54 protein-coding genes and 1 pseudogene (1 of these 55 cut by a window edge) are annotated in these 56,494 nt (G+C 59.8%); 23 read left to right on the forward strand and 32 right to left on the reverse strand.

Features of this window, described 5'->3' with window-relative positions:
- Positions 1-87: 87 nt before the first annotated feature.
- The 3 genes from HU765_RS18785 to HU765_RS18795 form a co-directional block, all read right to left on the reverse strand.
- The gene (locus tag HU765_RS18785) at positions 88-843 is read right to left on the reverse strand and encodes a DeoR/GlpR family transcriptional regulator (RefSeq protein WP_007953179.1); all 756 of its coding nucleotides are present in this window, start codon (positions 841-843) and stop codon (positions 88-90) included.
- 258 nt (positions 844-1,101) lie between these two features.
- Positions 1,102-2,604 carry a glycerol kinase GlpK gene (gene glpK, locus HU765_RS18790; protein WP_186622233.1) on the reverse strand — a complete coding sequence of 501 codons (1,503 nt, stop codon included), beginning with the start codon at positions 2,602-2,604 and terminating at the stop codon, positions 1,102-1,104.
- Between the two features lie 77 nt (positions 2,605-2,681).
- The gene (locus HU765_RS18795; RefSeq protein WP_186622234.1) at positions 2,682-3,533 is read right to left on the reverse strand and encodes an MIP/aquaporin family protein; all 852 of its coding nucleotides are present in this window, start codon (positions 3,531-3,533) and stop codon (positions 2,682-2,684) included.
- Positions 3,534-3,883: 350 nt separating this feature from the next.
- Between HU765_RS18795 and ybaK the strand changes: the two genes are divergently transcribed.
- Together ybaK and HU765_RS18805 are read left to right on the forward strand one after the other, a co-directional pair.
- A complete protein-coding gene (ybaK, locus tag HU765_RS18800) occupies positions 3,884-4,354 on the forward strand; it encodes a Cys-tRNA(Pro) deacylase (RefSeq protein WP_186622235.1) in 471 nt (156 codons plus the stop codon).
- A gap of 94 nt (positions 4,355-4,448) precedes the next feature.
- The gene (locus tag HU765_RS18805) at positions 4,449-5,231 is read left to right on the forward strand and encodes a PhzF family phenazine biosynthesis protein (RefSeq protein WP_186622236.1); all 783 of its coding nucleotides are present in this window, start codon (positions 4,449-4,451) and stop codon (positions 5,229-5,231) included.
- A 118-nt stretch (positions 5,232-5,349) separates the two neighbouring features.
- On the opposite strand, the gene HU765_RS18810 is transcribed toward HU765_RS18805, so the two are convergent.
- Complete coding sequence (locus HU765_RS18810) at positions 5,350-6,459, reverse strand: ABC transporter ATP-binding protein (protein WP_186550018.1); 1,110 nt, start codon at positions 6,457-6,459, stop codon at positions 5,350-5,352.
- Positions 6,456-7,376 carry an ornithine carbamoyltransferase gene (gene argF, locus HU765_RS18815; RefSeq protein WP_186622238.1) on the reverse strand — a complete coding sequence of 307 codons (921 nt, stop codon included), beginning with the start codon at positions 7,374-7,376 and terminating at the stop codon, positions 6,456-6,458. Before argF ends, HU765_RS18810 begins: the two co-directional genes overlap by 4 nt.
- A gap of 403 nt (positions 7,377-7,779) precedes the next feature.
- Here argF and HU765_RS18820 point away from each other — a divergent pair, with 403 nt between their 5' ends.
- The 3 genes from HU765_RS18820 (at position 7,780) to grxD (ending at position 10,749) form a co-directional block, all read left to right on the forward strand.
- The gene (locus HU765_RS18820; RefSeq protein ID WP_186550022.1) at positions 7,780-8,070 is read left to right on the forward strand and encodes a hypothetical protein; all 291 of its coding nucleotides are present in this window, start codon (positions 7,780-7,782) and stop codon (positions 8,068-8,070) included.
- A gap of 134 nt (positions 8,071-8,204) precedes the next feature.
- Entirely contained in the window at positions 8,205-10,310 is a 2,106-nt protein-coding gene (locus tag HU765_RS18825) for a molybdopterin oxidoreductase family protein (protein ID WP_186622240.1), read from the forward strand.
- Between the two features lie 97 nt (positions 10,311-10,407).
- Positions 10,408-10,749, forward strand: coding sequence for a Grx4 family monothiol glutaredoxin (gene grxD / locus HU765_RS18830; RefSeq protein ID WP_186550026.1), 342 nt, complete (start codon positions 10,408-10,410; stop codon positions 10,747-10,749).
- A 198-nt stretch (positions 10,750-10,947) separates the two neighbouring features.
- Here grxD and bfr read toward each other — a convergent pair whose 3' ends face one another.
- The gene (gene bfr / locus HU765_RS18835) at positions 10,948-11,421 is read right to left on the reverse strand and encodes a bacterioferritin (RefSeq protein ID WP_186550028.1); all 474 of its coding nucleotides are present in this window, start codon (positions 11,419-11,421) and stop codon (positions 10,948-10,950) included.
- Between the two features lie 200 nt (positions 11,422-11,621).
- On the reverse strand, positions 11,622-11,840 hold the full coding sequence (locus tag HU765_RS18840) for a bacterioferritin-associated ferredoxin (RefSeq protein ID WP_003227725.1): 219 nt from the start codon (positions 11,838-11,840) through the stop codon (positions 11,622-11,624).
- Between the two features lie 312 nt (positions 11,841-12,152).
- Between HU765_RS18840 and HU765_RS18845 the strand changes: the two genes are divergently transcribed.
- Positions 12,153-12,755 carry a peroxiredoxin gene (locus HU765_RS18845; RefSeq protein WP_186550030.1) on the forward strand — a complete coding sequence of 201 codons (603 nt, stop codon included), beginning with the start codon at positions 12,153-12,155 and terminating at the stop codon, positions 12,753-12,755.
- A 74-nt stretch (positions 12,756-12,829) separates the two neighbouring features.
- On the opposite strand, the gene rnt is transcribed toward HU765_RS18845, so the two are convergent.
- Positions 12,830-13,504 (reverse strand): ribonuclease T, encoded by a 675-nt coding sequence (gene rnt, locus HU765_RS18850; protein WP_186550032.1) that lies wholly within the window; start codon positions 13,502-13,504, stop codon positions 12,830-12,832.
- A complete protein-coding gene (pyrC, locus tag HU765_RS18855) occupies positions 13,501-14,547 on the reverse strand; it encodes a dihydroorotase (RefSeq protein WP_186622242.1) in 1,047 nt (348 codons plus the stop codon). Before pyrC ends, rnt begins: the two co-directional genes overlap by 4 nt.
- 160 nt (positions 14,548-14,707) lie before the next feature.
- Between pyrC and HU765_RS18860 the strand changes: the two genes are divergently transcribed.
- Positions 14,708-15,622 carry an OmpA family protein gene (locus HU765_RS18860; RefSeq protein WP_186622244.1) on the forward strand — a complete coding sequence of 305 codons (915 nt, stop codon included), beginning with the start codon at positions 14,708-14,710 and terminating at the stop codon, positions 15,620-15,622.
- Between the two features lie 129 nt (positions 15,623-15,751).
- Positions 15,752-16,969, forward strand: a complete 1,218-nt coding sequence (locus HU765_RS18865) for an argininosuccinate synthase (RefSeq protein WP_186622245.1) — start codon at positions 15,752-15,754, stop codon at positions 16,967-16,969.
- 126 nt (positions 16,970-17,095) lie between these two features.
- On the opposite strand, the gene HU765_RS18870 is transcribed toward HU765_RS18865, so the two are convergent.
- Complete coding sequence (locus HU765_RS18870; RefSeq protein WP_186622246.1) at positions 17,096-17,812, reverse strand: hypothetical protein; 717 nt, start codon at positions 17,810-17,812, stop codon at positions 17,096-17,098.
- Positions 17,813-18,285: 473 nt separating this feature from the next.
- Between HU765_RS18870 and HU765_RS18875 the strand changes: the two genes are divergently transcribed.
- Positions 18,286-18,912 carry a response regulator transcription factor gene (locus HU765_RS18875; RefSeq protein ID WP_186550040.1) on the forward strand — a complete coding sequence of 209 codons (627 nt, stop codon included), beginning with the start codon at positions 18,286-18,288 and terminating at the stop codon, positions 18,910-18,912.
- Positions 18,913-19,001: 89 nt separating this feature from the next.
- On the opposite strand, the gene HU765_RS18880 is transcribed toward HU765_RS18875, so the two are convergent.
- From HU765_RS18880 to metG, 8 genes are all read right to left on the reverse strand, one after another.
- Entirely contained in the window at positions 19,002-19,184 is a 183-nt protein-coding gene (locus HU765_RS18880) for a hypothetical protein (protein WP_186622247.1), read from the reverse strand.
- A 105-nt stretch (positions 19,185-19,289) separates the two neighbouring features.
- Complete coding sequence (nth, locus tag HU765_RS18885) at positions 19,290-19,928, reverse strand: endonuclease III (protein WP_186622248.1); 639 nt, start codon at positions 19,926-19,928, stop codon at positions 19,290-19,292.
- Complete coding sequence (locus HU765_RS18890; protein ID WP_186622249.1) at positions 19,925-20,506, reverse strand: Rnf-Nqr domain containing protein; 582 nt, start codon at positions 20,504-20,506, stop codon at positions 19,925-19,927. The genes nth and HU765_RS18890 overlap by 4 nt, the downstream gene beginning before the upstream one ends.
- Complete coding sequence (locus HU765_RS18895; RefSeq protein WP_186622250.1) at positions 20,503-21,108, reverse strand: RnfABCDGE type electron transport complex subunit G; 606 nt, start codon at positions 21,106-21,108, stop codon at positions 20,503-20,505. Before HU765_RS18895 ends, HU765_RS18890 begins: the two co-directional genes overlap by 4 nt.
- Complete coding sequence (locus tag HU765_RS18900; RefSeq protein WP_186622251.1) at positions 21,105-22,088, reverse strand: RnfABCDGE type electron transport complex subunit D; 984 nt, start codon at positions 22,086-22,088, stop codon at positions 21,105-21,107. The genes HU765_RS18895 and HU765_RS18900 overlap by 4 nt, the downstream gene beginning before the upstream one ends.
- Positions 22,075-23,082 (reverse strand): electron transport complex subunit RsxB, encoded by a 1,008-nt coding sequence (gene rsxB / locus HU765_RS18905; protein WP_186622252.1) that lies wholly within the window; start codon positions 23,080-23,082, stop codon positions 22,075-22,077. The genes HU765_RS18900 and rsxB overlap by 14 nt, the downstream gene beginning before the upstream one ends.
- The gene (locus tag HU765_RS18910; RefSeq protein WP_186622254.1) at positions 23,079-23,648 is read right to left on the reverse strand and encodes an Rnf-Nqr domain containing protein; all 570 of its coding nucleotides are present in this window, start codon (positions 23,646-23,648) and stop codon (positions 23,079-23,081) included. The genes rsxB and HU765_RS18910 overlap by 4 nt, the downstream gene beginning before the upstream one ends.
- Positions 23,649-23,778: 130 nt before the next feature.
- The gene (gene metG / locus HU765_RS18915; protein WP_186622263.1) at positions 23,779-25,830 is read right to left on the reverse strand and encodes a methionine--tRNA ligase; all 2,052 of its coding nucleotides are present in this window, start codon (positions 25,828-25,830) and stop codon (positions 23,779-23,781) included.
- A 307-nt stretch (positions 25,831-26,137) separates the two neighbouring features.
- On the opposite strand from metG, the gene apbC reads away from it, so the two are divergent.
- Positions 26,138-27,232 carry an iron-sulfur cluster carrier protein ApbC gene (gene apbC, locus HU765_RS18920; RefSeq protein WP_186550059.1) on the forward strand — a complete coding sequence of 365 codons (1,095 nt, stop codon included), beginning with the start codon at positions 26,138-26,140 and terminating at the stop codon, positions 27,230-27,232.
- A gap of 126 nt (positions 27,233-27,358) precedes the next feature.
- On the opposite strand, the gene HU765_RS18925 is transcribed toward apbC, so the two are convergent.
- The gene (locus tag HU765_RS18925) at positions 27,359-28,117 is read right to left on the reverse strand and encodes an SDR family oxidoreductase (RefSeq protein ID WP_186622266.1); all 759 of its coding nucleotides are present in this window, start codon (positions 28,115-28,117) and stop codon (positions 27,359-27,361) included.
- 163 nt (positions 28,118-28,280) lie between these two features.
- Between HU765_RS18925 and HU765_RS18930 the strand changes: the two genes are divergently transcribed.
- The 4 genes from HU765_RS18930 (at position 28,281) to groL (ending at position 31,802) form a co-directional block, all read left to right on the forward strand.
- Complete coding sequence (locus HU765_RS18930) at positions 28,281-29,006, forward strand: HugZ family protein (RefSeq protein WP_186622268.1); 726 nt, start codon at positions 28,281-28,283, stop codon at positions 29,004-29,006.
- Between the two features lie 71 nt (positions 29,007-29,077).
- Entirely contained in the window at positions 29,078-29,554 is a 477-nt protein-coding gene (locus HU765_RS18935) for an FxsA family protein (RefSeq protein WP_186622270.1), read from the forward strand.
- Between the two features lie 258 nt (positions 29,555-29,812).
- Positions 29,813-30,106 carry a co-chaperone GroES gene (locus HU765_RS18940; RefSeq protein ID WP_057723898.1) on the forward strand — a complete coding sequence of 98 codons (294 nt, stop codon included), beginning with the start codon at positions 29,813-29,815 and terminating at the stop codon, positions 30,104-30,106.
- A gap of 49 nt (positions 30,107-30,155) precedes the next feature.
- The gene (groL, locus tag HU765_RS18945; RefSeq protein ID WP_186530161.1) at positions 30,156-31,802 is read left to right on the forward strand and encodes a chaperonin GroEL; all 1,647 of its coding nucleotides are present in this window, start codon (positions 30,156-30,158) and stop codon (positions 31,800-31,802) included.
- A 190-nt stretch (positions 31,803-31,992) separates the two neighbouring features.
- Here the strand turns inward: groL and HU765_RS18950 are convergent, their stop codons facing one another.
- On the reverse strand, positions 31,993-32,736 hold the full coding sequence (locus HU765_RS18950; protein ID WP_186622272.1) for a phosphatase PAP2 family protein: 744 nt from the start codon (positions 32,734-32,736) through the stop codon (positions 31,993-31,995).
- A 221-nt stretch (positions 32,737-32,957) separates the two neighbouring features.
- Here HU765_RS18950 and colR point away from each other — a divergent pair, with 221 nt between their 5' ends.
- The 5 genes from colR (at position 32,958) to HU765_RS18975 (ending at position 36,683) form a co-directional block, all read left to right on the forward strand.
- Positions 32,958-33,629 (forward strand): two-component system response regulator ColR, encoded by a 672-nt coding sequence (gene colR, locus HU765_RS18955; protein ID WP_186622274.1) that lies wholly within the window; start codon positions 32,958-32,960, stop codon positions 33,627-33,629.
- Positions 33,629-34,912 (forward strand): HAMP domain-containing sensor histidine kinase, encoded by a 1,284-nt coding sequence (locus HU765_RS18960; RefSeq protein WP_186622276.1) that lies wholly within the window; start codon positions 33,629-33,631, stop codon positions 34,910-34,912. Before colR ends, HU765_RS18960 begins: the two co-directional genes overlap by 1 nt.
- 152 nt (positions 34,913-35,064) lie before the next feature.
- Positions 35,065-35,733, forward strand: coding sequence for a class I SAM-dependent methyltransferase (locus HU765_RS18965; protein ID WP_186550071.1), 669 nt, complete (start codon positions 35,065-35,067; stop codon positions 35,731-35,733).
- Positions 35,734-35,736: 3 nt separating this feature from the next.
- Positions 35,737-36,453 (forward strand): lipopolysaccharide kinase InaA family protein, encoded by a 717-nt coding sequence (locus HU765_RS18970; RefSeq protein WP_186622279.1) that lies wholly within the window; start codon positions 35,737-35,739, stop codon positions 36,451-36,453.
- A gap of 2 nt (positions 36,454-36,455) precedes the next feature.
- Positions 36,456-36,683 (forward strand): hypothetical protein, encoded by a 228-nt coding sequence (locus HU765_RS18975; RefSeq protein ID WP_186550075.1) that lies wholly within the window; start codon positions 36,456-36,458, stop codon positions 36,681-36,683.
- A gap of 174 nt (positions 36,684-36,857) precedes the next feature.
- Here the strand turns inward: HU765_RS18975 and HU765_RS18980 are convergent, their stop codons facing one another.
- The 10 genes from HU765_RS18980 to HU765_RS19025 form a co-directional block, all read right to left on the reverse strand.
- Complete coding sequence (locus HU765_RS18980; protein ID WP_186622280.1) at positions 36,858-39,884, reverse strand: multidrug efflux RND transporter permease subunit; 3,027 nt, start codon at positions 39,882-39,884, stop codon at positions 36,858-36,860.
- 13 nt (positions 39,885-39,897) lie between these two features.
- The gene (locus HU765_RS18985; RefSeq protein ID WP_186622281.1) at positions 39,898-41,046 is read right to left on the reverse strand and encodes an efflux RND transporter periplasmic adaptor subunit; all 1,149 of its coding nucleotides are present in this window, start codon (positions 41,044-41,046) and stop codon (positions 39,898-39,900) included.
- Between the two features lie 266 nt (positions 41,047-41,312).
- Positions 41,313-42,413, reverse strand: coding sequence for a DUF1513 domain-containing protein (locus tag HU765_RS18990; RefSeq protein WP_186622282.1), 1,101 nt, complete (start codon positions 42,411-42,413; stop codon positions 41,313-41,315).
- A gap of 14 nt (positions 42,414-42,427) precedes the next feature.
- The gene (locus HU765_RS18995) at positions 42,428-43,492 is read right to left on the reverse strand and encodes an imelysin family protein (RefSeq protein ID WP_186622283.1); all 1,065 of its coding nucleotides are present in this window, start codon (positions 43,490-43,492) and stop codon (positions 42,428-42,430) included.
- Positions 43,493-43,519: 27 nt separating this feature from the next.
- Positions 43,520-44,947, reverse strand: coding sequence for a di-heme oxidoredictase family protein (locus HU765_RS19000; RefSeq protein ID WP_186550086.1), 1,428 nt, complete (start codon positions 44,945-44,947; stop codon positions 43,520-43,522).
- Positions 44,948-45,265: 318 nt separating this feature from the next.
- Positions 45,266-46,618, reverse strand: coding sequence for an imelysin family protein (locus HU765_RS19005; RefSeq protein ID WP_186550088.1), 1,353 nt, complete (start codon positions 46,616-46,618; stop codon positions 45,266-45,268).
- Positions 46,619-46,813: 195 nt separating this feature from the next.
- A complete protein-coding gene (locus HU765_RS19010) occupies positions 46,814-48,865 on the reverse strand; it encodes a bifunctional diguanylate cyclase/phosphodiesterase (RefSeq protein WP_186622284.1) in 2,052 nt (683 codons plus the stop codon).
- A 321-nt stretch (positions 48,866-49,186) separates the two neighbouring features.
- Positions 49,187-49,783: a Fe-Mn family superoxide dismutase gene (locus HU765_RS19015; RefSeq protein WP_016773431.1), complete on the reverse strand. Its 597-nt coding sequence runs from the start codon at positions 49,781-49,783 to the stop codon at positions 49,187-49,189.
- Positions 49,784-49,959: 176 nt separating this feature from the next.
- Positions 49,960-50,562 carry a LysE/ArgO family amino acid transporter gene (locus tag HU765_RS19020; protein ID WP_186622285.1) on the reverse strand — a complete coding sequence of 201 codons (603 nt, stop codon included), beginning with the start codon at positions 50,560-50,562 and terminating at the stop codon, positions 49,960-49,962.
- 5 nt (positions 50,563-50,567) lie between these two features.
- The gene (locus HU765_RS19025; RefSeq protein WP_186550094.1) at positions 50,568-50,969 is read right to left on the reverse strand and encodes an ACT domain-containing protein; all 402 of its coding nucleotides are present in this window, start codon (positions 50,967-50,969) and stop codon (positions 50,568-50,570) included.
- A gap of 94 nt (positions 50,970-51,063) precedes the next feature.
- On the opposite strand from HU765_RS19025, the gene HU765_RS19030 reads away from it, so the two are divergent.
- From HU765_RS19030 to HU765_RS19045, 4 genes are all read left to right on the forward strand, one after another.
- A complete protein-coding gene (locus HU765_RS19030; RefSeq protein ID WP_186622287.1) occupies positions 51,064-51,951 on the forward strand; it encodes a LysR family transcriptional regulator ArgP in 888 nt (295 codons plus the stop codon).
- Between the two features lie 107 nt (positions 51,952-52,058).
- Entirely contained in the window at positions 52,059-53,051 is a 993-nt protein-coding gene (locus HU765_RS19035; protein ID WP_186622289.1) for an NAD(P)-dependent oxidoreductase, read from the forward strand.
- Between the two features lie 126 nt (positions 53,052-53,177).
- On the forward strand, positions 53,178-54,035 hold the full coding sequence (locus HU765_RS19040) for an ATPase (protein WP_186622291.1): 858 nt from the start codon (positions 53,178-53,180) through the stop codon (positions 54,033-54,035).
- Positions 54,036-54,283: 248 nt separating this feature from the next.
- Entirely contained in the window at positions 54,284-55,132 is an 849-nt protein-coding gene (locus HU765_RS19045) for a cache domain-containing protein (protein ID WP_186622293.1), read from the forward strand.
- Between the two features lie 15 nt (positions 55,133-55,147).
- Here HU765_RS19045 and HU765_RS26880 read toward each other — a convergent pair.
- Positions 55,148-55,258, reverse strand: a pseudogene (locus HU765_RS26880) (metal ABC transporter ATP-binding protein); the annotation flags it as partial.
- Positions 55,259-56,494 carry the 3' portion of a DHA2 family efflux MFS transporter permease subunit gene (locus HU765_RS19050; protein ID WP_186622295.1) on the reverse strand. The gene runs 282 nt beyond the window's last position, so 1,236 of the gene's 1,518 nt are visible here — the last part of the coding sequence; its start codon lies beyond the right edge, outside the window — the gene reads right to left on this strand; the stop codon is at positions 55,259-55,261.

Here is a 56,494-nt window from a genome sequence, read left to right on the forward strand (position 1 = left end):
GGCTCGCTCCCACATTTTGAAATGCATTCCAAGTGTGGGAGCGAGCCTGCTCGCGAAGGCGTCGGTTCGCTCAGCGAGGCAGAGGGATCAGACGACTTCCAGTCGAATCTTGTGCTGGCTCAACAACTGCGCCAACGCCGGAACAGGTTGCTGATCGGTGACCAGGCAATCGATCAGGCTGATCGGCCCCAGTCGGATCATCGCGTTACGGCCGAACTTGCTCGAATCCGCCGCCAGAATCACTTGGCGCGCATTGGCGATGATCGCTTGGCTCACCCGCACTTCCTGATAATCGAAGTCGAGCAGGCTGCCGTCCTCATCGATCCCGCTGATGCCGACCAGGGCGAAATCAACTTTGAACTGATTGATGAAATCGACACTGGCCTGGCCGACAACACCGCCGTCACGGCGCACGTTGCCACCGGTCAGCAGCACGTCGAAGTCATCCTTGGCGCTGAGCATCGAGGCGACATGCAGGTTGTTGGTGATGATTTTCAGGTGGCTGTGATTGAGCAGGGCGCGGGCGATCGATTCGGTGGTGGTGCCGATGTTGATGAACAGCGAGGCGTGATCGGGGATCTGCGCGGCGATGGCTTCGCCGATGCGTTGCTTTTCATCGCGCATCTGGTCGGCGCGCATCGCATAGGCGGTGTTTTCGACGCTGGAATCATAGGCGGCGCCACCGTGGTAACGGCGCAGCAGATTGGCTTCGGCGAGCTGATTGATGTCGCGGCGAATGGTTTGCGGGGTGACTACGAACAGCGTGGCCATTTCCTCGATGCTCACATAGCCGCGTTCGCGGACCAGCTCGAGGATTTGTTGCTGACGGGGAGGCAGATTCATGGGGCTTCCTTTGGGCTGCCGTGCAAAATTTGCCCATGATGACGCAGGAATCCACTCCCGACCAGTTTCCAAACAACGTGAAAGCTACTTCGTGCTGGGCGCCTTCGGCGTTACGCAACCAATCCTGCGTTAAAAACAGGCTCGGACTGCTCATTTACAAACCCGTAAACTCCACGTCCTCGCCTGTTTTTGCCTTGTCTTGCCTTCGCTCGCTACGCTTTCACGCTGTTTGGGCAGTCTCTGTAACTCAAGCCTGGCTTATTCAGCGTCCTCACGCGCCCAGTCACGGGTGCGGCTGACGGCTTTTTTCCAGCCTTTGTAGAGTTTCTCTTTCTCGACTTCGTCCAGGCTCGGTTCGAACTCGCGCTCGATCACCGCTTTGCCGCGCAGTTCTTCCAGGCTGCCCCAGAAACCGCAGGCCAGACCAGCCAGGTACGCGGCGCCGAGTGCGGTGGTTTCGCGCATTTGCGGGCGTTCGACCTGGGTGCCGAGGATGTCAGCCTGGAACTGCATGAGGAAGTTGTTGGCGACCGCGCCGCCGTCCACGCGCAGGGCCTTGAGGCGTTCGCCGGAGTCCTGTTGCATAGCGTCGAGCACATCACGGGTCTGGTAGGCGATCGATTCCAGCGCAGCGCGGATGATGTGGTCGACGCGCACGCCGCGGGTCAGGCCGAACAGCGCGCCACGAGCATACGGGTCCCAGTACGGTGCGCCCAGACCCGTGAACGCCGGCACCAGGTACACACCGTTGCTGTCCTTGACCTTGTTGGCGAAGTACTCGGTGTCGTGGGCGTCATTGATGATCTTCAGTTCATCGCGCAGCCACTGCACGGTCGAACCACCGTTGAACACCGCACCTTCCAATGCATACGCCACTTCGCCACGCGGACCGCAGGCGATGGTGGTGAGCATGCCGTGCTGCGATTTCACTGCCTTGTCGCCGGTGTTCATCAGCAGGAAGCAGCCAGTGCCATAGGTGTTTTTCGCCTGACCCGGCTCGACGCACATCTGGCCGAACAGCGCCGCTTGCTGGTCGCCGGCGATACCGCCGATGGCGATGCCGCTCTTGGTGCGCCCGTATATTTCCGAGGAGGCTTTGACCTCCGGGAGCATTTCGCGAGGAATGTCGAGGATCTCCAGCATCTTCGAATCCCATTCCAGCGAATGGATGTTGAAGAGCATGGTGCGCGAGGCGTTGGTGTAGTCGGTGACGTGTACCTTGCCGCCGGTAAATTTCCAGATCAGCCAGCTGTCGACGGTGCCGAACAACAGTTCGCCGTTGCGCGCGCGTTCGCGGCTGCCTTCGACGTTGTCGAGGATCCACTTCAGCTTGGTGCCGGAGAAGTACGGGTCGGTGACCAGACCGGTAGTGTCGCGGATGTAGTCCTCGTGGCCATCGCGCTTGAGCTGCTGGCAGATCTCGGTGCTGCGGCGGCACTGCCAGACGATGGCGTTGTACACCGGGCGACCGGTGGTTTTGTCCCACACTACGGTGGTTTCGCGCTGGTTGGTGATACCGATGGCAGCGACCTGATCATGATGCAGGCCGGCCTGAGCCAGTGCTTCGACCATCACTGCGCTCTGGGTGGCGAAGATTTCCATCGGGTCGTGTTCGACCCAGCCAGCCTGCGGGTAATGCTGGACGAACTCGCGCTGCGCGGTGCAGACCACATTCGCATCGCGGTCGAAAATGATCGCGCGGGAGCTGGTCGTACCCTGGTCGAGGGCAATGATGTAGTTCTTGTTCTGAATGTCGGTCATGTCGATTGCCTTGGACGAAATAAGGGAGAGTGGGCCGGGGCGCAGGCTCTGTCGGGCAGGAGCCGGCGCCGACTGTTTCAAGAAGTTCTTGGTTTGCCGTCAATGGCCGGTTCTGCATCCTTTGTAGCAGGTGTGGCGCCGGTCAGGTGGCGGGCGATCAGCCCGCGATACCCGGCAGCGCCGAGGCAGGCACCGACAATCGGTGCAAAAATCGGAATCAGGAAGTACGGAATATCGCGGCCGCCAGTGAAGGAAATTTCACCCCAACCGGTAAAGAAAGTCATCAGTTTCGGACCGAAGTCACGGGCCGGGTTCATCGCGAAACCGGTCAGCGGGCCCATCGAACTGCCGATCACGGCAATCAGCAAACCGATCAGCAGCGGCGCCATCGGGCCTCGCGGCAGACCGTTGTTGTCATCGGTCAGGGCCATGATCACGCCCATCAGGATCGCGGTGATGATCATCTCGACCAGGAATGCCTGAGCCGTCGAGAGCACCGGATTGGGGTAGGTCGAAAACACCGAGGCCAGTTCCAGGCTGGCGGCCGAGCCTCGAACCATTTGGTGAGTCTGTTCGAAATCGAAGAACAGATTGCTGTACAGCGTGTACACCAACAGCGCGCCGCAGAAGGCGCCGGCGATTTGCGAAAGAATGTAGAACGGCAGTTTGCGCTTTTCAAAGTCAGCGAAGATTGCCAGGGCGATGCTCACGGCAGGGTTCAGATGCGCGCCGGAAACCCCGGCGGTGAGGTAGATCGCCATGCTCACGCCGACGCCCCAGATGATGCTGATTTCCCACAGCCCGAAGCTCGCGCCCGCGACTTTGAGCGCGGCGACACAACCAGTGCCGAAGAAGATCAGTAATGCAGTCCCCAGAAACTCGGCCATGCATTGGCCCGAAAGCGATGGTTGCGGTAAAGCAGTTGTCATTGAAAACCTCGGTTTTTGTTGTTGTCTGGCGTCTTGCCGTCAGGGCAGGGCGCGATTTTCACCGGGTTGGAATCCCCATTCGTTTCCCGGTTTACTGCTGGGTGCTGCGATGTCGCTGATTCTTGCATTATTCAGATTCGAAAAAATATAGACAAGAAACAAACCTGTCAAAGGTCGAAAGTGAACTACCGGTCACAATAAAACTATTCGCTGGGTGAATGATCAGCGCAGAGGCGCGCCCGAATATGTCTACAGGCCACGGCAATCGCGGCCGGAGATAGAGCCTTTTGCCAAGTGATGCCCTAGAATCGACCGCAGGTTTTTCTCTGATTGCCGGACCCGGAGCTGACATGACCCCAGCGTTGGACTTGTTGAAAAAAGTTCGTGCCGAACATCGCGTGCACAGTTACGAACATGATCCGAAGGCCGCGTCCTACGGGCTCGAAGCCGCGGAGAAACTGGCACTTGCGCCGGCCCAGGTGTTCAAGACCCTGCTGGCTTCCAGTGAAAAAGGTGAATTGCTGGTGGCGGTGGTGCCGGTCGTCGGAACGCTCGACCTCAAAGGGCTGGCGAATGCCGCCGGAGTGAAAAAAGCCGAAATGGCCGATCCGGCTGCGGCGCAGCGTTCCACCGGTTATCTGTTGGGCGGTATCAGTCCGCTGGGGCAGAAGAAACGCCTGCGCACCTTCATCGATACCTCGGCCCAGGCGTTTGCGACTATTTATGTCAGCGCCGGTCGACGTGGACTGGAAGTCGAACTGGCGCCTGCGATACTTGCGCAACACACCCAGGCGACATTTGCCGACATCGGCCGCGCATAGCCTCGCGCTGTATGCAGAAAATTTGCCGGTTCTGTCACTGGCGCTGAGGTCGCAGTCGCTGCAAGCTTGCGCCAACTCACTCAGGGAGAAAGTCATGCAGCTTGCGTTTCATCAGGTCGACGCGTTCAGCGATCGGCCGTTCAGCGGCAATCCGGCGATGGTTTATCGGCTCGAGGCATGGCTGGCGGATGAGTTGATGCAGAAGATCGCCGCCGAACACAACCTCGCGGAAACGGCGTTTCTGGTGCGTGAGGGCCAAGCCTGGCATATCCGCTGGTTCACCCCGACCACTGAAGTACCGTTGTGTGGGCACGCCACGTTGGCCAGCGCATTTGTGCTGTTCGAAATCTATAAGGAAAGCGCCGAGCGCATCGACTTCACCTGCAAGTCTGGCCCGTTGAGTGTCAGCCGCGAAGGCGATCGGCTGTGGCTGGATTTTCCGACGATCGTGCCTTCGGAAATCGGCGTGACGCTGGACGTCGAGCGGGCGCTCGGCGTGGAGGCGGTTGACGTACTCGGTTCCAACGAATTGTTCGTGGTGCTGGACTCGGAGCAGGCCGTGCTCGACTGCAAGCCGGACATGGCGGCGCTGGCGAAACTGCCGTGGCTGGGCGCGATCGTCACCGCCCGCGGGAATCAGCACGACTTCGTCTCGCGCTACTTCGCCCCGGCCATCGGCATCGATGAAGACCCGGTGACCGGGTCGACCCACTGCAGTCTCATTCCGTATTGGGCCAAACGGCTGGGCAAGTCGAACCTGACCGCATGCCAGCGCTCGGCGCGGGGCGGGGAGTTATTCTGTCGGCTGGAGGGTGAGCGGGTGAAGATTGGCGGGAATGCGACGCTGGTGGCCAGCGGCACCCTTCACCTGAGCTAACCGCCATCTCTTTGTAGGAGTGAGCCTGCTCGCGATAGCGGTTTATCGGTCAACATCTTCGGCAACTGATAGACCGCTATCGCGAGCAGGCTCACTCCTACAGGGGTATGGTGTTTGATCAGAGGCTGGTGCTGAACCGGCGCACGCCGTTCTCAACCACCGGAATCTGCGCCGCGGTGCTGCCGGAGGCCTGGAACAGCACCAGATGATCAGCCGCTACACGAATCCCCACCTCAGCCCCGACCAGATGATCGGCATGGCTCGGGAAGATCGACTCCAGCTGTGCCCCGGTCGGCAATTGCAAGCGATACAGCGTTGCCGCACCAAGGAACGTCTTGCCGACAATCTGCGCTTTCAAGGCACTGTCCGGTGCATAAACGATGTCATCCGGACGCAACAGCACATCCACCGCACCACCAATCGGCCAGGTGTAAGCGCGATTGCCGCGCAGTTCACCCAGTTCGGTCTGCACCGATTCCGGGCTGGCGAGCTGGCCGCGAATGAAATAACCCTGGCCGATGAAACTGGCGACATAAGGCGTAGCCGGTTCGTGGTAGAGGTTGTACGGCGTGTCCCATTGCTCCAGCCGACCTTCCTTGAACACGCCAACGTGATCACTGACGGCGAAGGCTTCTTCCTGATCGTGGGTGACGAGGATCGCACTGGTGCCGCGGGACTTGAGAATGTCGCGCACTTCATGGCTGAGCTTGCGCCGCAGTTCGCCATCGAGGTTGGAGAACGGCTCGTCGAGCAGCAGCAGTTGCGGTTCTGGCGCCAGAGCACGGGCGAGGGCGACGCGTTGTTGCTGGCCGCCGGACAATTCGTGCGGGAAACGTTTGCCAAGGTTTTTCAGGTTGACCAGTTCGAGCAGCTCTTCGGTGACGCGGGTCTTGTCGGGATGCTTGCGAATACCGAAGGCTATGTTGTCCGCGACACTCAGGTGCGGGAACAGCGCGTAGTCCTGAAACACCATGCCGATGCGGCGCTTCTCCGGTGCCAGGGTGAACCCGGCGCTGGACAGCGTCTCGCCGCCGAGGGTGATCTCACCTTCGTGCACCGGTTCGAAACCGGCGATGGCGCGCAGGGTGGTGGTTTTGCCGCAGCCGGACGAACCGAGCAGGCAACCGATGTCCCCGGCGTTGAGGTGCAGATTGAGGTTCTGCACCACACGTTGATCTTGATAGCCGCAAGCGAGGTTGCGCAGGTTCAGCAGTAATTCATGGCTCATGCGTGGTGATATGCCGGTTCGACGAGGAACTCAAGCAGGGCCTTCTGTGCGTGGAGACGGTTTTCTGCCTGATCCCAGGCGACGGAGCGTGGGTCATCGAGCAGGTCGAGGCTGATTTCTTCGCCGCGGTGCGCCGGCAGGCAATGCATGAACAGCACGTCCTCGGCAGCGAGGTCGAGCAGCGCACGATTGACCTGGAACGGGGCAAACAGCTTGAGGCGTTTGGCAGTTTCCTCTTCCTGGCCCATCGAAGTCCAGACATCGGTGCTAACCAGATGCGCGCCGCGCACCGCGTCTTGCGGGTCACGGACGATGCTCACGCGATCGCCGGCCCTGGCGATGAACTCGGGGTTGGGCTCGTAGCCTTCAGGACAGGCTACGCGTAATTGGAAGTCGAACTGGATCGCCGCTTCTATATAGCTGTTGCACATGTTGTTGCCGTCACCGATCCAGGCCACGGTCTTGCCCTGAATCGAGCCACGGTGCTCAAGGAAGGTCTGCATGTCGGCCAGCAACTGGCACGGGTGCAGGTCGTCGGACAGGCCGTTGATCACCGGCACGCGCGAGTTGGCCGCGAATTCGGTCAGGGTGCTGTGGGCGAAGGTGCGGATCATCACCGCATCGAGCATGCTCGACATGACGATGGCACAGTCGCTGATCGGCTCGCCACGGCCCAGTTGGGTGTCGCGCGGGGACAGGAAGATCGCCTGGCCGCCGAGCTGGATCATGCCGGCCTCGAAGGAGATCCGGGTACGGGTCGAGGATTTCTCGAAGATCATCCCCAGCACGCGGTTTTTCAGAGGCTCGAACAGTACGCCGCGGTTACGCAGGTCCTTGAGCTCAACGCCTCGACGGATCACGCTGACCAGCTCTTCGGGCGTGCAATCCATCAGGGAGAGAAAGTGCCTTGCGCTCATCATTGACTACCTTTTTGCTACAAACCGCAGATGCTCAAAGCCTTGTTTAACGGAACAACGGGCGAGACCTGCGGCGTAAGCCGCACGGGGCGACGAAATAGGGGGAGGCGCGATATTGACACTAAATGTCGCGTTACGCCAATAGGCTACGGTGTTTGCAGGATTCGCAGGGCGCAGTGCCGTGGCACTTGCGCAAATGAAGCCGGACTCAGTAAAGCAGCGAGCCTCTTTGTACACTGGCCCCGCCGGGCTTGGCAATGCGCCGCGGCGGCGACGGTGTGGCCTTGGTCGGTTTACGGCCACGGCGCCGTGTATTCGCTTGGTCGGATGTTCAGATTGAAACATTTGCTAAAGCAAAGTGCTGGGTTATAAATGACTTTCGAGCGACGCAGGAAGCCTCCGCATGGAATCGAAAGAACAACTGTTAATGGAACTGCTGGGCCACACGGCTCGCTCTCTGACCCATCTCACCGCGTCGGTCACCTCGATGTCGTTCGAGTTGCTGCGCAGTGAAGATGAAGTGGTCAAGTCGGCCGGGCGACACATGATCGACCGCATGGCGACGATCAGCGCCGGGCTTGATGAGCATTGGCGGTTGATCGGCGAACTCACCGGCGTACACGTCGCCCACGAGCAGATTGAAACCATTCAGGAAATCCAGCTGGCCGCGCCACCCCAGTTGCCGCCCAACTGATCGCGCCGGTTTATCGGTGCACCTGATAGCCGTCGATTCACAAGACGAACGTCGCTGGCGCGGGATCCGCGCACGGGCCATAGTTTTGTTCCCGCGGGTGCGATTGCCCGCCCAGAACAAGACAGAGACTGGCCATGACCAAGACTCTTCATCACCGTGCGTGCCACCTGTGCGAAGCCATTTGCGGGCTGACCATCGAAACCACAGAAACCGATGGCAACGTCGCGATCACCTCGATCAAGGGCGATGCCCTCGACACCTTCAGCCGTGGCCACATCTGCCCAAAGGCCGTGGCCCTGCAAGACATCCAGAATGATCCGGACCGCCTGCGCCAGCCCATGCGCCGGGTCGGCAGCGAGTGGTTGCCAATCGAATGGGACGAAGCGTTTGCGCTGGTGGCAGAAAAACTGGCGGCGATTCAAGAGCGGCATGGACAAAACGCGGTGGCGGTCTATCAGGGCAACCCGAGCGTGCACAACTATGGGCTGATGACCCACAGCAACTATTTCCTTGGCCTGTTGAAGACGCGCAATCGTTACTCGGCGACTTCGGTCGATCAATTGCCGCACCACTTAAGCAGCTATTTGATGTACGGCCATGGCCTGTTGCTGCCGATTCCGGACATCGACCACACCGATTTCATGCTGATCCTCGGCGGCAATCCTCTGGCTTCCAACGGCAGCATCATGACCGTGCCGGATGTCGAAAAGCGCCTCAAGGCGATTCAGGCGCGCGGCGGCAAAGTGGTAGTGGTCGATCCGCGACGTAGTGAAACTGCAGCGATGGCTGATCAGCATGTGTTTGTTCGCCCCGGTGGCGATGCAGCGCTACTGTTCGGGATGCTCAACACGCTGTTCAGCGAAGGGCTGGCCCGCGACAGTCACTTGCCGGTCGATGGGCTGGACGATGTGCGCAGCGCCGTGGCGTCATTCACCGCTGAGGCCATGAGTCCGCTGTGCGCGGTGCCTGCCGAGCAGATCCGCCAACTGGCCCGGGATTTCGCTGCCGCGCCGACGGCCGTCTGCTACGGACGCATGGGCGTCTCGACCCAAGCCTTCGGCACCCTGTGTCATTGGCTTGTGCAGTTGATCAACCTGGTCACCGGCAACCTCGATCGTGTTGGCGGCGCCCTGTGCACAGAGCCAGCGGTGGATCTGGTGGCCTCGACCTCGGGCGGGCATTTCAACAAGTGGCAAAGCCGTGTATCGGGGCGGCCAGAGTACGGCGGCGAGTTGCCGGTGTCGGCGCTGGCCGAAGAAATGCTCACCGCCGGCGACGGGCAGATTCGTGCGCTGGTCACTGTAGCCGGCAATCCGGTGCTGTCGACGCCCAACGGTCGGCAACTGGAGCAGGCGCTGGATGGCCTCGACTTCATGGTCAGCATCGATCTGTACATCAACGAAACCACGCGTCATGCCGATCTGATCCTGCCGTCGACCTCGGCGCTGGAAAACGATCACTACGACACCACGTTCAATCTGTTCGCGGTGCGCAATGTCACGCGTTTCAATCGTGCGATCCTTGCCAAACCCGAAGGCGCGCTGCACGACTGGGAAATCTTCGTCGGGCTGGCCAAGGCGTTTGCCGAGCGGACCGGCAAGGAACTGAAGCCAACAATGCCGCCGGCGAAGATGATCGACATGGGTCTGCGCATGGGCCGCTACGGCGATGCGTCCGAACAGAAACTGTCGTTGGCGACGCTGTTCGATCATCCGCACGGCATCGACCTTGGCGCGCTGAAACCGAATCTGGCCACACGCCTGAAAACGCCGAATCAGCGTGTTCAGGCTGCACCGCCGGAAATCCTCGCCGACCTCGCACGCTTTGCAGCATTGCAGGCGCCGGCAGCCGATGAGCTGTTGATGATCGGTCGCCGCCATGTGCGCAGCAACAATTCCTGGATGCACAACTTTCACCGGTTGGTGAAGGGCAAGCCGCGTCATCAGTTGCTGATGCACCCGGATGATCTGGCCAGCCGGGGGCTTGCCGATGGGCAGCGCGTTCGGGTGAGCTCGCGGGTCGGGCAGATTGAAGTGGAGGTGCTCGCCAGTCTCGACATGATGAAAGGCGTGGTCAGCTTGCCGCACGGTTGGGGCCATGCACGGCCAGGCGTGCAGATGGCGATCGCCAGCAGTCAGCCGGGGTCGAGTGCCAATGACCTGACCGATGAATGCCAGCTCGACGAACTGTCGGGCAACGCTGCATTGAACGGCGTGCCGGTGACGGTGGCGGCGGCTTGAGGATGTCTGTCGGGGAGACCGAGCAGGGCGCTCGGGATTCCGTTACAATGCGCCACCGTGCCGACCCATGAGTCGGAAAGTTCAGCCGAGGTGCTCCATGGATATCATCGAAACGATTAAAGAGCAGATTGCCAACAACACCATTCTGCTTTACATGAAAGGCTCGCCGAATGCCCCGCAATGCGGCTTCTCCGCGAAAGCTGCACAGGCTGTGATGGCCTGTGGCGAAAAGTTCGCTTACGTGGACATCCTGCAGAACCCGGAAATCCGCGCCAACCTGCCAAAGTACGCCAACTGGCCGACTTTCCCGCAACTGTGGGTCGGCGGTGAACTGATCGGCGGCAGCGACATCATGACCGAGATGGCTGCTGACGGTTCGCTGCAAAGCACCATCAAGGCAGCTGTCGAAGCGGCTGCGACGAACAAGTCCGAAGCCTGATTCGCCTCCCTGTAGGAGTGAGCCTGCTCGCGATAGCGTTCTGTCAGTTAGTAAAGTATTGACTGACACACCGCTATCGCGAGCAGGCTCACTCCTACAGGGGGTGTGGTGTTGCTTGAACTGCACCAGCCAATAAAAAGCCCCGCTCCTCGAAAGAGGGCGGGGCTTTTTAGTGTCTCGGATCTGGCGAATGTCAGATCATTCTTCGCCCATCTGCGACTGCAGGTAGTTTTCCAGGCCAATCTTGTCGATCAGGCCCAGTTGGGTTTCCAGCCAGTCGATGTGTTCTTCCTCGGACTCGAGAATGTCCTCAAGCAGTTCACGGCTACCAAAGTCGCCGACGGATTCGCAATGTGCGATCGCCACTTTCAGATCAGCGTGGCCGGTCTTCTCGATACGCAGGTCGCACTCGAGCATTTCGCGGGTGTGCTCGCCGATATGCAGCTTGCCCAGATCCTGCACGTTCGGCAGGCCTTCGAGGAAAAGGATGCGCTTGATCAGCTTGTCCGCGTGCTTCATCTCGTCGATGGATTCTTTGTACTCATGCTTGCCGAGCTTGTTCAGGCCCCAATCTTCATACATGCGTGCATGCAGAAAGTATTGATTGATCGCGACCAGCTCATTGGCAAGGATCTTGTTGAGATGCTGGATGACTGTAATGTCGCCTTTCATGATCGGAGTCCTGCCCTGTAATAACCGTATATAGAGCAGAGTTTGAGCTTCGTGTTTATAAGTGTCAAACCTAAGTTATTGAATAATAAATGAAAATTAATCGGAATAAGAATGTTTGTGTTCCGCGTCTAGCGTCTAAGCAATTGATTTTCAGGCATAAAAAAACCGGACATAAGTCCGGTTCTTGGAAAATGGGGGATTTACGCGGCAGTAAATTCTACCGGGTAGGGGATCGCGGCCTGGGCGGTTTGCAGCTTGGTGAGGGTTTCGCGCACCACTTCCTTGGCAAGGCAGGCGCATTTGCCACACTGGCTGGCGACGCCGGTGGCCTGGCGAACTTCTTTGTAGCTGCAGCAACCTTCATAGATCGCTTCGCGAATCTGTCCGTCGGTGACGCCAGTGCAGAGGCAAACATACATAAGTAAGAACCGTCGCTGGTTGTGACTCAATTGCGATGGATCTTAATGTTAACGAGAATGATTGTCAAAGTGCTTTCTGAAAGCTTCCCGGCTTGATGGGCCTGTGGCTGACGAACGGTATCGATCGCCATTCGCCCGGTCGCTTGAAAGCCGGTTGATCGGTCCGACAGGGAAAATCCGTTAAGGACAGGCCAAAAACGCAGTGTATGATGGTCGTCCCTTGCGAAGAGGGTTCGTGTCACAGGGCTGTCGCCTGAGGGTGACAGGCTGGCCCGGACCCTGAACTTCAAGTCTTTACACCAGGAGATATCAATGAGCGTACTCGTAGGCAAACAAGCCCCTGACTTCACCGTCCCGGCCGTACTCGGCAATGGCGAGATCGTTGACAGCTTCACCCTGTCGTCGGCCATCAAAGGCAAATACGGCCTGGTGTTCTTCTACCCGCTGGACTTCACCTTCGTCTGCCCGTCCGAGCTGATCGCTCTGGACAACCGCATGGAAGACTTCAAGGCACGCAACGTTGAAGTGATCGCCGTGTCGATCGACTCGCACTTCACCCACAACGCCTGGCGCAACACCCCAGTGAACAATGGTGGCATCGGCCAGGTGAAATACACCATGGCTGCCGACATGAAGCACGACATCGCCAAGGCGTACGACGTTGAATCCGAAGGCGGCGTAGCGTTCCGTGGCGCATTCCTGATCGACGACAAAGGCGTGGTTCGCTCGCAGATCATCAACGACCTGCCACTGGGCCGTAACATGGAAGAGCTGATCCGTCTGGTCGATGCGCTGCAATTCCACGAAGAGCACGGCGAAGTCTGCCCTGCCAACTGGAAAAAAGGCGACAAAGGCATGGACGCTTCGCCAGAAGGCGTTGCCAAGTACCTGACCGAGAACGCTGCCGGCCTGTAAGGCGCAACGTCGAGGCACAAAAAAACCGGCCCATGTAGCCGGTTTTTTTATGCGCGCAATTTGCTCGCCGAGGATCAATCGTCGAAATCTTCCCAGCCGCCCATCTGCTTCCAGCGGTTGACGATGCCGCAGAACAGCTCAGCGGTTTTCTCGGTGTCGTAACGCGCCGAGTGCGCCTCACGACCGTCAAAATCGATGCCGGCGGCCTGACAGGCTTTCGCCAGCACGGTTTGCCCATAGGCCAGACCGGCGAGCGTCGCGGTATCGAAACTGGAAAACGGGTGGAACGGGTTGCGTTTCATGTCCAGCCGCGCAACCGCCGCGTTAAGGAAGCCCAGGTCGAAGCTGCTGTTGTGCCCGACCAGAATCGCACGCTTGCAGCCGTTGGCCTTCAACGCCTTGCGAATGCCGCGGAAAATATCGGTCAGCGCGGTTTCTTCACTGACGGCCATGCGCAGCGGGTGATCAAGCTTGATGCCGGTAAACTCCAGAGCCGCCGCTTCAACGTTGGCGCCTTCGAATGGCTCGACACGGAAGAAATAGGTGTGGTCTGGATAAACGAAACCCTTTTCATCCATGGCGACGGTGGTTGCGGCAATTTCCAGCAAGGCATCGGTGGCCGCGTTGAAACCACCGGTTTCTACGTCGACAACCACCGGCAGGTAGCCACGAAAACGTGCTGCCATGGGATGACGCGGGCCGCCGCCACTCTGACCGTCCAGTTCGTCGTCGAAATGGTCTTCACTCACGCGTGTTCCTCCAGCAGGCGCCAGCGCAGTTTTTCACCGGCGCGCAGCGGGATAACGGTCAACTCGCCAAACGGCAGGCTGGTCGGGGCGGTCCATTCGTCACGAACCAGGGTGATGCGATCGGTGTTCGTCGGCAGGCCGTAAAAGCGCGGGCCGTTGAGACTGGCGAAGGCTTCGAGCTTGTCCAGCGCATTGCGCTGTTCGAACGCTTCGGCATACAACTCGATGGCAGCATAGGCGGTGTAGCAGCCGGCGCAGCCGCAAGCGGCTTCCTTGGCGTGCTGCGCGTGCGGTGCCGAGTCGGTGCCGAGGAAAAACTTTGCGCTGCCGCTGGTGGCGGCGTCGAGCAGGGCTTCCTGGTGCGTATTGCGCTTGAGAATCGGCAGGCAGTAGAAGTGCGGCCGAATTCCGCCTACCAGCATGTGGTTGCGGTTGTAGAGCAGATGATGTGCGGTGATGGTCGCGCCGACATTGGCCGATGCCTCGTTGACGAACTGCACGGCGTCGCCAGTGGTGATGTGTTCGAATACCACTTTCAGCGTCGGGAAGCGCTCGACGACACGGCGCATGTGCTCATCGATAAAGATTTTTTCGCGGTCGAAGACGTCGACATCGCCGCGCGTGACTTCGCCGTGGATCAACAGCGGCATGCCGACTTCGGCCATGGCCTCGAGCACCGGAAAGATCTTGTCAATGCTGGTTACACCGGAGTCGGAGTTGGTGGTCGCTCCGGCCGGGTACAGCTTGGCGGCGTGCACGAAGCCGCTGGCCTTGGCCTCGCGGATTTCTTCGGGCTGGGTGCGGTCGGTGAGGTACAGCACCATCAACGGCTCGAACTGACTGCCGGCCGGGCGGGCAGCGAGGATCCGCTGACGGTAGCCGTCGGCTTCAGCGGCGTTGCGCACCGGCGGTACCAGGTTGGGCATGATGATGGCGCGACCGAAGGTGCGCGCAACATCGGCAACGGTATTGGTCAACACGGCACCATCGCGAAGATGAATGTGCCAGTCGTCGGGACGCAGCAGGGTCAGGCGGTCGGACATGAGGGGATTCCAGGCGGGTCAAACTGAGGCGAATGCTACCGGAAAAGACTCTTGCAGGCACTCGCTATCAAGTTTTGCCGACAGTGTCCGATATCCCGAAGGTATGCCGTAAACATTGTGTGAATCGGTGTTTGTGTTTCACAAGCCAATGGAGCCTCCCGTGCGCCAGCGTTATTTAGCCTTGCTCAGTGTGTTTGCCAGCCTTCCCGCGATGGCGCTGACGTACCAGACCCGTCTGGAGAGCATTGAGTGGACGGTCGCCGGCGACAAGTTCGAATGCCGTCTGACCCAGCCGATCACCGATTTCGGCTCGGGCGAATTCGTGCGCAAGGCCGGCGAGCAGGCGATTTTTCGTCTCAACGCTTATAACGCCATGCTCGGCGGCGGATCGGCAACGCTGCTGGCTGCCGCTGCGCCGTGGCAGCCAGGGCGCGGCGACATCAATCTGGGCAGCGTCAGGCTGGGCAGTGGCAACGTACTGTTCAACAGCTCGCAATCGCAGGCCGGTGGCTTGATCAGTGGATTGCTGGATGGTCGCAGTCCGGTAGTGCGCCGCGCGTCTGGCGATGGCCGTGTTTCGGAAGTACGTCTGCTTCCGGTCAAATTCAGCAAAGCGTTCAACGATTACCAGACCTGTGTGGCGAATTTGCTGCCGCAGAATTTTGATCAGATCAAGCAATCGCAGATAGGCTTTCCCGGCGAAGGCGTTGACCTGGACCCGGCCGCCAAGGCCAAGCTGCAAGTCATGCTCGACTACATGAAGGCCGACCCGACGGTCAATCACATCGAACTCGACGGCCATTCCGACAACAGCGGCAATCGGTTGACCAATCGTGAGTTGTCGCGCCGCCGGGCGCTGGCGGTGGTTGATTTCTTCAAGGCCAACGGCATCCAGGAATCACAGATCACCGTGCGCTTCCATGGCGAGCAATACCCCATTGTGCCGAACACCAATAAGGCCAATCGCGCGAAGAACCGTCGGGTCAATGTCAAACTGGCGCGCGTGGCACCGACAACGGCCCCGGTTCCAGCACCGCAAGCGAGCACGCCGGCCAGCACCGCAGCGACTTCCTGACTCGCCGGTCATCGTCGCGCTCTCGAAACATTCTGTCGCTTTGTCGTCTTAAGCTGTCGCGCCTCTGTAAATTATCGCGTTTGAGCGGTAGACTCCCCGGCTTTCCGTAGAACCCCGTGGAGTGATGGCATGGCGGACGTAAACAAGGTCGTTCTGGCGTATTCCGGCGGCCTGGACACTTCGGTGATCCTCAAGTGGCTGCAGGATACTTATAACTGTGAAGTGGTGACCTTCACCGCTGATCTCGGTCAAGGCGAAGAGGTCGAGCCGGCCCGCGCCAAGGCCCAGGCCATGGGCGTCAAAGAAATCTACATCGACGACCTGCGCGAAGAATTCGTGCGTGATTTCGTGTTCCCGATGTTCCGCGCCAACACCGTTTACGAAGGTGAGTACCTGCTGGGTACGTCCATCGCACGTCCGCTGATCGCCAAGCGCCTGATCGAAATCGCCAACGAAACCGGCGCCGACGCCATTTCCCATGGCGCCACCGGCAAGGGCAACGACCAGGTGCGTTTCGAACTGGGTGCCTACGCACTCAAGCCAGGCGTGAAAGTCATTGCGCCGTGGCGCGAGTGGGACCTGCTGTCGCGCGAGAAGCTGATGGACTACGCCGAGAAGCACGCGATACCGATCGAACGCCACGGCAAGAAAAAATCCCCGTACTCGATGGACGCCAACCTGCTGCACATCTCCTATGAAGGCGGCGTGCTGGAAGACACCTGGACCGAGCACGAAGAAGACATGTGGCGCTGGACCGTCTCCCCGGAGAACGCTCCCGACACCCCGCAATACCTGGAACTGACCTACCGCAACGGCGACATCGTGGCGCTGGACGGCGTCGAAATGACCCCAGCCACCGTACTGGCGACGCTGAACAAGATCGGTGGCGAGCATGGCATCGGCCGTCTGGACATCGTCGAAAACCGTTACGTCGGCATGAAGTCCCGTGGCTGCTACGAAACCCCGGGCGGCACGATCATGCTGCGCGCTCACCGCGCCATCGAGTCGATCACTCTGGACCGCGAAGTCGCTCACCTCAAGGATGAGCTGATGCCGAAGTACGCCAGCCTGATCTACACCGGTTACTGGTGGAGCCCGGAGCGTCTGATGCTGCAACAGATGATTGACGCTTCGCAGGTCAACGTGAACGGCGTGGTGCGCCTGAAGCTGTATAAAGGCAACGTCATCGTGACCGGCCGCAAGTCCGACGATTCGCTGTTCGATGCCAACATCGCAACCTTCGAAGAAGACGGCGGTGCTTACAATCAGGCTGACGCAGCGGGCTTCATCAAGCTCAATGCGCTGCGCATGCGCATTGCTGCCAACAAGGGCCGCAAGCTGTTCTGAGTGACTCAGACTGACGCGCAATGAAAAAACGGCCGTGTCGCAAGACAAGGCCGTTTTTTTTACAGAATTCTTGATCGGGCTGCCATGGGGCAGTTTTTTTCAGCGATCGAGCGAGCGAGTAATGCTTCATTCCCGCCCCAGCAAGGTCAGTGTTTGCGACCCCAGGTTATAAATGATGCAGCGGGGTGAGCCTTTCTTCGTGTGCTTGATGTGCCGCATTGCCTGCCGCATCCGCGAAACATCCGACGCCTGACTGGACAGAAACACGATGGCATGGGCGGTTTTCTTGTCGGTGTGTCGAATTTTATCCAGCAGGATGTCCACCTCTCTAAAAACATCAACCTCTCGTGCATCAATGATATGCAGATGTCTGACGGCGGCGGGCAGCCGGATATCGTGATGTAAGACCGGACTGCTGCCGGGAGCGAGGTTTGTCGGTGGATCAAGCGAGTTATGCGTTTCGTATGCTTCCTTGCATTGAGTGTTATCGGTTTTTGCGGGCACGATGCGGCTGGTTACTTTGAGCGCATAGTGCCGGACAGTCGGGAGGCCGGTCGCAGATCCTTTCTTGTCGCGTTCATTGTTATCGATGGCCTTCAAGAAATTCTTGTCATTGCCAAAATCAGAAGGTGAATAGAGCGAGCGGTGGTTGAAGTTCAGAGTGATGAAGAACAGGAGCAGCAAGTAAAAAGGAAAACTGATCAGAAACCAGACATAGATTGCACGGTCATGGTGGTCGAGGAACGGCAGGGATACCGCTGCTGATGTTTCTGATATGAGCGCGAAGATGGCAATGACGGTCATGGGGTTGGTTATTTTGTTTTTAATTCTTAGTGTGGTCATATTGTTTTTTCTTACTCTCGGAAAGTGTATGTTTGGGGTGGCTTGATTGCAGTTTGATGTTTTTTTGGGTGTTTCTATTTATAGCAAAAGAATATAGTTAAGTATCGAACTGTTGTTTCAGGTTTTTATTAAGTTCCGGCTGCACAAGTATTCATGGGAGAGCGGGAGGCGGAGTTTCAGGCTGGCGGGTGGCGGTTCTGCCGCAGGCCAGCGGATGCGATGAGTATTGGCACCACCGCGAGAGGCTGCAAAATCGCGAGCGGAAGTTGTTACGAATTGCAAGCGGAAGTATTCCTTCGGTGCGAAGCGGGTACTGTCCGATAAACAAAGCGAATTTTTGTGGGAATTATCCTCAATCGGTGTAGGGAATGTCTCGCGATGTAAGCGCGTGTCAGACTTGGCATGCCATGGGGCAAGTGACTGGGATATTGTGCGTGTTCTAAAAAATCGAACCGCGAAAACTGGACCTGCCCATGAATAAAGTGCTGATCGTGGATGACCACCCCGTCATTCGGCTTGCAGTGCGTATGCTGATGGAACGGCATGGCTACGAAGTCATTGCAGAAACTGACAATGGTGTCGATGCCTTGCAGATTGCTCGCGAACAAATGCCGGATATTGTCATTCTGGATATTGGAATACCGAAACTTGATGGCCTGGAAGTTATTGCGCGTCTGACGTCCACCGCCATGCCTATTAAAGTCCTGGTTCTGACCTCGCAGGCGCCGGGACATTTTTCGATGCGCTGCATGCAATCAGGCGCGGCGGGATACGTCTGTAAACAGCAGGATCTGACTGAACTGCTCAGTGCCATCAAGGCCGTTCTCTCTGGCTACAGTTATTTTCCCAATCAGGCGCTGCATACCGTGCGTACCAGCCTGGGCAATGCCAGTGAAGCCGACATGGTCGATCGTCTTTCCGGACGGGAGATGATGGTGTTGCAACAGTTGGCGCGGGGTAAAACCAACAAGGAAATCGCCGACGGCATGTTTTTGAGTAACAAGACGGTGAGTACCTACAAAACCCGCTTGTTATTGAAGCTCAACGCCCGCTCGCTGGTTGATCTGATCGAACTTGCACAACGCAACGGACTTGTTTGAGTACGCGCATAGCTGACAGGGTCATGGGCCGATCGCATTCAGCTAGTCGCAGAAAATAAAAAGCCTCCGGGTCGGGAGGCTTTTAAAACTCAGAGGTCAAAATCGTAATCGGCCAATTGCCGTTGCAATCGGCGCTCCTCCAGCAGGTTATCGATGGTGCGACGTTTGCTCAGGTTGGTTTTCGCCACCTCGACCGCTACAGGTTCCACTTCGTCGGCTTCTACGGCGATAAAATCTTCGTCTACATCCAATTGTTCTTTGTCGGTACTCATCGGTTAACTCCCGGCTAAGACTGCCTTTGGCGCCCCTTATATCGACAATACTGCGGCGGGTAAAAAAGATTTTTTCAATCGATGGGTGCAAAAACCCGATAACGCTCAATCGTCCGAGGTTTTGGCTTTGTATTCGCACAGATCCTCGATGCGGCAGCTGCCACACCGCGGTTTGCGCGCCAGACAGACGTAACGACCGTGCAGGATCAGCCAGTGGTGTGAATCGAGCAGGAATTCTTTGGGTACAAACTTCATCAGTTTCTTTTCCACCTCGACCACATTCTTGCCCGGTGCAATGCCGGTGCGATTGCTGACGCGGAAAATGTGCGTGTCGACCGCCATGGTCAACTGGCGAAACGCGGTGTTGAGCACCACATTGGCGGTCTTGCGTCCTACGCCGGGCAGGGCTTCAAGTTCTTCGCGGGACTGCGGGACTTCACTGTTGTGGCGCTCAACCAGCAAACGGCAGGTTTCAATGACGTTTTTTGCTTTGCTGTTATACAGGCCAATGGTCTTGATGTACTCGGACAAGCCTTCGACACCCAAGGCGTAGATCGCCGCGGGGGTATTGGCCACCGGGAACAGTTTTGCAGTGGCCTTGTTGACGCCCACGTCGGTTGATTGCGCCGAAAGAATCACCGCGATCAACAGTTCGAAAGGCGATGAATAGGCCAGTTCGGTCTTCGGTTCGGGATTGTCTTCGTGCAGGCGGCGAAAGATCTCGAGACGTTTTGCGGCATTCATAGATGATGCGTTTCCTTGGTAACAGAGTGCGGGCGAGTCATCGCCTGACGGGCCGCCAACAACAGCCCCAACACTATAAAGGCGCCGGGAACCAGCGTGAACAGATGCAGCCCCTCGCTGAATACAACCAGGCCATGCCAGTGTTCAAACAAGCCCTGACCCAGACTGCCGCGTCCGATGACTTCACGCAGCCCGGCAAGCAGCAGCATCAGGCTGGCGAACAGACCGCAGCGTCTGCAGCGCACGGCCAGCGGATAGCGAAAGAAACCGCTGTGTTCCAGCACCACGCATTGCCAGGCGATCAACCCCGCATAGAGGGCAGAAGTCTGATACCAGGGCAGAAACCAGCGCTGCGCAATGATCTCGGCACAGCTGGTGATTGTGGCTGCGAGTACCACGCTTGCCAGCACTGCGCTTGCCAGCGTCAGGCGCGACCGCAAGGCAGACATGCACACGCCATAGCCGATGAGCACCGCAAAGAATAACAGGGTGGTCCCGAACGCCGCGCCCAGAGAGCCGGTAGCGCCGAGCAACGGCACCAGCATCAACGCGCTTGCCGAGGTTGCCGCTGAGTTCATGTGCCGTTCTCCAGCAACGCCGACCGATGCGCGTCGAAGTAACGCAGCGCATCACGGATGGCCTCAAGGGTAGCGTGGGAAGTGATGGTCGCCCCGGCCATCTGATCGAACTGTCCCTGATCTTTTTTCAGCGCCCAGCCTGCGTCCGGGGGGGCAGTGAGCGATTTGCCGGTAAACATCTGTAGCCAGGCATTCGGCCAGTCACCGACGGGACCACCGAGGCCCGGTGTTTCGGTGTGCTTGAGCGTCTTGACACCCATCAGCCTGCCGGTGGAATCGATAGCGACCAGCAATTCAAGCGGGCCCGCGTAGCCTTGGGTCTGACTGCGTAGCAGTACTGCGACCGGCAGCCCGGCCTTGCTTGCGCGATAGCCGCCAGTCAGTTTGCTGTGCAGCAAGTTACTGTCGGGCAGCGTCAGCGGTTGTTCCAGCGGTTGATTGTCATAGCGCTCGGCGGGCAGCACATCGAGCAGCTTGCGGCTGTCGATCAGACGCTGTTCGGCGGCAATCTGCGGCGCGCTGCTGCGCTGTAACAGGTACGTCACGCTCATTCCGACGATAGCCAGTAAAACCACCGTCAGGACATTTTTCGTACGGCTCATGGGGCAACCTGCGTTTGCCGCTTGGCGGCAAACCGCTCCAGCGTCGGAACACACAAATTCATCAGCAGCACCGCAAACGCGACACCGTCAGGATAGCCGCCCCATGTACGGATCAAGTAGGTCAGCAGGCCGACGCCGACACCGAACAGCAGGCGGGCAAGGGCACTTTTGGCACCGGACACCGGTTCGGTAATGATGAAAAAGGCGCCGAGCATGGTGGCGCCGCTCAGCAGATGGAACAGCGGCGAGCCATTTGAATCCGACCCGGAGCCGTTCCAGCACAACAGACTGATCAGCGTCAGGCTGGCAAGCATGCCCAGCGGCGCGTGCCAGCCGAACACTCGGCGCTGGAGCAAAAACAGACCACCGGCAAGAAACGCCAGATTCACCGACTCCACCCCGCGCCCGGCGAAATGACCGAACGCGGGATGTCCGGCGAACAGCTCGTCCATGGTCAGGCTTTTGTTGATGCGCAAAGCGTCCAGCACGGTCGCCTGCACCCAGGCGTCTGGCGCCTGAGACGAAGCGAACACCTGTTGCAGGGCGCTGAACAGATCCATGCCCTGGGCGGGCCACTGGGTCATTGGCTGCGGGAACAATACAATCGCCAAAGCGAAACCGAGCATCGCCGGGTTGAACGGGTTCTTCCCGAGGCCGCCGTACAGGTGTTTGCCGAACAACAAGCCGGCAGCCATCGCCGTCACGGTCAGCCACCAAGGGCAATAAGGTGGCAACGCGGCGCCCAGCAATGTTGCGCTGACCAACGCGCTGCCATCGCTCAGCGTGGCCCGCATGGCCTGACCGCGCAGCTTTGTCACCGCCGCCTCGACGAACAACCCGGTGGTGACGCACAGGGCCAGGTTAATCAATGCCCCCCAGCCATACACCCATAACAAGACCAACAATCCAGGAACGACGGCGAGCAGCACTCGTTTCATCGCCTGCGGCAGGCGATCATCCGTGGACTCAAGGGGCAGCATGGTCTTGCACCAGACGTTCGGCGTTCCGTAGCGCTTGTTCCAGCGTGGCGATCTGTTCCGGTGGCGCTTCTGCTGCCTGGGCTTTTTTAAGTTCGGCGCGGCGCATGGCCAGTTGAATCTTCGCTCGCTTCAGCTCCGCGTTTGCCGCCGGGGCTGGGGTTGCTGCCGGAGCCGGCACAGCCGCGCGTTCGAGTGCAACCAGTGCCTGTTCGGCCGCTTCGAACTGTTGTTGCAGCACGATCAGTTGCGACTGTTGTTCGAATGTCGGCGGGTGGCCGAACGCTTTCAGCGACTTGTGCAGTTGCGCACGGCTCATCGCCACGTCGATTTTGGCTTTTTTCAACGCCGCGTCTGCGTTTGCGGTTTTTTGCGCTCGCACCCGCTCCAGTGCCGCCTGCACGGGATCCGCCGTCGAGACTGGCGGCTGGACTACGCGTCTGGCCCGGGCTTCGCGCTCAGCCTGCTTTTGCTGTTCCTCGCGTTGCAGGCGCGCGTTGCGCCGCTCGAAGCGCTGGCGGGCATGATCGCGTTTGGCATTTCGTGCGCGTTGCTCGTCGAGGCTGAAGGCCAGGCCCCCGGTGACCGGCAATGCTGTGGGTGGCAAAGGGCGCATTTCGATGCAATCGACGGGGCAGGGCGCCACACACAAGTCGCAGCCGGTGCACTCATCAATCAATACGGTGTGCATCAGTTTTGCTGCGCCGACGATGGCGTCGATCGGGCAAGCCTGAATGCACTTGGTGCAGCCGATGCATTCGGCTTCGCGGATATATGCTACTTGCGGTGGCGCCGCGCCGCGACTGACGTCGAGTTCCAGCACCGGCACTTTCAACAACTCGGCCAGGGCCGCGATGGTTTCGTCACCCCCCGGAGGGCACTTGTTGATCGGTTCGCCATCGGCGATGCCTTGCGCGTACGGTTTGCATCCCGGGTGGCCGCATTTGCCGCACTGGGTCTGCGGCAAAAGGGCGTCGATGCGCTGAATCAGACTCATGTTTTGATCAGTCCACTGAATCCGAGAAAAATCACTGCGATCAGTCCGGCCCCGATCAGATCGATCGGCAGGCCGCGAAAGGGCAGGGGGATATCGTTGTCGGCGCTGCGTTCGCGTAAATCGTTGAACAGGCCAAGCACCAGCCAGAAGCCGAGTCCGGCACCGAGGCTCAGTGCTGTCGCGTGCAGCAGGCCTTTATCGATTTGGGCATTGATCAGTGCCAGCCCAAGCACACCGGCATTGCCCAGCAACAGCGGCCATAGCCCATCGAATGGCAGGTTTGGCAGCCAACGCGCCAGCCGCTTCACCAGCGGCGCAATCAGTACCACGCTTAACGGCAGGAACACGAACAGGCGCAAGGCTTGCAGTTGCAGTGGCACGAGCAGCCAATGCCAGACCGCGTAACCGATGACACCGACAATCACCATCAGACACAGCGTCGCCAGCCCCAACGCATGCACCTGGCGACGACTGCTCGCCAACAGCGGGTCGACGCCCAGCGGCCAGTGCAACACCAGGTTGTTGAGCAGCGCAGCACTGATAAGCGTAAGCACAAGTTCGGTCATGGTTCTGCCGGCAAACGGGCGGGTGTCTCGTAAGGTTAGGCATTATCCGGGCGCCAGGGTGGCCGGGCCAGATATGAAAAATCCCACCGGCATGCGGGGCACGCCGGTGGGATCGATTTACCGCAAGGTCTTACTTGATGCGTTGACCCGGCTTGGCGCCGCTGTCCGGGCTCAGCAGGTAGATTTCTTCACCGCCAGGGCCTGCCGCCATCACCATGCCTTCGGAAATGCCGAACTTCATTTTCCGTGGCTTGAGGTTGGCGATCATCATGGTCAGGCGACCGTCGAGTTTCGACGGATCCGGATAAGCGCTCTTGATTCCGGAGAACACGTTGCGTTGCTCGTCACCGATATCCAGGGTCAGACGCAGCAGCTTGTCGGCGCCCTCAACGTGTTCGGCCTTGACGATCAGCGCCACGCGCAGGTCGATGGCGGCGAATGCGTCGAAGTCGATCTCCGGCGACAGCGGATCCTTGGCCAGCTCGCCGTTGCCTGCAGGTGCGGCGGCGCCGGTGTCAGTCTGGCTGGCGGTCAGGTCTTCTTTCGAGGCGTCGGTCATGGCTTGTACTTTTACCGGGTCGATGCGGGTCATCAACGGTTTGAATTCGTTGAGCTGATGGTTGGCCAGCAAGGTGGTGTGGTCGTTCCACGTCAGCGGTGCGACGTTGAGGAACGCCTCGGCATCGGCGGCCAGCAGCGGCAGTACCGGTTTGAGGAAAATCACCAACTGGCGGAACAGGTTGATGCCGGTGGCGCAGATCGCCTGGACTTTATCCTGTTTGCCTTCCTGCTTGTTCAGCGACCACGGTGCCTTGTCGGCGATCCACGCATTGGCGCGGTCGGCCAGGGCCATGGTTTCGCGCATGGCACGGGCGAAATCGCGGGCTTCATAAGCGTCGGCAATGCCGGGCGCGGCGGCGAGGAAGGCCTCGGTCAGCTCCGGCGCGGCATTGTTGTCGACCAGCAGCCCGGCGTTGCCCTTGTGGATAAAGCCGGCGCAGCGGCTGGCGATGTTGACCACTTTGCCGACCAGGTCGGAGTTGACCTTCTGCACGAAGTCTTCGAGGTTCAGGTCCAGATCGTCGACGCCACGGCCGAGCTTGGCCGCGTAGTAGTAGCGCAGGTATTCCGGCGACAGGTGATCCAGATAAGTCCGGGCCTTGATGAAGGTACCGCGCGACTTTGACATCTTCTGGCCGTTGACGGTCAGGTAGCCGTGCACGTTGATTGCGGTCGGCTTGCGGAAGCCCGCGCCTTCAAGCATGGCTGGCCAGAACAGCGCGTGGAAGTTGACGATGTCCTTGCCGATGAAATGGTACAGCTCGGCGGTCGAGTCCTTGCCCCAGAACGCGTCGAAGTCCAGCTCCGGCGTGCGATCACAGAGGTTCTTGAAGCTGGCCATGTAACCGATCGGCGCGTCCAGCCACACGTAGAAATACTTGCCCGGCTCGCCCGGAATCTCGAAACCGAAGTACGGCGCGTCGCGAGAAATGTCCCACTGTTGCAGGCCGGCATCCAGCCATTCCGACAGCTTGTTGGCGACAGCGTCTTGCAGGGTGCCGCTGCGAGTCCAGGCCTGCAGCATTTCCTGGAAGTCCGGCAGCTTGAAGAAGAAGTGCTGGGAGTCTTTGAGCACCGGGGTGGCGCCGGAGATCGCCGACTTCGGATCCTTCAGGTCGGTCGGTGCGTAGGTTGCACCGCATTTTTCGCAATTGTCGCCGTACTGGTCTTCGGTGCCACATTTCGGGCAGGTGCCCTTGATGAAGCGATCGGCCAGAAACATTTTCTTTTCCGGGTCGAAATACTGGGTGATCGAGCGCTGGGCGATGTGCCCGGCGTCACGCAGCTTGAGGTAGATCTGGCTCGACAGCTCACGGTTTTCTTCGGCGTGAGTGGAGTGGAAGTTGTCGAAATCGACCAGGAAGTCGGCAAAGTCGGCGCTGTGTTCAGCCTGCACGTTGGCGATCAGTTGTTCCGGGGTGATGCCTTCCTTTTCCGCACGCAGCATGATCGCCGAACCGTGGGCGTCGTCGGCGCAGACGTAAATGCATTGGTTGCCGCGATGCTTCTGGAAGCGCACCCACATATCGGTCTGGATGTATTCCAGCATGTGGCCAAGGTGGATCGAACCGTTGGCGTAGGGCAGGGCGCTGGTGACGAGGATCTTGCGTGGCTCGGACATGGGGCTTCGCTACTTGATGAAACGGAGGTCGGCCACTATAAAGCGCCGGCGCATATTTTTCACCCCTGCGCCGCTGGGACTTGTGGCGAGGGGATTTATCCCCGCTGGGTGGCAAAGCCGCCCCAAAACCTGCTTTCTCGGTGTAACAGTCATACCGCGTGCAATGAATTGGCGACTGCTGCGCAGCCGAACGGGGATAAATCCCCTCACCACAGTGGCTTTCCAGCTCGGGTAATCTGTTCGCCTCAGATCGGTCTCCAGCGTAGGATAGCCGTCATCTTTTCCAGTCTTGTTATCGGAGTTGCCCATGAGCGCCGTCACTCGCGCAGCGGTGGAAGCCGTCCTCAGCCAATACACCGACCCCTACCTGAACCAGGACCCGGTCAGCGCCGGTTGTGTGAAAAACATCGAGATCGTCGGTGATCGCGTCAATGTGCAGATGGAAATCGGTTATGCCGCCGGCCTGTTCAAGAGCGGTTGGGCGCAACTTCTGCAACTGGCCATTGAAAACATCGAAGGCGTGGTGATTGCTCGCGTCGAAGTGACCAGCGTGATCGCCGCGCACAAGGCCCAGGCGCAGATTCCGGGGCTGGCCAACGTCAAGAACGTGGTCGCGGTGGCGTCCGGCAAGGGCGGCGTGGGCAAATCGACCACCGCCGCCAACCTCGCGCTGGCGCTGGCCCGCGAAGGCGCGAAGGTGGGCATTCTCGACGCCGATATCTACGGCCCGAGCCAGGGCATCATGTTCGGCATTCCCGAGCGCACCCGCCCGGAGGTCAAGGATCAGAAGTGGTTCGTGCCACTCAAGGCCCATGGCGTGGAAGTCATGTCCATGGCGTTCCTGACCGACGACAACACGCCGATGGTCTGGCGCGGGCCGATGGTTTCCGGGGCGTTGCTGCAACTGGTCACACAAACCGCGTGGGGCGACCTGGACTATCTGGTGATCGACATGCCGCCGGGCACCGGTGATATCCAACTGACCCTGGCGCAGAAAGTCCCGGTGGCGGGCGCGGTGATTGTCACCACGCCGCAGGATCTGGCGCTGCTCGATGCGCGCAAGGGCGTGGAAATGTTCCGCAAGGTCAACATTCCGGTGCTGGGCGTGGTGGAAAACATGGCGGTGCACATCTGCTCGAACTGCGGCCATGCCGAGCATTTGTTCGGTGAAGGCGGCGGTGAGAAACTGGCGACCCAGTACGGCGTCGAATTACTGGCCTCGCTACCACTGTCGATGCTGATCCGTGAGCAGGCCGACGGTGGCAAACCTACGGTGATCGCCGAGCCGGACAGCCAGATTGCCATGGTCTATCAGGAACTGGCCCGCCACGTTGGCGCGCGCATTGTGTTGCAGGAAGCGGCAACGCCGGCGATGCCGAATATCACCATCAGCGACGATTAAACAAACGCTGGATAAAAATGTGGGAGCGGGCTTGCTCGCGAACGCGGTGTGTCATTCAACTGATTAGTTGTCTGACCCAACGCGTTCGCGAGCAAGCCCGCTCCCACAGTTGTTTTGTATCGTCGGTTAGATCCGCAACCCGCCATCCATCTCCAGAATCCGCCCGGTGTAATAGTCGTTTTCGAAGATGTACGCCGCCGAATGGGCGATCTCTTCCGGCCTGCCCATGCGCTTGAGGGGAATCCCCGAAGTCATCTTCTCCAGCGCTTCCGGCTTCATTCCCAGCGTCATCTCGGTTTCGATAAAGCCCGGTGCAATGCCCGCTACGCGAATGCCGTAGCGCGCCAGTTCTTTCGCCCAGGTCACGGTCGCCGCCGCCACGCCGGCCTTGGCTGCGGAATAGTTGGTCTGGCCAACATTGCCCGCACGAGAAATGGACGAAATGTTGATAATCGCGCCGCTATTCTTTAACTCGACCATTTTCGCCGCCACCTCACGGGTGCAGAGGAAAACACCGGTCAGGTTGACGTCGATCACCGCCTGCCACTGGGCCAGGCTCATCTTGGTCATTTCGCCATCCTTGACCTTCAATAGCAGGCCATCGCGCAGGATGCCGGCATTGTTGATCAGACCGTGAATCGCGCCGAAATCGGCGGCGACCTGAGCAACCATGTGCTCGACCTGCTCTTCATTGGCGACGTTGCACAGGTAGCTGCGCGCTTCGACACCCTTGGCTTTGCACGCGGCCACGGCGTCTTCGAGTTTTTCCTGGTTCAGATCGACCAAGGCCAGTTTCGCGCCTTTGCCGGCGAAATACTCAGCCATGGAACGGCCCAAACCCTGGCAACCGCCGGTGATAATGATTACTTTGTCGTTGAGTTGCATTCGCATGTCTCGCTGGCAGGTCTGAGTTGTTTTTGTTGTCGGCAACGCTCGCTCGGCACCGGTCCAGGCCAGGTTGCCCATGAGCATTACCCGATACGTGCCGGTTACTTTTATCCGCGCGCCTGTCCGTTTTCTAGACGGAATCCATTTAAGGAGTCATAAATTGAGCGTTGAAGTGGCGAAGAATGCCCGAGAATTGCTTCTCAAGGAATACCGCGGAGTGCTGTCGACTCACTCCAAGTCGATGCCGGGATTTCCTTTTGGCTCCGTTGTGCCGTATTGCCTGGACGAGCAGGGCCGTCCGCTGATCCTGATCAGCCGCATTGCCCAGCACACGCACAATCTGCAAAAAGATCCGAAGTGTTCGATGCTGGTCGGCGAACGTGAAGCCGACGACGTGCAGGCTGTCGGGCGTCTGACGTATTTGGCCGAAGCGCAAAAGCTGGAAGATCCTGCCACCATTGATGCCGCCGCCGAGCGTTATTACCGTTACTTCCCGGATTCGCAGAACTATCACAAGGCCCATGACTTTGATTTCTGGGTGCTCAATCCGGTGCGTCACCGCTACATCGGCGGTTTCGGTGCGATCCACTGGGTTGAGAATCTGACCCTGGCCAATCCGTTCGCCGGCAAGGCTGAGATCAGCATGGTCGAGCACATGAACAGTGACCACGCCAAGGCCATCGCCCATTACGTCGAACTCGCCGGGCTGCCGAGTACCGTGCCGGCGCAACTGGCCGGGATCGACAGTGAGGGTATGCACCTGCGCATTGGTCAGGCGGTGTATTGGTTGCCCTTCGCAGCGCCATGTAATACGCCGACACAAGTACGCGAGACCTTGGTTTCTCTGGCTCACGCCGCATCCTGGCCAAAAAATACGGCAGATTAAGCTTGAATTCACGCAAGGGCGACGTCATCTAAGGCTTACTGCAAGGCATTTCTTGCGTTGAGGAAACTTTGATGCGCCCTTTTCTGTTGCTCTTTCTGCTGTTTCCAGTGCTGGAGCTGTTCGTATTCGTCAAAGTGGCAGGGGCGATCGGGTTTTTCCCGGCCCTGCTGCTGATCATTGTCGGCTCGATGTTCGGTGTGTTTGTGTTGCGCATCGCCGGTCTGGCCACGGCACTGCGTGCCCGTGAAAGCCTGAACCGCGGCGAACTGCCCGCACAAACCATGCTCGAAGGCCTGATGCTGGCACTGGCCGGTGGCTTGTTGATCATTCCGGGTTTCATCAGCGATGTGGTGGGTCTGGTGATGCTGTTGCCGTTCACTCGTCGTCGGCTGGCAAACAAAATGCGCCAGCGCGCCGAAGACCAGGCCATGCGCCAACGCGCCTTCGCCGACGACCTGCAATCGCGTGGCGGTCCTGCGCCGCGCGAGCCGCTGGGACGCGAGCCGAATGTGATCGAAGGTGAGTTCGAACACCGCGACCACAAGTAACCTCTGCATCGACACGGCACCTTCGGGTGCCGTGTTCGTTTGCGCACTTTTTTACGCTGCCGCGATGAAAAATTTTTTCCGTCAGCCCTTGTAATCGGCTTGTACGCCCCTATGTATCGGTCACCGAAAGGTTTCCGGTATTCAAACCGGACAGACTTGCGCGGTTCGCTCGACGGACCGCAACCGGCGCAGGCCGGATTCGTTAAACCCGCCGGGACTACACCGGCCGATGAAAACCACAATTAGGAGAGATCGACAATGAAGCTTCGTCCTCTGCATGACCGCGTCGTTATCCGTCGCAGCGAAGAAGAAAAGAAAACCGCTGGCGGTATCGTCCTGCCAGGTTCGGCTGCTGAAAAAGCCAACCACGGTGTGATTCTGGCTGCGGGTCCAGGCAAGGCACTGGAAAACGGTGAAGTACGTGCGCTGGCCGTGAAAGTGGGTGACAAGGTTGTTTTCGGCCCTTACTCCGGCAGCAACACTGTGAAAGTCGACGGCGAAGACCTGCTGGTAATGAGCGAGAACGAAATTCTCGCCGTTCTGGAAGACTGATTTCCCGTTCATTTTCCCGTTACTACAAAGTATTTAAGGAATATCGATCATGGCTGCTAAAGAAGTTAAATTCGGCGATTCCGCCCGCTCCAAGATGCTCAAAGGCGTCAACGTTCTGGCTGACGCGGTAAAAGCGACCCTGGGCCCGAAAGGCCGTAACGTGATCATCGAGAAAAGCTTCGGCGCTCCGACCATCACCAAGGATGGCGTTTCCGTAGCAAAAGAAATCGAACTGGAAGACCGTTTCGAAAACATGGGCGCGCAGCTGGTCAAAGACGTTGCCTCCCGTGCCAACGATGACGCAGGCGACGGCACCACCACCGCTACCGTTCTGGCTCAGGCAATCGTCAACGAGGGCTACAAGGCCGTCGCTGCCGGCATGAACCCAATGGACCTCAAGCGCGGTATCGACAAGGCAACCATCGCCATCGTTGCCGAGCTGAAAAAACTGTCCAAGCCATGCGCTGACACCAAGGCTATTGCTCAGGTAGGCACCATCTCTGCCAACTCCGACAGCTCCATCGGCGACATCATTGCCGAAGCCATGGAAAAAGTCGGCAAAGAAGGCGTGATCACCGTTGAAGAAGGCTCGGGCCTGGAAAACGAACTGTCGGTTGTAGAAGGCATGCAGTTCGACCGTGGCTACCTGTCGCCGTACTTCGTCAACAAGCCAGACACCATGGTTGCCGAGCTGGACAGCCCGCTGATCCTGCTGGTCGACAAAAAAATCTCCAACATCCGTGAAATGCTGCCAGTACTGGAAGCCGTTGCCAAAGCCGGCCGTCCGCTGCTGATCGTTTCCGAAGACGTTGAAGGCGAAGCCCTGGCGACGCTGGTTGTGAACAACATGCGTGGCATCGTCAAAGTCGCGGCCGTCAAGGCTCCAGGTTTCGGCGACCGTCGCAAGGCCATGCTGCAGGACATCGCTGTTCTGACCGGCGGTACTGTCATCTCCGAAGAGATCGGCCTGAGCCTCGAAAGCGCCACCCTGGAAAACCTGGGTAGCGCCAAGCGCGTGACCATCTCCAAGGAAAACACCATCATCGTTGACGGTGCTGGCGTGCAGGCAGACATCGAAGGCCGTATCGCTCAGATCCGCGCCCAGGTTGCCGAAACTTCCTCGGACTACGACCGTGAAAAACTGCAAGAGCGTCTGGCCAAGCTGTCCGGCGGCGTTGCAGTGATCAAGGTTGGCGCCGGTTCCGAAGTTGAAATGAAAGAGAAGAAAGCCCGCGTTGAAGACGCCCTGCACGCAACCCGTGCAGCCGTTGAAGAAGGCGTGGTGCCTGGCGGTGGCGTTGCGCTGATCCGTGCTCTGGAAGCCTTGACCGGTCTGACCGGCGACAACGCTGACCAGAACGTCGGCATCGCGGTGCTGCGTCGCGCTGTTGAAGCGCCGCTGCGTCAGATCGCTGCCAACTCCGGTGACGAGCCAAGTGTTGTCGTCAACGAAGTGAAGAACGGCAAAGGTAACTACGGTTACAACGCCGCTTCCGGCGAATACGGCGACATGATCGAACTGGGCATTCTGGACCCAACCAAGGTGACTCGTTCGGCGCTGCAGGCAGCATCCTCCATCGGCGGTCTGATCCTGACCACTGAAGCGGCGATCGCTGATGCACCGAAGAAAGAAGGCTCGGCTGGCGGCGGTATGCCAGACATGGGCGGCATGGGTGGCATGGGCGGCATGATGTAAGCCAGCCCTGGCCCTGTAACGAAAAACCCCGCTGGCGAAAATCAGCGGGGTTTTTTATTGCCCAGATTTCAGCTTCACACCGATCCCCTGTAGGAGTGAGCTTGCTCGCGATAGCGGTGTGTCATTCAAATAGTCAGTGACTGACACACCGCTATCGCGAGCAAGCTCACTCCTACATTGAATGTGTGTTTCAGGCGTTGATCGGGTGTGGATTCATTGCCGTCGCAGCCTTGCTCGCCGGACGATAAAGCACCCAGTAATACGCCCCCAGACAAATCAGCCAGCAAAAAATCGCCGTCCACACGTTGTGCGAAAAGAAGTGTGCGCCCTGCATCATGCGGCTGATCGAGAACACCGAACCCAGCGCAAAGGCAAAGACAAACGCTTGCCGCGCCAGTCTTGGACGACGGTCGCGCAGCACGAAGAACAGCGCAAACAAGGTGAACCCCGTTGCGGCATGACCGCCGGGCCAGCACCGTCCTGGCTTGTCGGTGGCCGGGCGATGTTCCATCAGTTTGCTGTAGGTTTCATGGCCGCCGAATTGCTCCAGGCTCCACGGGCATTGCACCGCGGTCACCGCTTTGACGGGCGTCACGAACGAGGTGGCCAAACCGAGCGACAGCACCAGGCAACCCAGTTCGCGCTTGAACGGCTTGAGCCGGTCGAGGAAAAAAGTGCCGACGAAGCCAAGGATGGCAAACACCGAGAACGCGATCACCACCTGTTTGGCCCGGTCATGCAGGATGTCTTCGAGAAAGTAGCTATGGCGTCCGATAAAATCACCGGCAACCGGGTCGTAGAACAGGCGCGCCAGGGTCATATCCAGATCGGTCAGTTCCAGCAACACCAGCATGATCGCCGCGGCGATGGGAATGCCCAGGCACAGCCACAAATTCAATGGCCTGGAAATGGGGCGGGCAGAGGTCGTTACCATGGGGTTTTTCCTGGGTCGGTCAGTGTGTTCTAAGTGCGCAACCGCGCGGAGTCTGCCGCCCTCGGCGTCGGCGAATCGTTAACCGAAAGTGAAAAAAGCGTTGCGTGCAGCAATCAGCATCTTTCTCGCGAAACAACCCGACACATGCCTAGCTCTAGGCCACACTTGGCCGTAAGCTGCGCGGGCCAAGACGGCCGCTACCCCGTTCGGAGGAGGTACCCATGCGTATTCTGCTGGTTGAAGACAACCGCGACATCCTGGCCAATCTGGCCGATTATCTGGGCCTCAAAGGCTATACCGTCGACTGCGCACAAGACGGCCTGTCGGGCCTGCATCTGGCGGCCACTGAGCATTACGACCTGATCGTGCTCGACATCATGCTGCCCGGTATCGATGGCTACACCCTGTGCAAGCGTCTGCGTGAAGACGCCCGGCGCGACACCCCGGTGATCATGCTCACCGCCCGCGATCAGCTGGATGACCGTTTGCAGGGCTTCAAGTCCGGAGCCGACGATTACCTGATCAAGCCCTTCGCCCTGTCGGAGCTCGCCGCGCGTGTCGAAGCCGTGATGCGCCGCGCCCAGGGCGGCGGACGGCGTGCCTTGCAGGTCGGTGACCTGAGCTACGACCTCGATACCCTGGAAGTGACCCGCGACGGCAAGCTGCTGAAACTCAACCCGGTTGGCCTCAAATTGTTGGCGGTGTTGATGCAAAAGAGCCCGCACGTCTTGCGCCGGGAAATTCTCGAAGAGGCCTTGTGGGGCGATGATTGCCCGGACAGCGACAGCCTGCGCAGCCATGTCCATCAGTTGCGCCAAGTGATCGACAAACCGTTTGCCAAGCCGCTGCTGCACACCGTGCACGGAGTCGGTTACCGCTTGGCCGATGCCTGATGGAGTTCAGGCAAAGTCTTTCCCAGCGGATCATCATTGCCTTTGCGCTGATGAGCGCGCTGGTGGCGGGGGCCTTCGCCATGGGCATCGTCGCGACGGTGCACCTGGTCGAAGAAAAACTGATATCGGCAGGCTTGGGCGGTGACCTCCAACGCCTGCTGTTGATGGACAACGTCTCGGACTGGAGCCATCGGCCGGAGCCGGATCAGTTGTTCTATTTCAGTGGCGGCCCTGGTGATTTCGAGCTGCCCAAGGACCTGCGTCATCTGGATTCGGGTTTCCACGAAGTCTTTCGCGAGCAACTGTCCTACCACGCGATGGTCGAGATCGTGGATGGCCGTCGCTACGTGCTGCTGCAGGATCAAAGCGATTTCGAGGAGCGCGAGCGCGTGCTGTTCGCCGTGGTCCTGGTGGGTTTCGTGCTCAGCCTGGCACTGGCGGTGTTTCTCGGCTGGGTACTCGCGCGCAAGGTGATGGCGCCGGTGGTGCGCCTGGCGCGCCAGGTCCGCCATCGCGACCAGTTGCTCGGGCTGGCGCCACCGTTGGCGCCGGATTATGCGGCTGACGAGGTCGGTGAGTTGGCAGTAGCGTTCGATGCCACGTTGGGGCGCTTGCGTCAGGCATTGACGCGTGAGCGACTGTTCACCAGCGACGTCAGCCATGAGTTACGCACGCCGTTGATGGTGTTGGCCAGCTCCTGCGAACTGCTGCTGGAAAATCCGGGTATCGACCAGCGCGGTCGGGCTCAGGTGGAGCGCATTGCTCGAGCCAGTGAAGAGATGCGCGAGCTGGTGCAAACCTTTCTGATGCTGGCCCGCGCGCAGAACGAAGAACCTGGCGCGGCACCGCAGCAAAACCTCACGCAGGTGGCGCAAAGCTTGCTCTGCCTGTGGCGTGAGCCGATCGAACGCAAGGGCCTGACATTGCTGTTCGAGCCGGGCAACCCAGCGGATAGCCGTTACAACGCGACGTTGCTCAACGCGGTCATGGGCAACCTGCTGCGCAACGCGCTGCATTACACCGAACAGGGTTTCATTCGCCTGACGCTCACTGCCAACGGCTTTATCGTCGAGGATTCCGGCGTTGGCATCCCTGAAGAAAAGCGCGAGGCGATGTTCGAACCGTTCGTGCGCGGCAGCGAAAAACGCGGCGAGGGCCTGGGGCTTGGCCTGTCGCTGGTGCAGCGCATCTGCGAAAACCAGAGCTGGACCGTGAGTCTCAGCACGATGGAGCCCAATGGCTGCCGATTCGAGGTAGATCTTGGCGGGAATGGACGCAAATAGTCGCTTCAGGCTACTCCCGCGCACCTGTCTAAATCCTGTATAACGTTGTAATAATTTGTCGGTTTACCTTACATTTTTTTCACAATTGGATGACCTGACGCTGACACGCCACTGATTAAGGTGGCGTCATCAGACATTCAGGAGTCCAGATGATGGCCGACCCGATCAAGCTCGATTTTTCCGAAAAGTACGACGACCAGCACGCACAGCGATACCTGCGCAAGCACAAGGAAAGTCTGGGCCGTCGTCTGTCCCACTGGCGCGATGAGCAATTGGCACGCAAGGCCCTGGCACTGGCGGGTGACCCTGGCCTGGTGCTGGATCTACCCTGCGGTGCCGGGCGGTTCTGGCCGCTGCTGGCAGAAAAACCCAACCGGGTGATCATCGGCGCGGACAACTCCGAATCGATGATCAAAACGGCGTTGCAAGGGCAACCGGCCGATGTGGTAAAGCGGGTTCAGCCGTTGCACACCTCGGCGTTTGATATCGCCCTGCCGGATAACGCGGTCGACAGCATTTTCTGCATGCGTCTGCTGCACCATATCGGTGAGTCCGAGCACCGTCAGGTGATCCTGCGCGAGTTCGAACGGGTAACCCGCGACAGTGTGATTGTTTCCTTGTGGGTCGACGGCAATTTCAAAGCCTGGAAGCGCAAGCGCGCCGAGCTGGATCGCCCGAATCGCGACTACCAGAATCGTTTTCTGATTCCGGCGGCGACGATCGAAAAAGAATTTGAACAGGCCGGTTTCCGCATTCAGGAACAACTGGACTTTATTCCGCTCTATGCGATGTGGCGGGTTTACGTATTACGCAAGAGGTAGAGGATGGCAGTGCAAGCAGCGGTTGAAGCGGATGTCGCAGCACAGGATCGTTTCGATTACTACTGGAACCAGCGTGGCGAATGGGTTGAAGAACCCAACGTGCGGCGCGGTGGCGAAAGTGGTGTGCAACGCGTGGTCGGGCGTGACGGCCAACTGCTGTACGCCAAGCGCCAGACGGGGCACATCTACCGCAGTTGGCTGCACCCGTTCGGCCGTCCGACCGTATTGCGTGAACTGGATGCGCTGACCGGCGTCAGCAAGCTGGGCGTGCGCGTCCCCGAGATCGTGTTTTGTGGTGCACAGCCTGATCCGCAGCACAAATGGCGCGCGTTGCTGGTGACCAGGTCCCTCGACGGTTTCCAGGAGCTGGAGCACTGGCTGGCCGCTGCTGGCGGTCGCGATCAGTGTGGCGACGGAATCTTTGAGCGGGTGCTCAAGGATCTGGCCGAGAATCTGGCACGCATGCACAAGGGCCGCTGGCAACACAGCTGCATTTACATCAAGCACGTATTTGTCCGGGTGACCGGTGAAGGCGAAGCGGCCAAGGTCGAAGTGGCATTGATCGATCTGGAAAAATGCCGTCAGCGTCTGACCGCCTATCGCGCAGCGCAGCATGACATGAAGCAATTGCGGCGCCATTCGTCGTTCCGCGAAGCCGACTGGAAAAAACTCGTCTATTTTTATGAGACGGCGTTTGGCAGCGCTATCAAAGGTTTATAGCGATGAAACTCGAAATTGCACGAGGTATGTTCCTGGTAGGGGCCTTGGCAGTTGCTTCTCTGGCGGTGGCGGCCTGGGAGCAGCCGCGCATGCAGGTCATCGGCGCGTCTGAAACAGACGCTCACTGCGCGGCACCACGGGTGGCGAAGGCCTCCGTGGCAACCCAACCCGATCATGATCTGCTGTTGTTCATGTTTGGTTTGTCCCAAGGCATGAGGCCTGCCAGTTGAAACGATCGAAGCCCAAATAAAAGGCCTCGCAAATGCGAGGCCTTTCTTATTTTCGGTATTCGGGCCAATACATATCCTCTGTGGGAGCGGGCTTGCTCGCGAACGCGGTGTGTCGATTGACGAAGATGTCGACTGACACACCGCATTCGCGCTCCCACAGGGGGGACATAGGCGTTATTTGCGATCCGGTTTCGCCAGGAACGTATAGACGCACGGCAAGACAAACAGCGTAAACAGCGTACCGATCGACATCCCCGTGGCAATCACCATGCCGATATCAAAGCGGCTGACCGCACCCGCCCCGGTCGCCAGAATCAGCGGCACCATGCCGAACACCATCGCCGCTGTGGTCATGAGCACCGGGCGCAAGCGAATCGCTGCGGCTTCTTCCACCGCCTCTCGCGCCGTCAGGCCCCTGTCCTTGCGCAACTGGTTGGCGAACTCGACGATCAGAATGCCGTGTTTGCTGATCAGGCCAATCAGCGTCACCAACCCGACCTGGGTGTAGATGTTCATGCTCGACCAGCCGAGGAACAGCGGAATCAGCGCGCCGCAAATCGACAGCGGCACGGTGACCAATATCACCAAAGGATCGCGGAAGCTTTCGAACTGCGCCGCCAGCACCAGAAAAATGATCGCCAGCGCCAGGGTGAAAGTCACCCACAACGCGCTGCCTTCCTGCACGTATTGGCGCGAAGCACCGCCGTAGTCGAAGGCAAACCCGGCCGGCGCTTCTTCCCGGGCGATCTGCAGAACGGTGTCAATCGCTTCGCCCATGCTCACCAGCGGAAAGCCGGAAATCTTCGCCGCATTGAGCTGCTGGAACTGATTGAGTTGGCGCGGCCGCGCACGGTCGCTGACCTTGATCAGGGTCGACAGTGGCAGTAACTCGCCCTGGGTATTTTTCACGTAGTAATTGTTCAGCCACCCCGGATTGTCGCGGTAGGCTCGCTCGACCTGCGCGATCACCTTGTAGCTGCGCCCGTCGATGGTGAAACGGTTGATTTCCGCCTCACCGAGCAATGTCGCCAGCGTGCCGCCGAGGTCGAGCATCGACACACCCATCTGCGCGGCCTTGGCGCGGTCGATATCGACCACCACTTCCGGTTTGTCAAAGGCCAGGTCGAGGTCGACGAAAGCGAATTTGCCCGATTCCATGGCGCGTTTCTTGATCCGGTCGGCGACTTGCAGCAGCAGCTCATAGTCGTTGGCGGTATTGACGACGAATTCGAACGGCAAACCTTCACCGGTGCCGGGCAGGGAGGGCAGGTTGAAACCGAAGATCTGCAAGCCGGAAATGCCTTCCAGTTTGCTCTGCACCTCGGGAAGGATTTCCATCTGGGTGCGGCTGCGCTCGTTCCATGGCTTGAGCAGGAAACCGCCGATCCCGGCCTGCACGCCGTTGTAGCCGTTGATCTGGAACGAGGAGTAGTACTCGGGAAACGCTTTGAAGATGGTAATGAATTCGTCGGTGTAGGCGCTCAGGTAATCAAGGTTGGTCGGCTGCGGCGCGCTGGCCATCATGAAAATGATGCCCTGGTCTTCGTCCGGCGCCAGTTCCGACTTGGTGAACTTGAGGAACACCGGGATCAGGCACAACACGATCAGCGCGAACACCAGCACCACCGGGCGGGTGTTGAGCGTGCCGTGGAGCATGCTTTGATAGCGGCGCTTGAGGCTGTCGAAGATGCGGTCCAGGCGATGGGCCAGGCCGCTGGGGTTTTCTTCGTGGCGCAGCAAGTAGGCGCACATCATCGGCGACAGCGTCAGGGCGACGATGCCGGAAATCACCACCGCACCGGCCAGGGTCAGCGCGAACTCCTTGAACAGCGCCCCGGTCAGTCCGGTGAGGAAACCGATCGGCGCGTACACCGCCGCCAGGGTGATGGTCATCGATACCACGGGCATGGCTATTTCCCGGGCGCCTTCCAGCGCAGCATCGAACGGCGTCTTGCCTTCTTCGATGTGCCGATGGATGTTTTCCACCACGACAATCGCATCATCCACCACCAGACCGATGGCCAACACCATCGCCAGCAGCGTCAGCAGGTTCATCGAGTACCCCATCATCTGCATGAAGAACATCACGCCGATCATCGACAATGGAATGGTCACCACCGGGATCACCACCGAGCGCAACGCCCCGAGGAACAGGAACACCACGACGATAACGATCAGCACTGCTTCGAACAGGGTTTTCACCACCTCGTCGATGGACGCCTGAATAAACAGCGTGGCGTCGTAGGCGATTTCGCTTTTGAGGTTCGGCGGCAGCTGTGCTTCCAGCTCGGGCATCAGCTTGCGTACTTCCTTGATCACGTCCAGCGGGTTGGCCCCCGGCGTGGCCTTGATGCCGATGTACACCGAGGGCGTGCCGCCGAACGAACTGATCGTGTCGTAGTTTTCCGCGCCCATTTCCACCCGCGCCACATCGCTGAGCAGCACGCGGCTGTCGCCATCGACCTTGAGCGGAATCGCCGCAAAGGCTTCGGCGGATTTCAGTTCGGTGTTGGCGTTGATGCTGGTGACGGTGTATTCACCTTTCACTTCGCCGGCAGCGGAGAGGAAGTTGTACTGGCGCACCGCAGCGGTCACGTCGGCGGCGCTGAGGCCGAAGCCGGCGAGTTTCACCGGGTCGAGCCACAGGCGCATGGCGAACACCTGGTTGCCGAGAATTTCCGCTTCGGCCATGCCCGGCAGGGTTGCCAGTTTCGGCTGGATCACCCGGGACAGGTAGTCGGTGATCTGCGGGTTGCTCAAATCCTTGCTGAAGAAGCTGATGTACATCAGCGCCGAGGCGTCGGCGGACTCTTTGCTCAGCACCGGATCTTCGGCGTCCTGTGGCAGCTTGTTCTTGACCTCGTTGGCCTTGGCCAGCAACTCGGTAAACAAGCGGTCAGTGTTGGCACCGATGCGCGCGTAGATCGAGATCGTCGAGAAGTTCTGCCGGCTGACCGAGGTCATGTAGTCGATGCCTTCGGCGCTCGCCAGACTCTGCTGCATCGGCTGGGTGATATAGCCCTGAATGGTTTCCGCGTTGGCCCCGGGGTACGCCGTGGTCACGGTGATCAGGGCGTTTTCCATTTGTGGATATTGGCGCAGCGGCAGCTTGCTCCAGGCCTGGAAGCCCAGCAGCACAATCAGCAGGCTGACCACGGTGGCCAGCACCGGGCGGCGGATGAACGGATCGGTAAAAGCCATGGGGATTCCTTGATCAGTCGGCGCGGGGCGGACTGTTCTGCTCGCCGAGGGTCTTGTCGGCGCTGATGGCAATGCGCGCGCCGTTGTCCAGTTTGATCTGGCCGGCCGTCACGACCTGCTCGCCGTTCTGCACGCCCTTGTTGATCAACACCAGGCCATCACGGCGTTCGCCGGTCTCGATAAAGCGCCGTTCGGCGATCAGCACCGGTTGGTCCTTGTCGTCTTTTTCGACGCTGCCGTCCTCGGCCTTCTTCTGTGCGACCACGTAGACCGAGTTGCCGTAGAGCGTGTAAGTGATTGCGCTTTCCGGCACCACGATGTGTTTCTGCTGATCCGGCAGCAGCACCTGGAGGCTGGCGAACATGCCCGGCAGCAGTTTGCCGTCGGGGTTGGCCAGGGTGGCGCGGACCAGAATGTTGCGCGTGGTGCTTTCGACGATCGGGTTGATCGCGCTGATCTTGCCGGCGAAGTTCTGCCCGGGGTACGCGGCGACGCTGATCTGTACGGGTTGGCCGACGGCGAGTTTCGGCACCGATTGTTCGGGCACGTAAAAGTCGGCGTAGAGGCTGCTCAAATCCTGCAACGTGGCAATTCGGGTGCCGCTGGCGAGGTAGTCGCCGACGTCGACCTGACGGATGCCGATGGTGCCGCTGAAGGGCGCGAGGATGCGTTTTTTCGCCAGGGAGGCGTTGAGCTGATTGACCGTGGCCTTGTTCTTTTGCAGCACGGCGGAGAGGCGGTCGTATTCGCCCTTGGAGATGGCGCGGCTGTCGACCAGTTGGCTGCCCCGCGCGAAATCCAGTTGCGCCAGCCCGAGGTCAGCCCGGGCGGTTTCCAGCAGAGCGGTTTCGACGGCGCTGTCGAGTTGCAGCAGCGGTTGCCCGGCCTTGACCTTCTGTCCGGATTCGAACTTCAGTTCAGTGACGGTGCCGGCGACTTCCAGACTCAGCTCCACGCCTTGCAACGCCTTGAGCGTGCCGACGGTGGGCAAGCGCATCTGCCACGGCTGTTCGCTGGCATTGGCGACGGCGACACTGATCGGTGGCTTGGGCTTGGAGAAGCCCTGGATCATCGTGTAGATCGAAAAGGCCTTGTAACCGCCCAGTACCAGGACGATCAGCAAAACAACACCCAACATGATCAGCATGCGGCGACGCAGCATATGTCCAGTTCCTTGGATAAATCATGAGACAGGCGGGCACATTACTCCGAGTGCAGGGGGGATTCCAACTGGCAGTTGTTACAGGTGCTGCTGGACACCATCCTGTGGCGAGGGGATTCATCCCCGCTGGGTGGCGAAGCCGCCCCAAGACCTGAGATCACGGTCTGTCTGTCAAACCTTGTCGGATGGTTCTGGGGCGGCTTCGCCACCCAGCGGGGATAAATCCCCTCGCCACAGGGCGGGGGCCATCCAGAGGTGGGGCGTTATCAGGCCATCAAGTGAAGATGGTTGTCCCAGAGCCCCGCCGGCAATTCCAGCGGCTTGGCCAGCAACTGATCCTGACGGCAATCGTAGTAGCGGCAACGGCCCTGTCCCGAGGTCACCACGAAACCGTCCTTCACCGCACCGACGCCAGCGCAATCCGGCAACGGCGCATCAAGGCGAACCTCTGCGCTGTCCAGATCCCAGATAAAGAAGCGGTTGCCGCGCGGAGCGGTCAGGGCGACCAGACGCAGCTCGCTGTGCACGGCGACGCTGGCGGTGTAATGCCCCATCGCCTGCAACTGATGTTCGGCTACCGGGAACGCCACGAACGGTTGCCCTGGCCGCTTGATCGCCAACAGCTCCGAGCGCTCATGGGACGGGCCCATGAATTGCTGGCCGGCAACGATGGTGCCGTCGCTGGCGATGCCCAGATGGCGCACGCTGTTCATCTGCTGGGCAAGGGTTTCCTTGCTCAGCAGCGTACCGTCGCGTTGCATCAGGACCAGGCTCGGCTCCATGGCGTCGAGGTTCATGTCGACGCGGCTTTCCGCCTCGGTGCGAATCCCGCCGTTGGCCACCACCAGCGTCTCACCGTCAGGCATCCATGACACCTGATGCGGACCGAGGCCGTGGGTGGAGATCTCGCCTGTGTGCAGCAGCCGTTCGCCGTCGAACTTGTACACCCCGAGCAAACCACGGCCAGGCTCGGTCGTGTCGTTTTCAGTGGCGTACAGGTATTCGCCGTCCTTGTGCACCACGGCGTGGCCGTAAAAGTGCCGGTTCGGCTGCGACGTCACGGTCTGCAACAGCTTGCCGTCGCGCAGGTCGATCAGGTAACTCTCGGTGCCCGGACGCCGTGCGACGAACAGTGCCAGCGGCTGCGTCGGGTGGTTGATGATGTCGTGGCAACGCTGACCGACGTGGGTGGCGAACACCCGCGTGCCGTCGAGGCGATAGCCGACCGCGTAATGCTTGCCATCGGTGTCGTCGCGCGCCGACAGCAACAGCGGGCTCTGATCCTTGCGTTTGAACAGCGTCCAGCCGCCCAGCGTCACTGCTCCCAGCAGTGCACTTCCTAAAGTCAGCACCTGACGTCGCAGCATGGCACTCGCCCTCATCAGTCACCGTCGTTGGCGTTGAAGCCCAGTTGGATGCCCAGCGCCTTGGCCAGCTCGCCTTCATGCAGGCGATGGACGACGTTGAGGCTGTCGTAGATGTCGTTGAGCTGCTGGCGACCGGCGTCGTCCTGAAGCATTTCAGTCAGCGAACGCTGGGTGCTGTCAAACAGCTTCAGCGACGCGGCATAAGCGGCGTCGATCTTGTCCGCCAGCGGCTTCTGCTCGGCGGGCAACAGACCGCGCAGACCTTTGTTGTCGACGCCTTCCCAGACGGTTTTGGCGGCGGCAAGGCTGGCTTCCAGCGCCGTCAGCGACGACTGGCTGCGCCACGCATCGGCCTGGAACGGTTGCGGTACGCCTTTGCTCTGACGGCCCATCGGCGTGCCGAGTTTTTTCTTCAGGGTGTCCAGCGCTGTCACTTGTACGCGCAGCAGATCGGCGATCGCTTCGTGGGAGTCGGCATAGCGCTGGTTAGGGAATTTGCTCATCTGCGCGAGCATGCCGTCGGTGTTGTTCCAGCCTTGCAGGATCTCTTCGGCCAGTTGCTTCTGACGTTCGCCGATGGCGATCAGCAGCGGGCAGTACTTGGCTTTCTGCGCCTCGTTGGCGACGTCAGGCTTGGCATCGAACAGAATGTATTCGTAGGCCGACAGGCCTTGCACCACGACGCTGGATTTGGCCAGGGCGGCGGCATCGATCTGCGGCTGGGCGGTGACCAATTGCTCGACCTGACGGCCGACGAGGTTTTTCTTGTCCGGCCAGAACTGCACCTGCCACGAACGGTTGCCTTCGGCCAGCGGGCCGATCAGCAGCGGTTGCAGCTCGGCCCAGGCTTTCTGCGCATGCAGGAAATCGGCGCGGGCGGTTTCCAGGGTTTCCTTGCCCTGGCAGTAGGCGAGGGCGCTGACCGCCAGTTGCTTGTCGGCTTCGACCCAGCGGGTGTAGGTCGGCAGGATCACCGATTTGGCGATGGCCGCCGAGGTGACCGCTTGCGGGTCCTGCGGCGAGCAGGCGCCGAGGGCGAGCGCGGCAAGGCTGGTGAACAATAATTTGGGACGGAACATGTCGGGCTCCCGATGCTTTTTCAGAATTTAAAGTGAGTTCAGAAACGCCAGCAGCGCAGCGCGTTGCTCGGCATTGAAAGACAAAACCTGTTGCTGCGCAGCCGTCGCTTCGCCGCCATGCCACAGCACGGCTTCGAGCAGATTGCGGGCGCGACCGTCATGCAAGAATTGCGTGTGACCACTGACCGCTTGCGTCAGGCCGATCCCCCACAACGGCGGCGTGCGCCAGTCGCGGCCGGAGGCCTGGAATTCACTGCGGTGATCGGCCAGACCTTCGCCCATGTCATGCAGCAGCAAATCGCTGTACGGACGAATCACCTGGTTGGCCAGTTCCGGTTCGGCGGCATTGGCGGCGGTGGTGTATTTCGGCGTATGGCACGACTGGCAACCCGCCTGGAAGAACAGATTCTTGCCGGCCAGCACCTGCGGGTCGCCGACGCCACGGCGCGCCGGGACCGCCAGGTTGCGGCTGTAGAACAGCACCAGCCGCAGGATGTTATCGCTGACTTCCGGTTCGCCGTCCGGGCCGTTGCCGTTCGGCGCCTGTTTGCAGGCGGTTTGCGCGTCGGTGCAGTCGTCGAACGGCCGCAGGCTGGTGGTCAGGCCCATGTCACCAGAGAACGCATGAACGTTCTGTTGATTGAGGTTCGGTTGTCCGGCCTTCCAGCCGAATCGACCGATGACGGTTTTCTGTAACTGATCATCCCAGACCCGGTTGGGTCGACCGTTGATGCCGTTTTTCGCTTTGGCCTGGGCAGCGGCGTTGGCAAGGATCGCTTCTTCCGGGATGGCTTCGAGAAGGCCCAGGCCGATCATCGGCGGCGCGACCCGCGCGGAGAAACGTGTGTCCGGGTGCATCGGACCGTAACCGAGCTGGGTGATCTGCAGCGTCGGCTTGCGCAGCTCGATCTCGGTGCCATCCTTGAAGCGCACCGGCACCGGCGTGTAGTCGACCCGCACTTTGCCTTCCGGGGCGACACCGGGCACGGCCATGTCCTGGAACTGTCCGCCATAGACCGGCTCCGGCACCACGCCGAGCTGCTCGATGACCTTGGCATAGGGCGGCGCGTCGGGAATCGACAGGCGCACCAGCATCGACACCGCATTGGTTGCATCAGGTGCGGGCGGATGACCGCGACCGTCCTTGATGTGGCAGTTCTGGCAGGCGTTGGTGTTGAAGAGTGGGCCGAGACCGTCGCGCGCAGTGGTGGTCGATGGCGCGATCACCCAAGGGCTGCGAAAGAAGCTGTTGCCGACACTGAAATCCACCCGCCGCGACGGCGGCAGGTTGGCCGAGGGCAGGGAGAAGGCGTTCTGATCGCTCTTGCGCACGGTCGCTGCACCGCCCGAACGCGCTTCACCGGGCTCGGCCTCGGTAAAACGCGGGGCGTCATCGCAGGCACTCAGGCCCAGGGCCAGCAACAGTGCGGACAAGCGAAGCGGCAACGACGGCATCAGACATCCTGCAAACGGGCGAAAACAAAGGCGCAAAGTCTAACAGGGCGAGGGGGATTGAATAAGAGGAATTATCGTTTGCTTGATACAACGCAAATCTGCAGACCGATGCAAAACCCCTGTAGGAGTGAGCCTGCTCGCGATAGCGGTGTCTCAGTTACGAATTCATCAACTGACAGTCTCCTATCGCGAGCAGGCTCACTCCTACAGGGGGCGATGAACATCAGACATTTAGTGGTGATCCCACAAGGATCAGTGGTGCGGCAGGTATGAAAAAGGCGACCCGAAGGTCGCCTCTTTTTGACGCGCACGCTTCGATCAGAACTCGTGATCGGCGTTGTCCGGGTTCAGGTCGCTGATGCCCAGTTTGCCAGCCGCGGCTTCGATCGAGCCGGTCTGCTTGACCAATGCGGCGATGGCGTCGCGAACGATCTGGTTGCCAGCGGTGTTGCCGGCAGCGATCAACTGGTCGTAATGCTCACCCTTGTTGGCGTGATCGACCATGACCTGGATTTTCGCTTCGGTCGCGGCCAGATCGGCTTTCAGTGCGCTGTCGGCGGCCGGGTCGGCCTTGGCCACCAGCGACGACAGGCTGGCGCCGGTCAGCTTGGTGCCGTCCACACGGGTGTACTCGCCCAGATAAACGTTACGGATACCCTTGGCGTCGTAGAAGTGCGAGTAGTGGGTGTTGTCGCTGAAGCAATCCTGTTCGTCTTCAGGCGAGTTGGCTTCCAGGGAAACCTTCATGCGCTCGCCGGCCAGTTCACCCAGCGACAGGCTGCCCATGCCGAAAAGCATTTTGCGCAGGCCGCTTTCGCCAGGCTCGGCTTCCAGGGTGGCGCGATAGTTGTCGGCCACGTTCGGTTTCCAGTTGCCGACCATTTCTTCCAGATCGCTGACCAGCAGTTGGGTCACGGCTTTGAGATAGGCACGACGACGCTCGTTGTGACCGCCAGTGGCGCCGGCGCCTTCCAGGTAGTCCGAGGCCGGACGGTTGCCAGCGCCAGGGCCGGTGCCGTTGAGGTCCTGGCCCCAGAGCAGGAATTCGATGGCGTGGTAGCCGGTGGCGACGTTGGCTTCGGAGCCGCCCAGCTCGTTGAGGCTGGCGAGTTTCTCCGCGGTGATGTCTTTGACGTCGACCTTGTCTTCGCCGACCTGGACTTCGGTGTTGGCGATGATGTTGGCGGTGGCACCCGGGTTACCCAGTGCGTGCTCGTAGGATTTGTCGACGTAGTCGATCAGGCCTTCGTCCAGTGGCCAGGCGTTAACCTGACCTTCCCAATCGTCAATGATGGTGTTGCCGAAGCGGAACACTTCGCTTTGCAGATACGGTACGCGCGCGGCGACCCAGGCAGCCTTGGCGGCTTTCAGGGTGTCGGCGTTCGGTTTGGCGAGGAACGCGTCGATGGCGCTCTGCAGGGTTTTCGCGGTGGATTCGGCATCGCTGTAGACGGCGAAGACCATGTCGGCGTAGTGCGCGACCACAGCCTTGGCCGCGGCGTCGTCGACTTTACCGGCAGCAGGAGCAGGCGTAGCGGCAGGGGCTGGAGCAGCGCTGCTGGAAGCCGGCGTCATCTCTGAGGCTTTTTCTTTGTCCTTGCCTTCGCCGCAACCGGCGAGGGAAATAGCGATGGCCAGCAGACTGGCGGTAGCCAGAGGCATACGAATCATGGCGAACATCCTGCTTCGGTAGTTGAGTGGACTGGCGCCGGGGGCGCGCAAAACTGCGACATAATGCAAATCTTTCGCATTATGTGTAAAGGGAGTGTCTGGAAATATTTCTTATTTGCGCTTAAAGATCAAAAGATCGCAGCCTCGTTGCCCTGTAGGAGCTGTCGAGTGAAACGAGGCTGCGATCTTCTGCTTTTATAAAATAGCCGCATTGCTGCGTTGGGCCTGCTTGAGATAAACCGTCAGCTCCCGCGCCGGCAACGGTTTGCTGTAGTGATAACCCTGACCTTCATGGCAACCTTCGGAAATGATGTAAGACTCCTGCTCCGCGGTTTCCACGCCTTCGGCAATCACCTGCATGCCCAGACTCTTGCCCAGTTGAATGATCGCGCGAACGATGGTCGCGTCATCGTCGTCATCGAGCAGATCCTGGACAAAGCTCTTGTCGATCTTGATCTTGTCCAGCGGCAGGCTTTTCAGATAGCTCAACGATGAATAGCCAGTGCCGAAGTCATCGATGGCGATCAACGCACCGGAGCGGCGCAGGCTCAGCAGGTGCTGGGCGGCGGTGGTGATGTCTTCCATCAGGCCGGTTTCGGTGACTTCCAGTTCGAGGCTGCGCGGCGGCAGGCGGTACATCTGCAACAGGTTGTTGACCACTCGTGGCAACTCGGCGTGATGCAGTTGCACGGTCGACAGGTTGACCGCCATGCGCAGGTCGACAAAGCCCTGGTCGTGCCAGTCGCGCAATTGCTTGCAAGCCTGGTCGAGCACCCATTCGCCGATGGCAATGATGGTGCCGTTCTGTTCGGCCAACGGAATGAACAGGTCCGGCGGTACCAGGCCATGTTCCGGGTGCTGCCAGCGGATCAGCGCCTCGACGCCGACCACGCGGTGATCGCGGTAGCTGATCTGAGGCTGATAGACGAGATAGAACTGGTCGCGGATCAACGCATCGCGCAGGTCTTTTTCCAGTTCACGGCGGCGACGCATCTCGCTGTCGACGCTGGCGATGTAAAACTGATAGCGATTGCGCGACCGGGTCTTGGCCAGCGTCATGGTCTGCTCGGCTTTTTGCAACAGCTTCTCGGTACTGTCGCCGTCCTCCGGAAACAGGGTGATGCCAATGGTCGCGCGCAGGCGGATCTCCTGATGATCGAGGGCAAACGGTGCCTCAAGGTCATCGAGAATACTTTGTGCCAGTTCTGCGGCTTCGTACGGCTGCTCAATGTCGGCCTGCACCAGCGCGAACTGGTCGCCACCGAGGCGGGCGAGGGCGCCCAGGCGTCCGCTGTGGGCGCGCAGGCGATCGGCCAGGGCCAGCAGCAATTGGTCGCCGGTCTGGTAGCTGAACTGCTCGTTGATGCCCTTGAAATCATCCAGCCCTACACACAGCACGGCGACGCGTCGTTGCAGCTTGCCGGCGTCGACCAGAATCTTGTCCAGTTGCTGCTGTAATTGCTGGCGGTTCGGCAGGCCGGTGAGGAAGTCGTACTGGGCCATGCGCAGGAGGCTGTTTTCCGCCTCGTGGCGCAGATGGGTGTTGCGTTCGATGGACTCGAGCAACTGGTTGGCGGTGTTGATCCACAGTCCCAGCTCGTTTTTTTCGTGGCCCTTGATCTGTGGAATCTTGTGTTCGCTGGGACGATCCGGATTGATCTCGGTGAGGTGCTCGATGATGCGCGACAGCGGTTTGGTCAGCAGCCAGTGATAGACCAGATACAACACCAGCCCCAAGGCCAGCGCGCGCAGTACCCCGGAAATGAAAATGATCACCGAGCTGACGATAAAGCCTTCGCCATAGGTGGCGGTGTCGAGGGTGATACTCAGGTCCCCGTAATACTCGCTGTACGGCCCGCGCCCCACCAATTGGGTGGTGAAGGTGCGTTCCTGGCCAAGAATAAGGTCGGTCAGCCAGCGGCTGTTGGAATGCTGCAGGTCGCGGGATTTCTGCGCGAGCATGGCTTCGTTGGGATGGCCGATGGACGCCTGACGCACTGCATCATCCTGAAACAGGCCTTCGATCACTTGCATGCCCATTTCCCGGTCCAGGCTGTAAACGGCTTGGGTCGAGGGATCGCGGAACATGTCGAGGATGCGTTCGGCGTCGCCGGCCACCGCCTGGCGGGTTTTATAGGCATCGAACACAATCTGCGCGCAGCTCAAGACTACGCCGACGATCAATGCCGACAGGAGCACGACCCGGAGCAACTTCACCGACAAGCTGTTCTTGAGTTCCAGCTTCAAAGGGGTATTCCTTGTTCCGTGCGGGTAGCGTCAAGTTGCCATGAGTATTGGCAATCCCGGGGTAGCAGTCAAAGGGACAATCGGGCCGAGCAGGATTTGACTGAGGTCTTGGCCGCCATACTGCCTTTGGAGTATTAGCTCTGAATTCACTGTGTCGGTAATGGTCGCCCTCAACTTGAGCGCAGCGAAGGATATTTTTGACTGATGGTAGTGCGCTGTGACGCCTTGGCAAACGGCGCGAAGCTGCTTTTGGCGTAGGATAATCACCCGGCGCGGGCATAAAAAAACCCGGCAAAGCCGGGTTTTTGTCTGGCGCGCAGCTTAAGCGGTGAAGGTTTTGCCTTCGAACTGCTCAGCGACGAACTTCCAGTTGACCAGGTTCCAGAACGCTTCAACGTACTTTGGACGCAGGTTGCGGTAGTCGATGTAGTAAGCGTGCTCCCAGACGTCACAGGTCAGCAGCGGGGTGTCGCCGCTGGTCAGCGGGTTGCCGGCGCCGATGGTGCTGGCCAGGGCCAGGGAACCGTCAGCCTTTTTCACCAGCCAGCCCCAGCCGGAACCGAAGGTGCCGATCGAGGTTTTGCTGAACTCTTCCTTGAACTTGTCGAACGAACCGAAGGCTGCGTTGATGGCATCTGCCAGTGCGCCGGTTGGCTGACCGCCGGCGTTTGGCGCCAGGCAGTTCCAGTAGAAGGTGTGGTTCCAGACCTGAGCGGCGTTGTTGAAGATGCCGCCCGAGGAAGTCTTGACGATTTCTTCCAGGGTCTTGCCTTCGAACTCAGTGCCTGGCACCAGGTTGTTCAGGTTCACGACGTAGGTGTTGTGGTGCTTGTCGTGGTGAAATTCCAGGGTTTCCTTGGAAATGTGCGGCTGCAGGGCATCGTGTGCGTAAGGCAGCGGCGGCAATTCGAAAGCCATGATGATTCTCCTAATCAGGTCTGTTGCGGTGAGCGCAAGGCCGATCACGGGCGGCCAGAAATGCACCGGCGAGTTTTTACTCTTTGCGGCGCAGGGTTCGGATCATAGCACCGGGGTTGCGGCTTAACCACGCAACAACTGTGTGGGATAGAGGTTCCAGAGCGCTTTGGAATAAATCACGAGGCCAATATCAACTGTCCCGCAACCGTGAACATCATCAGTGCCACGAGCAGATCGAGGATGCGCCAGGTACTCGGGCGGGCCAGCCACGGCGCCAGCCATGCCGCGCCCAGTGCCAGAGTGAAAAACCACAGCAGCGATGCACTCGCCGCGCCGACCACATAAGCGCCGGGTACCGATTGCTGCGCGCCAAGCGAGCCGATCAGCAATACCGTATCGAGATAAACGTGGGGGTTGAGCAATGTCACCGCCAAAGCGCTGAGCATTACTGCGCGCAGCGAGCGCACGGTCTGGTTTTCACCTTGCTCAAGGCTCTGTTTCGCGCAGGCCCGACGCAGTGCCTGGCTGCCATACCAGATCAGAAACGCCGCGCCGCCCCAGCGGGCAATCGCCAATAATGTCGGATTCTGCGCCAGGATCGTCGCCAAACCGAACACCCCGGCGGCGACCAGCAACGCATCACACACAACGCACAGCGCCGCCACCGGCAGGTGGTGCTCGCGGCGCAGGCTCTGGGCAAGCACAAAAGCGTTCTGCGTGCCGATCGCCATGATCAGCCCGAACGCCACCAACAGACCGTTCACATAGCTTTGCCACATAAGGTTCACTCCGCGTTCGCTGCGAGGTCGCGCAGCACGTGCATGGCACGTTCGGCGTCGGCCTGGCCGACAAACAAATGGTCGTGGTAGTAACCGGCGATCACGTTGCAGCTGATGCCAGCCTCGCCCAATGCCGTGGCGAAGGCGGCGGTCAGGCCCACCGCTTGCAGCGCCGAATGCACGTTCAAGGTGATCCACGCGGCGACGTAGTCGAAGCTCAAACCGGCCTGTTCGGCGTCGGAGCGCTTGAGAATGACCGTCAGGCCTTCCTGTTCACGGAAGCTGCCGATGAGCTCCAGGCCGGTTGGCAACTGAGCGTCGGGCAAGGTGCAGAACACGTATTCACCGCTGTTGAGTTGCGGGCTCATGCTGCGCAGCAGCGTTGAGAGTGAGGTTTCGCCGGCCATGAAAGGAATCCTTGAGAGAGTGCTTGCTGGCTATTCTCTGGGCGATCGCTGTATAAGAAAAACCAATATTGATGATCGCCCATTAGGAAAACTGATGTTCGACTACAAGTTGCTTTCCGCCCTGGCCGCGGTGGTCGAGCAAGCCGGTTTCGAACGGGCCGCGCAGGTTCTCGGCCTGTCGCAATCGGCGATCTCGCAGCGGATCAAACTGCTCGAGGCACGTGTCGGTCAGCCGGTGCTGATTCGCGGCACGCCTCCGGCGCCAACCGAGATCGGCCGGCGCCTGCTCAACCACGTGCAACAGGTGCGTTTGCTTGAGCGTGACTTGCAGACGCTGGTGCCGGCACTGGACGAAGAGGGGCTGCCGGAGCGTTTGCGCATCGCCTTGAACGCCGACAGCCTGGCGACGTGGTGGGCGCAAGCCGTCGGCGACTTTTGCGCGCAACAGCATTTGCTGCTCGACCTGATCGTCGAGGACCAGACCGTCGGCCTCAAACGCATGCGTGCTGGCGAAGTGGCCGCCTGCCTGTGTGCCAGCGAACGGCCGGTGGCCGGCGCCCGCAGCGTGTTGCTCGGGGCGATGCGTTATTGCGCGCTGGCCAGCCCGGCGTTCATCGAACGGCATTTTCCCGAGGGCGTGCGCGCTGAACAGTTGCCACGCACCCCGGCACTGGTGTTCGGTCCGGACGATTTTCTACAACATCGTTACCTCGCTGCCCTCGGCGTGGATGGCGCTTTCGAGCATCATTTGTGCCCTTCCTCGGAGGGTTTCATCCGCCTGACGGAAGCCGGGCTCGGCTGGGGCCTGGTGCCGGAGCTGCAAGTACGCGAGCAACTGCAACGCGGCGTGCTGCGCGAATTGTTGCCAGATAAACCGATCGATGTGCCGTTGTACTGGCATCATTGGCGCAACGGCGGGCAGTTGCTCAACCAACTGACCGAGCAATTGGTGCGCTCATCGTCCCACTGGCTAGTGGCTTGAGCGCAGTGGCGAGCGTCAAGCTGCGAGCGCAAGTAACGCGCGTGCGCACCGTTTCAACTTGCCGCGCAAAGCTTTGAAGCTTGCGGCTGTTTTCAGTGGAGTTGTAGATGAAGATTCTGGTTACCGGCGCAAGCGGCTTCATTGGCGGACGCTTTGCGCGTTTCGCTTTGGAGCAGGGCCTGGAGGTGCGGGTCAACGGTCGCCGGGCCGAGAGCGTCGAGCACCTGGTGCGCCGTGGCGCCGAGTTCGTTCCCGGTGACTTGACCGATGCGGGGCTGGCGCGCGACCTGTGCAGCGACGTCGACGCCGTGGTGCATTGTGCCGGCGCCGTTGGGCTGTGGGGCCGTTACGAAGATTTTCATCAGGGCAACGTGCAAGTCACCGAAAACATTGTCGAGGCGTGCCTGAAGCGACGGGTGCGGCGCCTGGTGCACCTGTCGTCACCGTCGATCTATTTCGATGGCCGCGACCACTTCAATCTGACTGAAGAGCAAGTGCCCAAGCGCTTCAGGCATCCTTATGCGGCGACCAAATACCTGGCGGAACAAAAGGTTTTCGGCGCGCAAGAGTTCGGCCTCGAAACCATTGCCTTGCGCCCGCGCTTCGTCACCGGTGCCGGTGATATGAGCATCTTCCCGCGCCTGCTGAACATGCAGCGCAAGGGCCGGCTTGCGATCATCGGCAATGGCTTGAACAAAGTCGATTTCACCAGCGTGCAGAACCTCAACGAAGCCATGCTCAGCAGTCTGCTGGCCGCAGGCTCGGCGCTGGGCAAGGCCTACAACATCAGCAACGGCGCGCCGGTGCCGCTGTGGGATGTGGTCAATTACGTGATGCGCAGGATGGAGGTGCCACAGGTCAGCCGGTATCGGTCCTACGCGCTGGCCTACAGCGTCGCGGCGCTCAACGAAGGCGCGTGCAAACTGTGGCCGGGGCGTCCGGAGCCGACACTGTCGCGGCTGGGCATGCAGGTCATGCACAAAAATTTCACCCTCGACATCAGCCGCGCCCGGCATTATCTGGATTACGATCCGAAAGTCAGCCTGTGGACGGCCCTCGACGAGTTCTGCGGCTGGTGGAAAGCCCAGGACGTTCGCTGAAACCGGTTGAAACGAATCGGCTGGCCGGCAATGAACCGCGCCGCCGGTTGGGGGTCAATGCCTGCGGCTGCGGCGGTTATACTTCGCAGCATTTAGCCATCACCGCGTTTCACAAAGGTTGCCTCAATGTCCATGCGTAACGATGCCCACGACGACGATTTCGATAACGTGCCGAGCCTGCGCGCCGACCCCTTCGACGACGATGACATTGCGCCCGACGCACGTACCACCGTGCGCTCGCGCAGCGCACCTGTGGTCAAGGTCAAGGCCGCCAGTACCGGGCCGCTGTGGGCACTGGTCGGGGCGTTGTTCTTCGCTTTCGTCGGCCTGGCGTGGTGGAGCTTCCAGCAGATTTCCCTGATGGAGCAGCAACTGGTCGCGACCCAGGAGAGCTTTGCGCGCATCAGCGAAGAAGCGGCCGGACGTCTGCAGGATATTTCCGGCAAGGTCGTGGCCAGCCAGACCAACGTCACCAGCGACAGCGAAGCGTTGAAATTGCAGATCAGGCAACTCGAGGGCAAGCTGCTTGATCAGAGCAAACAGCAGCAGGGCGTGGCCGGGCAGGCCAGCGATCTGGACAAGCGCCTGGCGCAGATGACCGCGCAGACCACCGAACAGCAGAACGCCAATGCTCAATTGCAGGCACAGGTCAAAGCGCTGAGCGCCGAACTGGCGGCGATCAAAAGCACCCCGGCCGATACCAGCAAGGTCGATGCGCAGCTGAAAGCCTTCGACGCGCAATTCAAGAGCCTTGGCGCCGATATCGCTGCGCTGAAGAAGCAGGGCAATCCAAGTGCAGCGATTGATCGTCTGGAGCAGGACATCGTCGTGCTCAAAAGCCAGCAGGACAACCGCCCGGCGGCTGCGCCGGGGGGCGGCAATACGGCTGAGTTCGATGCGTTCCGTGCGCAGATGACGCGCAACCTCAATACGTTGCAGGCGCAGATTCAGAATTTGCAGCAGCAGATCAACGCCCGCCCGTAAGGACTGATCCGTTGTCTGGGGGGCTTTGTGGCGAGGGGATTTATCCCCGCTGGGCTGCGAAGCAGCGCCAAGGCCTGTCACCGCCACCGTTAAGGCAAACGCGTCAGCCGGATTGCGACGGCTGCGCCGCCGAACGGGGATAAATCCCCTCGCCACAGAGGGCGGCAACTTCTGGATTCATCTTCAACTGCCGTCCAACCCCAAGCCGTCTACGCTCTTGAAACACCAACAAGAACGAGGGATGCGCTATGGGGTTTTTGCATAAAGTGGCCTGGCTCGGCCTGATGCTGCTCGCCGGTTTTGGCCAGGCCAGCGCCGCGACCACCGACAAGAACGACAGCCAGGCCGCCATCGCCTTGCTGGAAAAAGCCCTGGCTTACTATCACGAAAACGGCGACAAGGCCTTTGCCGCGTTCAGCCGTCAGGGTGAGTTCGTCGACAAGGATCGCTACGTGTTCGTACTCGACACCAAAGGCGTCATGCTCGCCAGCGGCGGACCGTCGTCGGCGTTGATTGGCCGCGATGTCAGCGAAGTGCTCGGGCCGGATCTGCAAAAAGCTTTCAAGGAGGCGCTGAAAGTGCCGGAAGGCAACGGCATTCAACAGGCCGAGTACCGTTGGCAAAACTGGGCCGACGGCAAGGTCGAGCGCAAACATGTGTTTTATCAGCGTGTCGGCCAGCGGATTCTGGCGGTGGGCTATTACCTGCCACGGGCTTCTGCCGAACAGGCCAGGGCGTTGCTGGATAAAGCCGCGACGGATCTCACCAAGGACGAGAAGGGCACGCTGATCGCGATCAACTCGCTCAAGGGCGGGTACTTGCAAGATGATCTGTATGTGTTCGTCGTCGACCTCAACACTCGGCGTTACGTTGCTCACGGCACCAACCTGCGCTTGATCAACACCGACTTCGGCAAGGTCAAGGATCCGCAAGGCAAACCGGTGGGCGAGCCGATTCTGGCGCTGATCGGCAAGCAGGATGAAGGCGAATACGAATATCGCTGGAACAACCCGGTGACCGGCAAGGTCGAGGACAAGCATGCGTACCTGAAGAAGGTCGGGCATTTCCTCGTCGCGGTGGGTTACTACAGCCCTTGAGCGAAACACCGTCTCCTGTGGGAGCGGGCTTGCTCGCGAATGCGGTGTGTCATTCAGTAATGATGTCAGCTGACACGACGCCTTCGCGAGCAAGCCCGCTCCCACAGTCAGGGGGCGGGGCGGCAATTATTTCGCGCCGTGCTCGCGCCCGCGCAGCAGATTGTTCGGCATGGCAATGGCCGCCGCCAGACCGAGCAGCGACACCGCCGCGCTGACGCACAGCAAATGCCGGAACGTCACCAGCAGTTCCGCGCGCAAGGCGTTCTGCGCATCGCCGGGCGCAGCGTTGAGGCCGTCCAGCAGGACGTTGCCCGAATGCCCTTCGCTCATCAGCGAACTGCCTGCCAGCTGTGCAAAACCTGAGTCCTGCAGCAGCGCCAGTAACAGCGCCGACATCAGCGCCACGCCCATCGCGCCGCCCAGTGAGCGGAACAGGTTGGTGGTGCTGGTCGCCACGCCAATGTCGCGTTGCTCCACGGAATTCTGCGTGCCGACCAGCGAGGTCGGAAACTGCATGCCGCCGGCAATGCCGCTGAGCAACATGAACAAGCCGCTGAGCAGCGTCGCCTCTGGCGCACTGAAAGCCATGCCGAGAATCGAGATCGGCATCAGGATCGCGCCGCTGAGGATCTGTGGTTTGTAGCGACCGGTGATCGAGGTGCGGCGACCGGCAAAATAGGCGCCGATCGGCAGTCCCATCGCCAACGGCAGCAAGTGCAACGCCGCGCTGTCCGCGCCAGCACCGGTGACGCTTTGAAAGCGCAGGGGCATCAACACGATCAATGAAATCGCCTGGAAACTGGTGAAGAAAATCGTGCACCAGCACAGCAGGGCGTTGCGGTTGGCGAACAGGTGCATCGGCAACAAAGGTTCCCGCGCCCGCCGTTCGTGCCAGACAAATACCGCCAGGACCAGCACCGCACAGGCCAGCAATCCAAGCACTTCACGGCTGCGCCACGAATGCCCCTGACCGACCTCGGTGATACCGAGCAGCAATGCCGTCAGGCCGATGATCATCAGCACCGTGCCGAGGTAATCGATGACCGGTTTGCGCTGCGGAATCGGCAAGCCGCGCAGGTTACGCCGCGCCACCCACCAGGCGCCGAGGCCCAGCGGCAGGTTGATCAGAAATACCCAGCGCCACGACAGGTATTCGGTCATGTAACCGCCCAGCACCGGGCCGGCCACGCTGGCCACCGCGTACATGCTGCTGAAGTAGCCCTGATAGCGTCCGCGTTCACGCGGCGGCACGATGTCGCCGATGATCGCCTGACTCACCGAAATCATCCCGCCGGCGCCGATGCCCTGAACAATCCGCGCCAGCACCAATTGCTCCATGCTTTGCGCCATGCCACAGAGCAG

The organism is Pseudomonas sp. SWRI81, assembly GCF_014268545.1.
In the GTDB taxonomy this organism is placed as follows: Bacteria; Pseudomonadota; Gammaproteobacteria; order Pseudomonadales; family Pseudomonadaceae; genus Aquipseudomonas; species Aquipseudomonas hamedanensis.

Bases quoted from the DNA above. Each gene is read 5' to 3' on its own strand.
- HU765_RS18785 (WP_007953179.1), bottom strand. From the start codon at position 843: ATGAATCTGCCTCCCCGTCAGCAACAAATCCTCGAGCTGGTCCGCGAA.
- glpK (WP_186622233.1), bottom strand. From the start codon at position 2,604: ATGACCGACATTCAGAACAAGAACTACATCATTGCCCTCGACCAGGGT.
- HU765_RS18795 (WP_186622234.1), bottom strand. From the start codon at position 3,533: ATGACAACTGCTTTACCGCAACCATCGCTTTCGGGCCAATGCATGGCC.
- ybaK (WP_186622235.1), top strand. From the start codon at position 3,884: ATGACCCCAGCGTTGGACTTGTTGAAAAAAGTTCGTGCCGAACATCGC.
- HU765_RS18805 (WP_186622236.1), top strand. From the start codon at position 4,449: ATGCAGCTTGCGTTTCATCAGGTCGACGCGTTCAGCGATCGGCCGTTC.
- HU765_RS18810 (WP_186550018.1), bottom strand. From the start codon at position 6,459: ATGAGCCATGAATTACTGCTGAACCTGCGCAACCTCGCTTGCGGCTAT.
- argF (WP_186622238.1), bottom strand. From the start codon at position 7,376: ATGAGCGCAAGGCACTTTCTCTCCCTGATGGATTGCACGCCCGAAGAG.
- HU765_RS18820 (WP_186550022.1), top strand. From the start codon at position 7,780: ATGGAATCGAAAGAACAACTGTTAATGGAACTGCTGGGCCACACGGCT.
- HU765_RS18825 (WP_186622240.1), top strand. From the start codon at position 8,205: ATGACCAAGACTCTTCATCACCGTGCGTGCCACCTGTGCGAAGCCATT.
- grxD (WP_186550026.1), top strand. From the start codon at position 10,408: ATGGATATCATCGAAACGATTAAAGAGCAGATTGCCAACAACACCATT.
- bfr (WP_186550028.1), bottom strand. From the start codon at position 11,421: ATGAAAGGCGACATTACAGTCATCCAGCATCTCAACAAGATCCTTGCC.
- HU765_RS18840 (WP_003227725.1), bottom strand. From the start codon at position 11,840: ATGTATGTTTGCCTCTGCACTGGCGTCACCGACGGACAGATTCGCGAA.
- HU765_RS18845 (WP_186550030.1), top strand. From the start codon at position 12,153: ATGAGCGTACTCGTAGGCAAACAAGCCCCTGACTTCACCGTCCCGGCC.
- pyrC (WP_186622242.1), bottom strand. From the start codon at position 14,547: ATGTCCGACCGCCTGACCCTGCTGCGTCCCGACGACTGGCACATTCAT.
- HU765_RS18865 (WP_186622245.1), top strand. From the start codon at position 15,752: ATGGCGGACGTAAACAAGGTCGTTCTGGCGTATTCCGGCGGCCTGGAC.
- HU765_RS18870 (WP_186622246.1), bottom strand. From the start codon at position 17,812: ATGACCACACTAAGAATTAAAAACAAAATAACCAACCCCATGACCGTC.
- HU765_RS18875 (WP_186550040.1), top strand. From the start codon at position 18,286: ATGAATAAAGTGCTGATCGTGGATGACCACCCCGTCATTCGGCTTGCA.
- HU765_RS18880 (WP_186622247.1), bottom strand. From the start codon at position 19,184: ATGAGTACCGACAAAGAACAATTGGATGTAGACGAAGATTTTATCGCC.
- nth (WP_186622248.1), bottom strand. From the start codon at position 19,928: ATGAATGCCGCAAAACGTCTCGAGATCTTTCGCCGCCTGCACGAAGAC.
- HU765_RS18890 (WP_186622249.1), bottom strand. From the start codon at position 20,506: ATGAACTCAGCGGCAACCTCGGCAAGCGCGTTGATGCTGGTGCCGTTG.
- HU765_RS18895 (WP_186622250.1), bottom strand. From the start codon at position 21,108: ATGAGCCGTACGAAAAATGTCCTGACGGTGGTTTTACTGGCTATCGTC.
- HU765_RS18900 (WP_186622251.1), bottom strand. From the start codon at position 22,088: ATGCTGCCCCTTGAGTCCACGGATGATCGCCTGCCGCAGGCGATGAAA.
- rsxB (WP_186622252.1), bottom strand. From the start codon at position 23,082: ATGAGTCTGATTCAGCGCATCGACGCCCTTTTGCCGCAGACCCAGTGC.
- HU765_RS18910 (WP_186622254.1), bottom strand. From the start codon at position 23,648: ATGACCGAACTTGTGCTTACGCTTATCAGTGCTGCGCTGCTCAACAAC.
- metG (WP_186622263.1), bottom strand. From the start codon at position 25,830: ATGTCCGAGCCACGCAAGATCCTCGTCACCAGCGCCCTGCCCTACGCC.
- apbC (WP_186550059.1), top strand. From the start codon at position 26,138: ATGAGCGCCGTCACTCGCGCAGCGGTGGAAGCCGTCCTCAGCCAATAC.
- HU765_RS18925 (WP_186622266.1), bottom strand. From the start codon at position 28,117: ATGCAACTCAACGACAAAGTAATCATTATCACCGGCGGTTGCCAGGGT.
- HU765_RS18935 (WP_186622270.1), top strand. From the start codon at position 29,078: ATGCGCCCTTTTCTGTTGCTCTTTCTGCTGTTTCCAGTGCTGGAGCTG.
- HU765_RS18940 (WP_057723898.1), top strand. From the start codon at position 29,813: ATGAAGCTTCGTCCTCTGCATGACCGCGTCGTTATCCGTCGCAGCGAA.
- groL (WP_186530161.1), top strand. From the start codon at position 30,156: ATGGCTGCTAAAGAAGTTAAATTCGGCGATTCCGCCCGCTCCAAGATG.
- HU765_RS18950 (WP_186622272.1), bottom strand. From the start codon at position 32,736: ATGGTAACGACCTCTGCCCGCCCCATTTCCAGGCCATTGAATTTGTGG.
- colR (WP_186622274.1), top strand. From the start codon at position 32,958: ATGCGTATTCTGCTGGTTGAAGACAACCGCGACATCCTGGCCAATCTG.
- HU765_RS18960 (WP_186622276.1), top strand. From the start codon at position 33,629: ATGGAGTTCAGGCAAAGTCTTTCCCAGCGGATCATCATTGCCTTTGCG.
- HU765_RS18965 (WP_186550071.1), top strand. From the start codon at position 35,065: ATGGCCGACCCGATCAAGCTCGATTTTTCCGAAAAGTACGACGACCAG.
- HU765_RS18970 (WP_186622279.1), top strand. From the start codon at position 35,737: ATGGCAGTGCAAGCAGCGGTTGAAGCGGATGTCGCAGCACAGGATCGT.
- HU765_RS18975 (WP_186550075.1), top strand. From the start codon at position 36,456: ATGAAACTCGAAATTGCACGAGGTATGTTCCTGGTAGGGGCCTTGGCA.
- HU765_RS18980 (WP_186622280.1), bottom strand. From the start codon at position 39,884: ATGGCTTTTACCGATCCGTTCATCCGCCGCCCGGTGCTGGCCACCGTG.
- HU765_RS18985 (WP_186622281.1), bottom strand. From the start codon at position 41,046: ATGCTGCGTCGCCGCATGCTGATCATGTTGGGTGTTGTTTTGCTGATC.
- HU765_RS18990 (WP_186622282.1), bottom strand. From the start codon at position 42,413: ATGCTGCGACGTCAGGTGCTGACTTTAGGAAGTGCACTGCTGGGAGCA.
- HU765_RS18995 (WP_186622283.1), bottom strand. From the start codon at position 43,492: ATGTTCCGTCCCAAATTATTGTTCACCAGCCTTGCCGCGCTCGCCCTC.
- HU765_RS19000 (WP_186550086.1), bottom strand. From the start codon at position 44,947: ATGCCGTCGTTGCCGCTTCGCTTGTCCGCACTGTTGCTGGCCCTGGGC.
- HU765_RS19005 (WP_186550088.1), bottom strand. From the start codon at position 46,618: ATGATTCGTATGCCTCTGGCTACCGCCAGTCTGCTGGCCATCGCTATT.
- HU765_RS19015 (WP_016773431.1), bottom strand. From the start codon at position 49,783: ATGGCTTTCGAATTGCCGCCGCTGCCTTACGCACACGATGCCCTGCAG.
- HU765_RS19020 (WP_186622285.1), bottom strand. From the start codon at position 50,562: ATGTGGCAAAGCTATGTGAACGGTCTGTTGGTGGCGTTCGGGCTGATC.
- HU765_RS19025 (WP_186550094.1), bottom strand. From the start codon at position 50,969: ATGGCCGGCGAAACCTCACTCTCAACGCTGCTGCGCAGCATGAGCCCG.
- HU765_RS19030 (WP_186622287.1), top strand. From the start codon at position 51,064: ATGTTCGACTACAAGTTGCTTTCCGCCCTGGCCGCGGTGGTCGAGCAA.
- HU765_RS19035 (WP_186622289.1), top strand. From the start codon at position 52,059: ATGAAGATTCTGGTTACCGGCGCAAGCGGCTTCATTGGCGGACGCTTT.
- HU765_RS19040 (WP_186622291.1), top strand. From the start codon at position 53,178: ATGTCCATGCGTAACGATGCCCACGACGACGATTTCGATAACGTGCCG.
- HU765_RS19045 (WP_186622293.1), top strand. From the start codon at position 54,284: ATGGGGTTTTTGCATAAAGTGGCCTGGCTCGGCCTGATGCTGCTCGCC.